The 57,671-nt window shown below is 38.3% G+C and carries 47 protein-coding genes, 1 tRNA gene and 1 pseudogene (1 of these 49 running past the window's edge); 23 read left to right on the forward strand and 26 right to left on the reverse strand.

What is annotated here, in order from left to right; translation table 11 throughout:
• From ACZOVS_RS07420 to ACZOVS_RS07480, 13 genes and pseudogenes are all read right to left on the reverse strand, one after another.
• Nucleotides 1–248, reverse strand: a 248-nt coding sequence (locus tag ACZOVS_RS07420; RefSeq protein ID WP_483996603.1) for a carboxypeptidase-like regulatory domain-containing protein, incomplete at its 3' end; no start/stop codon positions are given.
• A gap of 49 nt (nt 249–297) precedes the next feature.
• Complete coding sequence (locus ACZOVS_RS07425; RefSeq protein ID WP_483996604.1) at nt 298–552, reverse strand: class I lanthipeptide; 255 nt, start codon at nt 550–552, stop codon at nt 298–300.
• A gap of 716 nt (nt 553–1,268) precedes the next feature.
• Nucleotides 1,269–1,610, reverse strand: a pseudogene (locus tag ACZOVS_RS07430) (cysteine peptidase family C39 domain-containing protein); the annotation flags it as partial.
• Between the two features lie 5 nt (nt 1,611–1,615).
• The gene (locus ACZOVS_RS07435) at nt 1,616–2,812 is read right to left on the reverse strand and encodes a hypothetical protein (protein ID WP_483996605.1); all 1,197 of its coding nucleotides are present in this window, start codon (nt 2,810–2,812) and stop codon (nt 1,616–1,618) included.
• Between the two features lie 987 nt (nt 2,813–3,799).
• Nucleotides 3,800–5,065, reverse strand: coding sequence for a carboxypeptidase-like regulatory domain-containing protein (locus ACZOVS_RS07440; RefSeq protein ID WP_483996606.1), 1,266 nt, complete (start codon nt 5,063–5,065; stop codon nt 3,800–3,802).
• 74 nt (nt 5,066–5,139) lie between these two features.
• Nucleotides 5,140–5,280 (reverse strand): class I lanthipeptide, encoded by a 141-nt coding sequence (locus ACZOVS_RS07445; RefSeq protein ID WP_483996607.1) that lies wholly within the window; start codon nt 5,278–5,280, stop codon nt 5,140–5,142.
• Between the two features lie 656 nt (nt 5,281–5,936).
• Entirely contained in the window at nt 5,937–7,496 is a 1,560-nt protein-coding gene (gene rny / locus ACZOVS_RS07450; RefSeq protein ID WP_483996662.1) for a ribonuclease Y, read from the reverse strand.
• A gap of 251 nt (nt 7,497–7,747) precedes the next feature.
• Nucleotides 7,748–8,047, reverse strand: coding sequence for a cell division protein ZapA (locus ACZOVS_RS07455; protein ID WP_483996608.1), 300 nt, complete (start codon nt 8,045–8,047; stop codon nt 7,748–7,750).
• 12 nt (nt 8,048–8,059) lie between these two features.
• A complete protein-coding gene (locus tag ACZOVS_RS07460; RefSeq protein WP_483996609.1) occupies nt 8,060–8,362 on the reverse strand; it encodes a hypothetical protein in 303 nt (100 codons plus the stop codon).
• A gap of 103 nt (nt 8,363–8,465) precedes the next feature.
• Complete coding sequence (locus tag ACZOVS_RS07465) at nt 8,466–9,767, reverse strand: DUF2851 family protein (protein ID WP_483996610.1); 1,302 nt, start codon at nt 9,765–9,767, stop codon at nt 8,466–8,468.
• 109 nt (nt 9,768–9,876) lie between these two features.
• Nucleotides 9,877–11,445: an ArnT family glycosyltransferase gene (locus ACZOVS_RS07470; protein WP_483996611.1), complete on the reverse strand. Its 1,569-nt coding sequence runs from the start codon at nt 11,443–11,445 to the stop codon at nt 9,877–9,879.
• Nucleotides 11,432–12,457: a hypothetical protein gene (locus ACZOVS_RS07475; RefSeq protein WP_483996612.1), complete on the reverse strand. Its 1,026-nt coding sequence runs from the start codon at nt 12,455–12,457 to the stop codon at nt 11,432–11,434. The genes ACZOVS_RS07470 and ACZOVS_RS07475 overlap by 14 nt, the downstream gene beginning before the upstream one ends.
• 604 nt (nt 12,458–13,061) lie before the next feature.
• Nucleotides 13,062–13,403, reverse strand: coding sequence for a hypothetical protein (locus ACZOVS_RS07480; protein WP_483996613.1), 342 nt, complete (start codon nt 13,401–13,403; stop codon nt 13,062–13,064).
• A gap of 425 nt (nt 13,404–13,828) precedes the next feature.
• On the opposite strand from ACZOVS_RS07480, the gene sufB reads away from it, so the two are divergent.
• From sufB to ACZOVS_RS07520, 8 genes are all read left to right on the forward strand, one after another.
• Nucleotides 13,829–15,280 (forward strand): Fe-S cluster assembly protein SufB, encoded by a 1,452-nt coding sequence (gene sufB / locus ACZOVS_RS07485; RefSeq protein WP_483996614.1) that lies wholly within the window; start codon nt 13,829–13,831, stop codon nt 15,278–15,280.
• A 24-nt stretch (nt 15,281–15,304) separates the two neighbouring features.
• A complete protein-coding gene (sufC, locus tag ACZOVS_RS07490) occupies nt 15,305–16,057 on the forward strand; it encodes a Fe-S cluster assembly ATPase SufC (RefSeq protein WP_483996615.1) in 753 nt (250 codons plus the stop codon).
• Between the two features lie 13 nt (nt 16,058–16,070).
• The gene (gene sufD, locus ACZOVS_RS07495) at nt 16,071–17,471 is read left to right on the forward strand and encodes a Fe-S cluster assembly protein SufD (RefSeq protein ID WP_483996616.1); all 1,401 of its coding nucleotides are present in this window, start codon (nt 16,071–16,073) and stop codon (nt 17,469–17,471) included.
• 1 nt (nt 17,472) lies between these two features.
• Nucleotides 17,473–18,699: an aminotransferase class V-fold PLP-dependent enzyme gene (locus ACZOVS_RS07500; RefSeq protein ID WP_483996617.1), complete on the forward strand. Its 1,227-nt coding sequence runs from the start codon at nt 17,473–17,475 to the stop codon at nt 18,697–18,699.
• 10 nt (nt 18,700–18,709) lie between these two features.
• Nucleotides 18,710–19,126: a SufE family protein gene (locus tag ACZOVS_RS07505; RefSeq protein ID WP_483996618.1), complete on the forward strand. Its 417-nt coding sequence runs from the start codon at nt 18,710–18,712 to the stop codon at nt 19,124–19,126.
• A gap of 43 nt (nt 19,127–19,169) precedes the next feature.
• Nucleotides 19,170–19,520 (forward strand): iron-sulfur cluster assembly protein, encoded by a 351-nt coding sequence (locus ACZOVS_RS07510; RefSeq protein WP_483996619.1) that lies wholly within the window; start codon nt 19,170–19,172, stop codon nt 19,518–19,520.
• Nucleotides 19,521–19,542: 22 nt separating this feature from the next.
• Nucleotides 19,543–21,300 (forward strand): 1-deoxy-D-xylulose-5-phosphate synthase, encoded by a 1,758-nt coding sequence (locus ACZOVS_RS07515; RefSeq protein ID WP_483996620.1) that lies wholly within the window; start codon nt 19,543–19,545, stop codon nt 21,298–21,300.
• 88 nt (nt 21,301–21,388) lie between these two features.
• Nucleotides 21,389–21,461: transfer RNA gene (locus ACZOVS_RS07520), tRNA-Ala, on the forward strand.
• A 101-nt stretch (nt 21,462–21,562) separates the two neighbouring features.
• On the opposite strand, the gene tatC is transcribed toward ACZOVS_RS07520, so the two are convergent.
• From tatC to mfd, 3 genes are all read right to left on the reverse strand, one after another.
• Nucleotides 21,563–22,384 carry a twin-arginine translocase subunit TatC gene (gene tatC / locus ACZOVS_RS07525; RefSeq protein WP_483996621.1) on the reverse strand — a complete coding sequence of 274 codons (822 nt, stop codon included), beginning with the start codon at nt 22,382–22,384 and terminating at the stop codon, nt 21,563–21,565.
• Entirely contained in the window at nt 22,384–22,584 is a 201-nt protein-coding gene (locus tag ACZOVS_RS07530; protein WP_483996622.1) for a Sec-independent protein translocase subunit TatA/TatB, read from the reverse strand. The genes tatC and ACZOVS_RS07530 overlap by 1 nt, the downstream gene beginning before the upstream one ends.
• 104 nt (nt 22,585–22,688) lie before the next feature.
• Entirely contained in the window at nt 22,689–26,042 is a 3,354-nt protein-coding gene (gene mfd, locus ACZOVS_RS07535; protein WP_483996623.1) for a transcription-repair coupling factor, read from the reverse strand.
• A gap of 122 nt (nt 26,043–26,164) precedes the next feature.
• On the opposite strand from mfd, the gene gad reads away from it, so the two are divergent.
• Both gad and glsA read left to right on the forward strand, forming a co-directional pair.
• The gene (gad, locus tag ACZOVS_RS07540; protein WP_483996624.1) at nt 26,165–27,637 is read left to right on the forward strand and encodes a glutamate decarboxylase; all 1,473 of its coding nucleotides are present in this window, start codon (nt 26,165–26,167) and stop codon (nt 27,635–27,637) included.
• Between the two features lie 108 nt (nt 27,638–27,745).
• On the forward strand, nt 27,746–28,729 hold the full coding sequence (gene glsA / locus ACZOVS_RS07545) for a glutaminase A (RefSeq protein ID WP_483996625.1): 984 nt from the start codon (nt 27,746–27,748) through the stop codon (nt 28,727–28,729).
• Between the two features lies 1 nt (nt 28,730).
• On the opposite strand, the gene ACZOVS_RS07550 is transcribed toward glsA, so the two are convergent.
• Nucleotides 28,731–29,642 carry a helix-turn-helix domain-containing protein gene (locus ACZOVS_RS07550; RefSeq protein WP_483996626.1) on the reverse strand — a complete coding sequence of 304 codons (912 nt, stop codon included), beginning with the start codon at nt 29,640–29,642 and terminating at the stop codon, nt 28,731–28,733.
• 169 nt (nt 29,643–29,811) lie between these two features.
• On the opposite strand from ACZOVS_RS07550, the gene ACZOVS_RS07555 reads away from it, so the two are divergent.
• From ACZOVS_RS07555 to ACZOVS_RS07605, 11 genes are all read left to right on the forward strand, one after another.
• Nucleotides 29,812–31,311: a TolC family protein gene (locus tag ACZOVS_RS07555; protein WP_483996627.1), complete on the forward strand. Its 1,500-nt coding sequence runs from the start codon at nt 29,812–29,814 to the stop codon at nt 31,309–31,311.
• Between the two features lie 8 nt (nt 31,312–31,319).
• A complete protein-coding gene (locus ACZOVS_RS07560; protein ID WP_483996628.1) occupies nt 31,320–32,321 on the forward strand; it encodes an HlyD family secretion protein in 1,002 nt (333 codons plus the stop codon).
• Nucleotides 32,318–33,493 (forward strand): ABC transporter permease, encoded by a 1,176-nt coding sequence (locus ACZOVS_RS07565; RefSeq protein WP_483996629.1) that lies wholly within the window; start codon nt 32,318–32,320, stop codon nt 33,491–33,493. The genes ACZOVS_RS07560 and ACZOVS_RS07565 overlap by 4 nt, the downstream gene beginning before the upstream one ends.
• An 8-nt stretch (nt 33,494–33,501) precedes the next feature.
• Nucleotides 33,502–34,689, forward strand: a complete 1,188-nt coding sequence (locus tag ACZOVS_RS07570; RefSeq protein WP_483996630.1) for an ABC transporter permease — start codon at nt 33,502–33,504, stop codon at nt 34,687–34,689.
• 38 nt (nt 34,690–34,727) lie between these two features.
• Nucleotides 34,728–35,378 (forward strand): HAD family hydrolase, encoded by a 651-nt coding sequence (locus ACZOVS_RS07575; RefSeq protein ID WP_483996631.1) that lies wholly within the window; start codon nt 34,728–34,730, stop codon nt 35,376–35,378.
• 350 nt (nt 35,379–35,728) lie between these two features.
• On the forward strand, nt 35,729–36,553 hold the full coding sequence (locus ACZOVS_RS07580) for an EFR1 family ferrodoxin (protein WP_483996632.1): 825 nt from the start codon (nt 35,729–35,731) through the stop codon (nt 36,551–36,553).
• 362 nt (nt 36,554–36,915) lie between these two features.
• On the forward strand, nt 36,916–39,150 hold the full coding sequence (locus tag ACZOVS_RS07585) for an inorganic phosphate transporter (protein ID WP_483996633.1): 2,235 nt from the start codon (nt 36,916–36,918) through the stop codon (nt 39,148–39,150).
• A 20-nt stretch (nt 39,151–39,170) separates the two neighbouring features.
• Complete coding sequence (gene glmS / locus ACZOVS_RS07590; RefSeq protein WP_483996634.1) at nt 39,171–41,015, forward strand: glutamine--fructose-6-phosphate transaminase (isomerizing); 1,845 nt, start codon at nt 39,171–39,173, stop codon at nt 41,013–41,015.
• 153 nt (nt 41,016–41,168) lie between these two features.
• On the forward strand, nt 41,169–42,215 hold the full coding sequence (locus ACZOVS_RS07595; protein WP_483996635.1) for a porin: 1,047 nt from the start codon (nt 41,169–41,171) through the stop codon (nt 42,213–42,215).
• Between the two features lie 6 nt (nt 42,216–42,221).
• Nucleotides 42,222–43,370 carry a CD0519/CD1768 family membrane protein gene (locus tag ACZOVS_RS07600; RefSeq protein ID WP_483996636.1) on the forward strand — a complete coding sequence of 383 codons (1,149 nt, stop codon included), beginning with the start codon at nt 42,222–42,224 and terminating at the stop codon, nt 43,368–43,370.
• Between the two features lie 9 nt (nt 43,371–43,379).
• Complete coding sequence (locus ACZOVS_RS07605) at nt 43,380–44,384, forward strand: aldo/keto reductase (protein ID WP_483996637.1); 1,005 nt, start codon at nt 43,380–43,382, stop codon at nt 44,382–44,384.
• Between the two features lie 238 nt (nt 44,385–44,622).
• On the opposite strand, the gene ACZOVS_RS07610 is transcribed toward ACZOVS_RS07605, so the two are convergent.
• Nucleotides 44,623–45,447 (reverse strand): carboxymuconolactone decarboxylase family protein, encoded by an 825-nt coding sequence (locus ACZOVS_RS07610; RefSeq protein WP_483996638.1) that lies wholly within the window; start codon nt 45,445–45,447, stop codon nt 44,623–44,625.
• 256 nt (nt 45,448–45,703) lie between these two features.
• Between ACZOVS_RS07610 and gadC the strand changes: the two genes are divergently transcribed.
• On the forward strand, nt 45,704–47,239 hold the full coding sequence (gene gadC / locus ACZOVS_RS07615; RefSeq protein ID WP_483996639.1) for a glutamine/gamma-aminobutyrate antiporter GadC: 1,536 nt from the start codon (nt 45,704–45,706) through the stop codon (nt 47,237–47,239).
• A 143-nt stretch (nt 47,240–47,382) separates the two neighbouring features.
• Here gadC and ACZOVS_RS07620 read toward each other — a convergent pair whose 3' ends face one another.
• The 7 genes from ACZOVS_RS07620 to ACZOVS_RS07650 form a co-directional block, all read right to left on the reverse strand.
• Nucleotides 47,383–47,832, reverse strand: a complete 450-nt coding sequence (locus ACZOVS_RS07620) for a nucleoside deaminase (protein WP_483996640.1) — start codon at nt 47,830–47,832, stop codon at nt 47,383–47,385.
• Nucleotides 47,829–48,269 carry a toxin-antitoxin system YwqK family antitoxin gene (locus tag ACZOVS_RS07625; RefSeq protein WP_483996641.1) on the reverse strand — a complete coding sequence of 147 codons (441 nt, stop codon included), beginning with the start codon at nt 48,267–48,269 and terminating at the stop codon, nt 47,829–47,831. Before ACZOVS_RS07625 ends, ACZOVS_RS07620 begins: the two co-directional genes overlap by 4 nt.
• 4 nt (nt 48,270–48,273) lie before the next feature.
• Nucleotides 48,274–49,623, reverse strand: a complete 1,350-nt coding sequence (locus ACZOVS_RS07630; protein WP_483996642.1) for a dihydroorotase — start codon at nt 49,621–49,623, stop codon at nt 48,274–48,276.
• A 24-nt stretch (nt 49,624–49,647) separates the two neighbouring features.
• Nucleotides 49,648–50,385: a polyprenol monophosphomannose synthase gene (locus ACZOVS_RS07635; protein ID WP_483996643.1), complete on the reverse strand. Its 738-nt coding sequence runs from the start codon at nt 50,383–50,385 to the stop codon at nt 49,648–49,650.
• 87 nt (nt 50,386–50,472) lie between these two features.
• On the reverse strand, nt 50,473–51,240 hold the full coding sequence (locus ACZOVS_RS07640; RefSeq protein ID WP_483996644.1) for a DUF5689 domain-containing protein: 768 nt from the start codon (nt 51,238–51,240) through the stop codon (nt 50,473–50,475).
• Nucleotides 51,241–51,256: 16 nt separating this feature from the next.
• Entirely contained in the window at nt 51,257–53,389 is a 2,133-nt protein-coding gene (locus ACZOVS_RS07645) for a choice-of-anchor J domain-containing protein (RefSeq protein ID WP_483996645.1), read from the reverse strand.
• A gap of 12 nt (nt 53,390–53,401) precedes the next feature.
• Nucleotides 53,402–55,954, reverse strand: coding sequence for a hypothetical protein (locus ACZOVS_RS07650; RefSeq protein ID WP_483996646.1), 2,553 nt, complete (start codon nt 55,952–55,954; stop codon nt 53,402–53,404).
• Nucleotides 55,955–56,207: 253 nt separating this feature from the next.
• On the opposite strand from ACZOVS_RS07650, the gene ACZOVS_RS07655 reads away from it, so the two are divergent.
• Nucleotides 56,208–57,263, forward strand: coding sequence for an endonuclease/exonuclease/phosphatase family protein (locus ACZOVS_RS07655; protein ID WP_483996647.1), 1,056 nt, complete (start codon nt 56,208–56,210; stop codon nt 57,261–57,263).
• Nucleotides 57,264–57,373: 110 nt separating this feature from the next.
• Here ACZOVS_RS07655 and ACZOVS_RS07660 read toward each other — a convergent pair whose 3' ends face one another.
• Nucleotides 57,374–57,671, reverse strand: partial view of a bifunctional UDP-N-acetylmuramoyl-tripeptide:D-alanyl-D-alanine ligase/alanine racemase gene (locus ACZOVS_RS07660; RefSeq protein ID WP_483996648.1) — the 3' end only. Its footprint extends 2,177 nt past the window's final position; 298 of the gene's 2,475 nt are visible here — the last part of the coding sequence; the start codon falls outside the window, past its right edge; the stop codon is at nt 57,374–57,376.

Raw genomic sequence — 57,671 nt, forward strand, 5'->3', positions numbered from 1 at the left:
TTATGACGAACCATGATTGTCGTATCCTGATAGCCGATGCATGAATACAGAAGTTCTATATCTTTATCCGATTTTATTGAAAACGAATAATTACCTTTGACGTCGCTGCTCGTGCCGTATTGTGTGTTCAACATCCGAATGTTGGCATTCTCCACTCCTACATTTCCGTAAATCGTAGTGCGGTTCTGGGCAAATATTGAAATTGTTGAAAACAAAATCATTAAGATTAATAATACTATTCTTTTCATAGGATGATTTTTTTAAAATAATGGTGTATATACATACACCATTATAAAATTATTTGATTGTAGGATTACATTCAGCGCCTCCTGTCATTTGAGTTTTACATGTTTCTACTTCATCATACATTGATGGACAACTGGGTCTCCCTCCTTGACATCCAGACCAAACACATCTTGGATATTCCGTTTCTTCTAAACATCCATCCAACCATGTTGTAGGAGCTGCACCTCCAAAAACACTGTTTTGTTCATTGTTTTGTAAACGAGACACTATAGTCTTGTTTAAACTTAACTTTATTTTCTTATTCATTTTTCTATTTATTAAATGTTATTTAATAATTCATTCAACAAAATAAACTTATCTCTGTCGCTGTCCCGTTTTTTATTATCTTCACAAAGGCAAAGATAAAAAACGGATTTTGGTTTTCATTGTGTTGCCATTTTGCTTAACCTTATTTGTCAGAGTCTCCACAAACGGCAGCACACTTTCTATTGTGGAGACTTTGCCTGATGAATTTCAAAATGTTTTTCATGATTCGTTTTATATTTTATTTTATTTACATATAAGAAACAAAAGATGAAAATAATAAATGTTTCTTCATATAATTTTATTCATAGGTTAATGTCTCAAAAATATATAAAAAAACTTAAAAAAACAACTTTACAGTTTATATACAGATTTTTTTCAAAATATAAAACACTATGTTATTGATATTGAATTATTTACATAAAATCATGTACAGACTTTTTTTAACGTCAGGCAGCATTTCAATGGGTATTTCCTGAATGTTTTATCTCATATTTCAGAATCTTGTTCCAAAAATATCTACCATATGAGATTTAACAATTCAATCTTACGTTCATGTTTTTTTATTGATATACAACCGATATCCGATAATAAAATGAAAAATATAAAATTCAAGACTGTTTTTATTTGCAAGGTCAACTCATTTTTGTTTGCTTGCGATTACAAAAACAAAAAAATCCAACTATGGACAATTTTTAAAATTATATCCAACTGTAATGATATTTAACAAGACCGTGGGCAGGGTCTGCAACATAAAACACACCTTTACGTATTTTATAAAGCACAACAAAATGACGTTGTTTCCAATGCACTATGCAAGGCAACGGTACATCGTTTTTAAGCTGTTCGGCAGTGATATGAACACCGAGTGTCTTGAATCATATATTTTCTGCAGCCTCGCTTATACCGAGCATACTCACCCCCTCACGACTGTTATGACATTTTTGTCTCAGTGTATCCAGGCGATAATGCCTGCCATATTGTTTTGCTATCATTCGCAAACAAGCAGGACCGCAGTTCATGGTATCATATCGGGTGTAGTATGGAAATGAGGCAATCATACATATTATTCAATTTTTCTTATCATATATTTATGTTTATCAAATTCGAATATTTGATATCCATCCTTTAACTCTATTTCACATTCTTTTTCTTTATATGGTATGATGAAATTTCCCCAATTATATGTTATCATTACACCATTATGTGCATCTATAATACCAAAATCACCAGACAATCGCATTGTTTTATAAATAAATCCAAGCGAATCTATTTCAATAATTTTTTCATTGGGATCGTATGTGAAACTAATATTATTGTTTTGAATAATTAGTAAATCGCTTTCAAGAAATTCTTCTTTTATCTTCCTCTCTTCTTCCTTTAGATTATTCAACACTATCTTTTCCTGATTTATAAAGTCTTTTATATTATAATAATCTATAATTCTCTCTATTTCATCATCCATATCCAAATTATCCAAATCTTCTACAAAACCGGAGACTACATCTATTATACTTTTTCCATTTAATATATCTTTTGTCCAGCTTGATGATAATTTATCCAAAAGCATTCCGTACGCAGGACCTGTAAGATAGGCAAAATAATTACTGTAACCTTCCTTATTTAAATTGCTCTCCAATTTATCAGTTATACGAATTACAATATCTTTCTCAGGTTTATTGTTGTAATATAACTTCAATGCTGTATATTCCGCCAATCCTTCATGACATTCATATATATTTTCATTGTTATCCGGAAACAACATTTGTCTTTTTTGTCTCACTATCAAAGCATTTCTAACATCTTTAATTATGTCATCCGTTTCTTCTTTTTGAATAGCCTGTAATAATGCCATTAGTTCTATTTTAAACAATATGGCTCCTTCCGGTTCATCTAAATGGTAATTATTTGAAAAACATGGAGGCAATCCTATTTGACTTTGAATCCTATGCCAACATTCATGAATAAGTAAGATATTCCTTTCTTTTTCACTGAGAAGATTATTATTCCATTTTACGAATGTCCACAATTCATCCTTATAATCTCTTGCAGTATTTGCAATATTTATCTCCTTAGGCAAAACCCCATAATATACATTCCCTTTTTTAGTGAAAGAACTATCTTTGGGTTGCTTGTTTGCTATTACCTCTCGTGTTTCCGGATCAACAAACATTATTGGACCATATAAATTGATACCCCAAAGATTTCCATTATCTATATCCAATATTTCTTTTAATTCCGAAAAATATTTTTCAGCTAACATTAATCGTATTTTGTCTTGTCCTGTGTTATTCTTACAATTTACACATATATTGACGACAACAAATAATAAAACAATATATATTTTTTTCATATTATTAAAATTTAATTGATATTTTATCTACTTTGTCAAAAGTTTTCATAATAGTTTCTAAGTCGAACTTGTATTAATTATAAAATTCATTGATTGATTCACACCTTATGACAATTTTATAGTTATTTATCAACAAATGATATTATACAACCATTCAAATGTTTCATAATGATTTACTTTCTTTGTCAATGAGTGTCGATGATAAAAAACGGTTTTGGTTTTCATTGTGTTGCCTTTTCTGCTTCATTTCTTGTTTGTCATCGTCTCCACAAACGGCAACTTATTATGGAGACTTTGCAGAATGTATTTCCGTTTAGTTTTCATGTGCGATTCGGTATTTATTCTTCTTTGCAATTTTAATACAATTTTTACATCATGTCAAGAAAACAAGATGTTTTTTCATTAAGACTTATAAAACTTATAAGTTCCATTTTCATACTTTAAAAATCAGATTTACATTCCAATAAACCAAACTGTAAGATGTTTTATGTTTCTATATTGATATTCAATGATTTATTATAATACATCCGACAGTAATGCAATGATAATCCAATGGCTTGAGTTTATTTATGATATTTCGCACCTTGATTCTTATTTCTCATACTTTTATCGGATAATACCAATTTAAAAAATCCATTAAATTTTATTCATTTTTCAGCCAACACTAAACTTGTTTAATTTATATGACAGGATACATTCAGGATACATTTTCATGTTTTTTTCAACATTTCATGCATCTTGTCTTTATAATCAGACTGTGCCGGAATTATCGCCAAGAAAATTTTTTGTTTTGGTGTTTATGAAATTTTCATTGCAAAAGGTATTTGCTATCTGTACCAGTTTTTTATCTGTTTCCGTTTTGTTCATGATTTTTATGACTTGGATTATATCACAAATCTAAAGTTGTATCCTGTCTATATACGAAATCCATTTATTACTTGAGTCCATGCTCCTTTTCAAAACATAAACTGCTCCTTTATATACTATCACCCTTTGACTCATCCATTGATTTACTGATGTTTTGGGATATGTCTTTCCGGTCTTTACATCAATTTCGTTGAGTGTCTCTCCGAAAACAGTGTAGAATTTATTGAAAACTCTGTCCTGATATATCGTATATCTCCAGAAATCCTCATCTTTCGGATATGTTATATCGCAACTGTTCAACAGATTCAAATCCTCGTCATACATTTCTATCACAGACTTTACATGATTGAAATATATTAAAGTATCCTCGTAAAATCCCAAATATGACGACTTGGGATGAAGCCATGCAGTCTTCAGAAAAACACCCCAGTCTTCAGGGGACGGACCACTATAGGCTGCGCCGACAAATTCTATAAATTCTTTATGAAAATTATATTCGTATGCATAGTTCTTATGTGATTTGGTATCAATATTACGGAAGACGGTTTCGGCTTTTCGGTCGTTTAAATTCACTCTATAATAAATTTCATTGTATCCTGTTTTATCTATCTTTTTTGTGTAAATCCAATTGTCGGTGACAAACAGACAGTTTCCCATCACGTTGATGAATTTGTTCCTTTCCGTCGGGAATGCCACCGTATATTCGTTACCTTTTTCAACTATCTGATATACACTGTCGGCTGTTATTATGTGACAGTTGTTCATGCAGTCCTTGAACATCATTTCAACCGAGGTATTCAATTTGATGTCTATGGTATCCAATGCGTTGAACATCATGTCCGTAAGCAAGATGCGATAATCTTTTAAAGAGCCGTTTCTGCGTTGAAGAATGTAGAATCTGTCGTTTGTTATTTCAAAATCCGTCATTACATACTTTTCTTCTCTGTATCGGATTACCTTTTCTCCTGATATTCCGACTTCAGAAAGCATGTAATAAACCGGACGCATCTCAAAACTGATGTTGACAGAATCCTTTTTGAGTTCTTTATGACGAACCATGATTGTCGTATCCTGATAGCCGATGCATGAATACAGAAGTTCTATATCTTTATCCGATTTTATTGAAAACGAATAATTACCTTTGACGTCGCTGCTCGTGCCGTATTGTGTGTTCAACACCCGAATGTTGGCATTCTCCACTCCTACATTTCCGTAAATTGTCGTAAGGTTCTGGGCAAATATTGAAATTGTTGAAAACAAAATCATTAAAGAGATTAATAATACTATTCTTTTCATAGGATGATTTTTTTAATAACGGCAGGATACATTATACGCATCCTGACATTTGAGTTTTACATGTTTCTATCTCATCACAGATTGATGGACAACCGGGGCTTCCGTAGAATCCACCATGTCGCCGGAGCAGTTCCTCCCCAAATACTGTTTTGTTCATTATTTTGTAAACGAGATACCATAGTCTTGTTCAAACTTAATTTTACTTTCTTGTCCATTTCTATAGCTATTATATTTGTTATTATTATCATTTTACAAAATAAACTTACATCTCTTGGTGTTCCGTTTTTTATTATCTTCACAACGGCAAAAATAAAATAAAGTTTTGGTTTTCATTGTGTTGCCAGTTTTGTTTCACTTCTTATTATTTGTCGTCGTCTCCACAAACGGCGACACAATTTTTATTGCGGAGACTTTACAGAATGTATTTCCGTTTAGTTTTCATGTGCGATTCGGGATTTGTTTGTCTTTGCAATTTTAGAAAAATTTTTACATCATGTCAAGAAAATAAGATGTTTTTTCATTATGACTCTATAAAACTTATAAGTTCCTCTTCAATGCTTTAAAAATCAGACTTTCATGCCAATAAACCAAACTGTAAGATGTTTTATGCTTTCATATTACTATTCAATCAATTTATAATATTTTGTCGGATTCCGATGATATCCAATACGTTTTTACACGTAAAGACTCATAATTTAGCGTCTCTATAATACGTTGAAAAATAATATTTGTGTCATAAATAATAAATCATATATAAAACATCCAAATAACTAATTTACCGGACAGCGATGATAATTTTTAAGAACGACAAACTACAAAAAAAAGACCGTCTTGAGACGGTCTCGAAAAAATAATGAAAAAATTTTTATATTTATTTAGCAAAACTTACAGCCCGAGTTTCACGTATTACAGTAATTTTAATTTGTCCCGGATATGTCATTTCCGTTTGAATTTGCTTTGACAAGTCGTATGCTATCTTATCGGCATCGGCATCGCTCACCTTGTCGGCACCTACAATGACGCGAAGTTCACGACCGGCTTGAATAGCATAAGTCTTGACGACGCCAGGATAAGAGAGAGCCATCTCTTCCAATTTGTTAAGACGTTGAATATAAGCCTCCACCACTTCTCGTCTCGCACCCGGGCGTGCACCTGATATGGCGTCACACACCTGTACTATAGGAGCTATCAGCGATTCCATTTCTATCTCATCATGGTGAGCGCCTATGGCATTGCACACATCCGGCTTTTCTTTAAACTTCTCCGCTGTTTTCATACCGAGAATGGCATGAGGCAGCTCTTCCTCATTATCGGCGACCTTGCCAATATCGTGAAGCAAGCCGGCACGTTTGGCTGTTTTGGGGTTAAGACCTAATTCTGCCGCCATGGTAGCACTTAATTTTGCCACTTCTATCGAGTGTTGCAACAGATTCTGACCATAAGAAGAACGATATTTCATTCTGCCTATCATTTTAATCAACTCGGCATTGATATTATGTATGCCGAGGTCTATCACCGTACATTTACCCGTCTCTATAATCTCCTGTTCAATTTGTTTCTCCACTTTCTTGACAACCTCTTCAATACGGGCGGGATGGATACGACCGTCAGTGACAAGTTTTTGAAGCGACAGACGAGCTATCTCCCGGCGTATTGGGTCGAAACCTGACAATAAAATCGCGTCCGGACTGTCATCAATGATGATTTCCACGCCGGTGAGAGACTCCAACGCTCTGATATTACGACCTTCACGACCGATGATACGACCTTTTATCTCGTCATTCTCGATATTGAATACCGAAACAGTATTCTCAATGGCATGTTCAGCAGCAGTTCTCTGTATTGTCTCCAACACTACTTTTTTGGCTATCTGGTTGGCAGACAACTTTGCTTCTTCAGTTATCTCTTTCACAATGACCATAGCTTCAGCTTTCGCCTCATCTTTCATCAACTCCTTTAATTGTTCCTTAGCCTCTAAAGCAGAAAGACCGGACAAAGACTCCAACAGTTTCTTCTGTTCTTCCTGAATCTTGTCTAATTCCGACTGACGTTTGGAAATGTTCTCCAACTGGTTGGCAACATTTTGCTGTTGATTTTTCAAATCGTTGACTTTACGTTGAAAGTCTTCATTCTTTTGGTTCAGTTGTTGTTGTTGTTGTTGAATACGATTTTCAACTTTTTGCAGATCACGTTTCTTTTCATTTGTTTCTTTTTCGTAATCTGCCTTCATTTGCAAGAATTTTTCCTTAGCTTGAAGAATTTTTTCTTTTTTTATCACCTCACCTTTTTCCTTGGCTTCTTCAAGCATTTGATTACTTTTTTTCAAAAGAGCATTGCGCATCACTGTTGTAGAGAGCAAAATACCTATTCCTCCTCCGAACAGCACACCCACCACACAAAGGGCAACACTCATCACACTACTGAGTAAAATCATTTCACCTTACGATTTTGACTCGTTCACGATAAGAAAAAAATCTGTCTGTCCAAAGGGATCGTAAACCCTGATAGTCACGTTTATGGCTGCCACGATGCGCAAACTTCCACTAGCATAAAGCTCCTTAACGAATTAAGGATTAGGCTTGTTTTTACATCCATGAGTCAACCGAAATTATGGTTAATAATTGTTAAGTTTACATCATGCGACGGACAGACAGATAAATCTTTCAAAGAACTTCTTTTTATCTAAGAATCAAGGTTTTCATCCAACAAAGCACTGAGTTCCTCCAACTTTTGTTCAAGACACTGGTCTCTATAAGTATGATCCGCCTCATATTTCACGTTTTCAGTAGCAAACTGAAGGCATGACATAGACAATAAATCTTGAAAATCTCTATATACGTTATTCTCCTTGTTACGTTTTACATTTTGATTCACCAAGTCAACCGCCTTCCTTACTTTTTCCTCATCAGAACTATTCACCGTAATACGATAGCTACGCTCCGCCACAACTACATTTATCTTGATCTTCTGAGTCGCATCCATACCACCATATATTTAGGTTTCCTCTTGTTCTGCATTCAATATCTTGATACATTGATCTATCTCTTTAACCAATGCTTTAATTACTTGCCTGCTTTCTTCTATTTCTTTCTCGTTCCCGAGTGCGTTAACAATAACTATTTTATTTAATTTATCCCTTAATTCCACATTCGCAGAACGAAGAGCCTCAAGCTCCACGGTCAACTCTTCATTCTTTTGAATAAGCTCTCTATTTTCATTGACAAGCAGATTTTTAGCCACTATTAGTTTCCTAATTTTTACCTCTATCTCTGAAAGTGTGACACTTAAATCTGCCATCATTCAATAGTTTGCTGTAGAATTTTGCCACAAAGATAAACATATTTGACGCATCACGCAAGTATTTTTTTATCAACATTCAATTTTTTTGCAAAATATTCTCTCATATTGTCTTACAATCTGAAGATATCACATGAAATACCACACATTCGAGACATCTTCGCCTTTTGCAATACTTGTCGTATAAATGCAACAACGCCTGCGACTGTCTCGCACTCTCAATAATCAATCCGTTTTTCTCGAACTGTCTTGTCACCTTGTTGTTTTCTCTTTCCATCTCTTCCAAAAAATCCAATGCCCTGCATTTGACATCTTCCATATCATGATATTTGCCATAGCAAAAAATAACAGGAATCACCGCATTTATTATCAACATGTCAACGGTAGTATCTCCTATTTTGCGACAGCCTCGTGCCGACACTTTCTCGAAATAATAATGATTTTCCCAATAACTGTTTGTTCTTATGTCGAACATTGTCTTTACATCCTTGATATCATGTTTCTCGATAATGTTGGAAAACATGCCGTCGTTCTTGTGTATCACCATAGCCATCTGTGCCAATCTTACAGTCGGAAAACTGCTCGGTCTCATACGAAACTTTTTCCAATAACTGACAGGCATAGTCAACAATCCGAATTTGGATTTCATCACCTTAAATTCCCGTTTCAGCAATGCCGGATAACTGTCCGTAAACTCCGTCTCCAAAAAACCGGCACATCCGAACATCATGGCTTCCAGCTGAACCTTATTGTCGGCATGTTTTCTCAACACCCTCAAAGGCAACACCATGGCGAGTCTGTCGAAAGCCTCATTATTGACTTTAGACCCCATATAGTGCATAATCCTTTGATACAAAGTCTCTTCCCAATCGTAATGATTGACGTTCAAATGTTTCTCTATGTCCGCCACCAACAGTTCCATCCTTTCAACAATCAAACGTTCACACCATGACAACATTGTAAATGCCTGCACATCACGTAACATCTTCTCACATGCAATCCATCGCTTCGACTTTATAAAAGACTGATACATACAATAAATTCCATCATCGAAACAACCCTTTATCTCAATTGCAGGAATATTACCCACTTTACAATCGGCATTATAAACCACATGCAAAATCACATTGTCATAAGCACTGTCTTCATGATGCTTATGCCGGTACCAATCAGATGCCGACACATGAATCTCGACATTACCGCACCATAAAGTGCCATCAATACGTATCTTCGCATCCATATAGTCCGGTCCGGAATCATAATTTCTGTTACCTTGAGATATTATCTTGACAGCAGCACCGTCAATGGTAAACAATTCAGAACGAAGAAGTCTGTTTTCCCATAGATAATATATGAACTCTTCTCTCATTACGGTTTCAAAACTTTGGTACACAAAAGTAGTCATCGTTTTCTGTTACCGCATCACTTTTTATCTATTATCTCGATTTTTTTAGACTTTTTTAACTAAAAAACTTTAAAATTTCAGAAAAAGTTAATGAATGTTAACTATTGTCTTATTTTATCATAGTATTTACATCAGGTACTTTCTTCAAATCTTTAAGCATATAGACAAAAACATATTTTGCCGGTTTGCCGCAACGTTCCACAGTAATGGTGTCACAAGGTATCATCTCAGAAAAACAGTCTTTAAAATATCTGTTAACATCATAATAATCACAACTTTCCGTCAAGAACCAGTAATCATCGCCTTTTTTAAATCCTCCTCTGTATTCATTTATCCACAAATATTTATGTATCATGACAGGTTCACCGTATGCCAGCATTTTCATGCCGAGAGGATATGCAACATAATAATCCAAATTAGCACAAGGATACCAATTCAAATTTATCATGGCATCGGATTCTTTCATCATGCCTTGCTCAATCTTTTGATTTCTAATACTTTCAAACTGAGTTCTTATCTTTTTCCAACCATACATCGACAAAGTAAAATCACTTTCACCATAACGTTGTACAGTCTCGGAACGTTCTGTAAATCTCAATGAGACAAATCCTGTTTTTATCTCAGCACCACCAACAGCGACAATAATCAAAAGCAGCGACAATGAAAGTTTTATTCCAACAGGTACCGGTCTTTTTTGTTTGTTTTTATGTTTCTCTGCAAAAACAGCAGCCGGAAAAAGCAACATGATACTCAAAGCCGGTGCTGTCCAGTGTGGCAAGATTGGACGTGTCAACGAGAAAAACCAAAATACGGCAATAAAAGGAATACATGTCGTCAACAAAAGTCTGACATCTCTGCCATTCAAGACTCTCTTACCCCTCGCCATCAACACCAATGCAATGATTATCATGACGAAATTGACAGGATTATTGTATAAAAACTCACCCACAAGCTCCGTCAGAAAATATTTGGGTCTCAACTTATCGAAAAAACTTACACGATCTCCATGAAATGTAAAACTGATAAAATCATTTTGTATATTCCATATCAATACAGGAAGGAGACATACGACAGAAATCAACGCCGACAAATACAAGTATTTATTTTTCAGTTGTTTACGGTCAAACAACAAAATATAAAGACCCACACCGCTCCAAATAAAGACAGCTGAATATTTTGAAAGAAGCGACAAACCGGCAAACAGACCTCCAAGAAGCATGTATTTGTTTTTCGATGTCTTGAAATATCGAATAAAAGACAGAAGAGACAACAACATGAACAACATCAAAGGAGTGTCGGGCAAGATAAACACACCTGTTATTACAAAGCCGTACAATGAAGCTGTAAAAAGCAAAGCCGCATAAAAACCTGTCAATGAATCTTTTATCTCTTTACCTATACGATAGAACAGCCATGTGTCAATAGTCATGAACACCACCGATGCCAAACGCAAGAAAAACTCGTCGGAAAACAGCAGATTAAGACTGAAAAGCTGCATCACCCAACCTACCATGGGAGGATGATCAAAATGGCTCCAATCCGGATAAAGAGCGTAAGTCCAATAATACACCTCATCATTGCCAAACTCGAAAAAAGCAGCAAGAAAAGCCCTTATCACTGTACTGATGACAAGAAGCCACAACAAATATTTTTTTATTTTATTATCATTCAGCACCATCGACCTCATTTTTACGACGCATCAGCAAATACCTGCCTAATGCAATCAATGCAACAATATAAACCACCCGCATCAGCATTGTCCTTCCTTTCATGACAACAGCCATGTTGGGATCGAAATAATATTGATACGGATGTCTCAACAAAGCATTGAGATACATAACAGTACCATCATCAAAGACCAATTCGGCACGAATATATGTATCATCCGGAGCAAAACAATATGACGCTGTCTCACTATTAACGACACTGTCTCTCACCACTCCGTTTTGTCCAACAAAACGTATCACAGCGGCTTTCTCCGAAACCTGAAGCGTCACTGTATCTCCATCAAGATGAACAAAGTCCAACGCCGGCAAGTCTTTTATATCTCTTTGATAAGCAAATGCATAACTATCACCTGACTCTAAAGCCGCATATACGCTGTCAACTTCTTCAGCATTAACCACGGTAACATATTTAACATCTTCAGCATTATTGCCGCAAGAAGCTAATATATTGACTCTAACACCATGAGACAACGCCTCATCCCAATAGTTAACAGCTTGACAGTCAGCATTTAACACCTCTAAAAGCCTGTAATGGGAAAGATATCGCATTTCCCTTAATTTAAAACCCTTATCAATATATGCCGGCACTGCAAAACGACATTTTTTTTGCAATTCATCGATGTTAAATTGTTTATAATGAATATTTTGAAAGAAAGGATAATCTATCTTACGTTTATCTTTAGTTCCAATACACAGATAACGTGTCTTAGATAATCCATAACCATATTCACAGACATCAAAGCCCTGTTCATCAATGGTATCAGATCTGAAGTCATAATAATGCCAATTATCCTTATCAGATTTATAAGGATTATAAATAAAACCTCCGTGAAATGCCACAGGGTCTTCAAATCTGTAGGAAGGAACCGAGAGATATAATATCAAAAAAGACAGTATCACAAGAATTGCAATTCCCAACAAAACCCTGACAAGGTAAAACGCTATGCCTTTTTTATTCTTCATCTAAAAAAATTATTTCACAAAATTAACAATTTATCCTTAATAACTTAAAAATAGGTTTAAAATTGCAAGACATGAAAAAATCGATGAATTTCGGGAAAAAGCATAAAACAATTAATGGATTTCGGCAGATTGTTATACTTATTGATAATTAATTTTTAATAATAAAACACTTTTTTATAAAAATTCACACACTAATCTCCGTTTCTTTCAGTGTAGAAAATATAAGCAAAATTTTTCTTGTTTGCAGAACACAAGAAAGTTTTTGATTTAAAATCTCCGAAATTTTAAAAAGCCTCATGTATGCAACCACCATGACAAATTATAAAAAAAATTCACACTTGGAACATGTACTATTCTCAATATTATAATATCGTTTATAACTATCACTTTTATTTACCATAGACAAAATCCAAACAAGCTTTCGTCTGGAGATTGTTGTATGAATATTGATTAAAACTATTATCACAAAAACGACCGTTAGACATAACGTCTCCGATAGGCGTTATGGCAAGAAAATTATAATGACAATTTGTCCTGACATATAACCCGCGGTATGTTTGGTTACAAGATTACTTGCAATCCATACAAATTTAGATTTTGTAATTCAATGTTCTTTATCGTAAAACCACAATCGAACAATTCTATTGCCATAGTTACATATTCCAGATGTTACGCTGTATTTGTCCGCATTATTGACGGCTTTTCCCGCTAAAAAGATGGGATTGAATTTGAAGTTCAGATTGCTTTCCGATAAGAAATTATACAATTCCAGAATATGTACTATATGTTTCTTACCACCCACTACAATGCAGCCAATACTTAAACCGTGTTCTCTGCACAAACTCAATTTTTCCATTATCATATCAGAGTTCCGTTCCCATTGGTAAAATACACGATGGAAATCATTGACTATATTATTACCATCCAATGAAAACCCAACGAACACATAATATTGCTTGAACAAATCTATTTACCTCTGATTGACTAATGTGAAGTTAGTTTGCATGGAATGTTTTACCTCAAATTCCGATAACTCAACGGCTCTCTGCCTTGCCAGATAATATTTAATTTTTTCTGAGAGAGAAACACGTGTTTGAGATTTAGAATAATTTACTTGGCAAATTCTATATCCATATTGTATCATTTGACAAATAGGTAGTGTTTCAAAAAGTGTGTAAAATTTTATACACTTTTTGGGACAGTATCATAAAACCAATTTGTTTTTATACATATATACACGAATTACAGTACGTGCTGCATATTATGAAAACACAATCTTATAAAAGGTTTTTACATTCATTTTATTCAAAAAAAGGCATAGCGTATTAATAAAAGGTGTATCTTTGCATTTAATCAAAAAAAACAAAAAGCATGGATTCAAATCCAAAAGGGAATATAATAGAAGAAGTTACCAACAAGGATTATGAATTTGGTTTTGTTACTGACATTGAAACCGAATTCATTCCTAAGGGACTGAATGAAGATATTGTAAGACTCATTTCGAAGAAAAAAGGAGAGCCGGAATGGTTATTGGAATTTCGTTTGAAGGCATACAGACACTGGTTAACTCTTAAACAGCCTGATTGGGCACATCTTGACATTCCTCATATTGATTATCAAGACATCATCTATTATGCTGCTCCCAAAAAACGCAAAGAACTGCAAAGTTTGGACGAAGTAGATCCGGAGTTACTTGACACTTTCAACAAGTTAGGCATCTCGTTGGACGAACAGAAAAGACTTTCCGGCGTTGCAGTAGATGCAGTTATGGACAGCACTTCGGTAAAGACGACATTTCAAGACACTCTTACCAAATACGGCATTATCTTCATGTCGTTCAACGAGGCAGTAAAACAACACCCGGAATTGGTAAAGAAATATTTAGGTACTGTTGTGCCTCATACCGACAACTTCTTTGCTGCATTGAACTCCGCCGTTTTCAGCGACGGCTCATTCTGTTACATCCCTAAAGGCGTGAGATGCCCAATAGAGTTATCGACATATTTCCGTATCAATGCTGCCAACACGGGGCAATTTGAGAGGACACTCATCGTTGCCGACGAAGGTGCATACGTCAGTTACATGGAAGGCTGCACCGCACCACAACGCGATGAAAATCAGCTACATGCAGCCATAGTCGAGATTATTGCAGAGACTGATGCAGAAGTCAAATATTCTACTGTGCAAAACTGGTATCCCGGCGACAAAGACGGAAAAGGCGGTATTTTCAACTTTGTAACGAAAAGAGGCATCTGCCGAGGCGACAGGTCTAAAATATCATGGACACAGGTAGAAACCGGGTCTGCCATAACATGGAAATATCCGAGCTGCATACTGAAAGGGGACAACAGCATAGGTGAATTTTATTCCGTCGCCGTGACCAACAATCATCAACAGGCAGACACAGGTACCAAAATGATTCACATAGGCAAGAACTCACGCAGCACCATCATCTCAAAAGGAATATCAGCAGGATACAGTCAAAACAGTTACAGAGGACTTGTACGCATAGCACCGGACGCCACCAACTGCCGCAACTTCTCACAATGCGATTCCTTGTTGCTCGGCGACAAATGTGGCGCTCACACTTTCCCATACGTGCAATGCGGCAACGACAGCAGCATCCTCGAGCATGAAGCCACTACATCCAAGATATCTGAAGACCAGCTGTTCTACTGTAACCAAAGAGGAATAGGCAGAGAAAAAGCCATAGGTCTGATTGTCAATGGATATGCAAAAGACGTTTTAAACAAACTGCCTATGGAATTTGCTGTTGAAGCACAAAAACTGTTATCTATTACATTAGAAGGCAGTGTAGGATAATAAAATATTAAAAATAAAGGCATTATGTTATTTAGCATCAAGAATTTACACGTCTCGATAGGAGGCAAAGAAATATTAAAGGGATTTAATTTGGATGTCAATGCGGGCGAGATACATGCCATAATGGGTCCCAACGGCACCGGGAAAAGCACCCTGGCAGCAGCCATCACCGGCAGAGAAGGCTATGAGATAACTGAAGGAGAGATATGGTATAAGGGCAAGAATATTATTGACATGTCTGCTGAAGAAAGAGCCAACGAAGGTATATTCCTCAGTTTCCAATATCCTGTAGAAATACCCGGTGTCAGCATACAGAACTTCATGCGTACCGCTATCAACGCCAAACGCGAATATCAGGGACTTCCTCCCGTCTCCATGGTTGATTTTCTCAAGACAATGAAAGAGAAACAAGCAATGGTGGAAATAACGGACAAGTTACAAAACAGATTCGTCAATGTCGGATTCTCCGGAGGAGAGAAGAAAAAGAACGAAATATTCCAGATGGCGATGCTCGAGCCACAACTTGCCATATTGGATGAGACAGACTCCGGTCTTGACATCGACGCCCTGCGTATTGTCGCCAATGGCGTAAATCAGCTACATACTAACGACAATGCTTTCATTGTCATCACTCACTACCAACGTCTTCTCGACTATATAGTTCCGGATTTCGTTCATGTGATGTACGACGGCCGTATAGTAAAATCGGGCGACAAAAACCTCGCTTTAGAACTCGAGGCAAAAGGCTACGAATGGGTTAAGGGTCTAATGGGATAATAAAATGATAATAATGGATAACACAGATAACATACCGGAGACCTTAAAACGCAGAATCCTCGATTATGGCGACGAACTGTTGAAAAGAAAAGCCGGCGAAGATACAGCCAAAGTGACGACACTGAGAAATGAGGCTTTGGAACATTTCTCACAAAACGGCTTCCCTACACGCAAAATGGAACGCTGGCGCAACTCTAAAATCATAGAAAACCTGTCAGAATCATATCAACTGTATGAAGAACAGCCATCACATGACAGGAAAGACTTCTGTTGCGTTATTCAAGACTTCGACACTGAGGTGATTACAATGTATAACGGACGTTTGGCTGACGACAACATCTTGAGAACTCTCGACAACGGCATCATTATTGGAAGCAGCAGAGCCGCCATGATACAACATCCGGACCTGTTCGACAAATATTTCGGCTCCTGCCGTACTGATGAGGACAATGGATTCTATGACATCAACACCGCCTTGTGGCAGGACGGATTCTTCATCTTCGTACCTGCCAATGTCACGGCAGAGAAACCGGTACAAATCATAAAATTGATAGACAATGTCAACAACCCACTCATCCAGACACGCAACCTAATAATATTGGAAGAAAACAGCAACCTGTGCATAGTGGATTGCGATGACACCATGAGCAACAATGCGAGCCTCGTCAACTCATTCACCGAGACTGTCATAGGAGAAAATGCCCATCTTGAGACTTATAAACTTCAAAATCTCAACAATGAGACTGTTTTCATCAACAGCAACACCACCAAACAGCTTAAAGACAGCAGTCTGATGTCGTGTATTATCAGTTTCAACGGAGGCATGATACGCAACAACGTACACGTTGACCTCGACGGACAAGGCGCCGACACTCAGGTTTACGGTCTTTATCTCATGGACAAGAAACAACATATCGACAATCAGATAAGAGTCAATCATAACGTTCCCGACTGCAACAGCAACGAACGTTTCAAGGGCATACTCGACGACGAGGCGACAGCTGTTTTCAACGGTCATGTTTATGTAGCTCCCGACGCTCAACATACTAACGCCTATCAGAACAACAGCAACATTATACTGACCTCTTCAGCAAAAGTAAACACCATGCCTTTCTTGGAGATTTATGCCGACGATGTCAAATGTTCTCATGGCTCTACCATAGGACAACTCGATGAAGAGGCAATGTTTTACATGAGACAAAGAGGCATCAGCAAGGCAAACGCCCGCATGCTTCTAATGTATGCCTTTGCGGCAGAGATTAGCAACAACATAAAAATAGACAAACTGCAGGAACGCATCGACGATATGATAAAGCGTCGATTGAAAGGTGAACTGTCAAGTTGCGACACCTGCGTGTTCCAGTGCAATATGCCTAAGGAATATAATTTTGAAATAGATTTGAGTAAAATCTGATATGAGCATACAGTTCGACATCAACGACATTCGAAGACAATTTCCAGTTTTGAATCAAAAGGTTTATGGCAGGCCTTTGGTTTACCTGGATAATGCTGCAACAACACAAAAACCTATTTGCGTCATAGAACGCGAAAGGAATTACTACCTAAACGAGAATTGCAACATACACCGAGGTGTGCATTACCTCAGCCAGATGGCAACGGAAGCATACGAGAATGCAAGAAAAAGCATATCGAGTTTCATAAATGCCAAAGATTATCGCGAGATAATATTCACAAGAGGAACAACAGAGTCATTGAACCTGTTGGCTACATCTCTCGGAAGGCTTTTGATTAATAAAGGTGACAAAGTGGTAGTCACAGCAATGGAACATCATTCCAACATGGTACCGTGGCAACAGATGTTGAGTCAAAAAGAAGGAATACTTGGAGTGGTGAAGATGGATAAAAAGGGAGTACTCGACCTTGACCATTACGAAAGGCTGCTTCAGGAAAGACCTAAATTAGTCAGCATAACTCATATATCAAACACCTTAGGCACCGTCAATCCTGTAAAAGAAATGATAGCCATGGCTCATTATCATGGTATTCCTGTGATAATAGACGGTGCACAATCCATAGCACATCAGACCATCGACGTTCAAGAACTTGACTGTGACTTTTTCGTCTTTTCCGGGCATAAGATGTATGCACCCATGGGGATAGGATGTTTATACGGCAAGATGGAATGGCTCGACAAAATGCCTCCTTATCAATACGGAGGAGAAATGGTTGACAAAGTAAGTTTCGAAAATACCACTTTCAATTCAGTACCTTTCAAATTTGAAGCCGGGACTCCCAATGTAGGAGCTGCGTTAGGTCTTGAAACAGCAGTAAAGTTCCTTCAAAGTCTTGACAGAGAAGCTGTTGACGCTCATGAGACTGCCTTGTTGAATCATGCTGTCAGTCTTTTGTCTGAGATTGAAGGTTTAAGATTTATAGGAGAAGCACCTCAACGCAACGGTCTCGTGTCGTTCATTATTGATGGAATACATCCATACGATTTAGGTACTCTTATCGATAAAATGGGTATTGCTGTCAGGACAGGACATCATTGTGCTGAACCCGTGATGACTTTCTTCGACATCCCGGGCACAGTGAGAGCTTCTTTCGCCATGTACAACACCATTGAAGAGGTTGATTCTTTCGTTCAAGCAGTAAAAAAAGCATCTTCAATGTTAAGATAAAAATAATATTATGACAATAAAAGAGATACAAGATTCTATCGTTGACGATTTTTCCATGCTCGATGACTGGATGGACCGTTATTCCATGATAATAGAGATGGGCAAAGAATGTCCTGTAATAGACCCTCAATACCGTAATGACAACTACCTCATCAACGGCTGTCAGTCGAGGGTTTGGCTTCATGCCGAAAAAAAAGACGGCAAGATTTATTTCACTGCCGACAGCGATGCAGTAATAACAAAAGGCATCATCAACCTTTTGATAAAAGTTTTTTCCGGACAGACTCCGGACGACATCCTCGCTGCCGACCTTTCCTTTCTCGACAAAATAGGTCTCAAGGAACACTTGTCGCCAACACGTTCCAACGGACTCCTGTCCATGGTAAAACAAATGATGTTGTATGCCAAAGTGATGAAAGAACAGTGACATCAAAGTTTTACATAATAACAAACAACAAAACAGCATAACAATGACACAGGAAGATAAAGAAAATTTAAAAGAACGCATCATTGCAGTATTGAGCGGCATCTACGACCCGGAGATCCCGGTGGACATTTATCATCTCGGTTTGATTTACAACATCGACATTGACGATGATGCCAATGTAAAGATTCTCATGACTGTAACCACTCCCAACTGTCCTGTTGCTGAGACCTTGCCTGCCTTTGTAAAAGAGAAAGTCTCAGTCATTATGGGAGTAAAATCTGCAGAGATAGAACTTACTTTCGAGCCTGCATGGAGTCCTGCCAACCTGTCTGAAGAGGTAAGAGCAGAACTCGGTCTTGATGACGGCTACAATTTCATGGATATGATGTATTGACAAAGAAAACCACAAACACCTGATGTTAGAGAATATCAACAGTCCCAAAGACCTACGTGCGTTGGACATCAATTCATTGCCAATATTGGCAGAGGAGTTGCGTAATTTTATTTTGGATGAATTGTCTGTCAATCCCGGGCATGTAGGCTCGTCATTAGGTGCCGTAGAATTGACAATAGCATTGCATTATATCTTCAACACTCCTGACGACAAACTCATCTGGGACGTTGGACATCAGGCATACGCACACAAGATACTCACCGGACGACGCGACAGGTTCAATACATTACGCAAGTTAAACGGCATCAGCGGCTTTCCCGTCATGAAAGAAAGTGAATATGACGCTTTCGGGACCGGGCACTCCTCCACTGCCTTGTCTGCTGCCCTCGGTATGGCGACAGCAGATAAATTACTTGGACATAAAGACAGACATCATATTGCAGTCGTCGGCGACGGGGCAATAACGGGAGGCATGTTTTTCGAAGCATTGAATCATGCCGGCACTGCCGACGTGGACCTCCTCATCATACTCAACGACAACGGCATCGCCATAGACAAGAGTGCCGGCGCCTTGAAAGATTATCTTCTGCGACAAGCCGACAAACACAACAGTACAGATTTCTCCAACCCATTATTTGAGGCTTTCAACATACAATGTTTCGGTCCTGTCAACGGCAACGACCTCAACGAACTGCTGCCTATGATAGAAGCTGTTAAAAAAGTTAATGGCGTACGTCTGTTGCATGTATTGACAACAAAAGGCAAAGGTTTTTGGAAAGCTGAACATGAACAGGTATTATATCATGCTCCCGGTAGATTCGACCGTGTCACAGGAGAAGTGCCTCACCATCAAATACCACTTTATCAAGACGTCTTCGGCGAGACGATGTTGGAACTTGCTGAAAGAAACGACAAGATAACAGTTATCACGCCCGCCATGTTGACAGGAAGCAACCTCATTCCTGTGATGGAGAAATTTCCGGAACGAACTTTCGATGTCAGCATTGCAGAACAACATGCAGTGACATTCGCCGCCGGCATGGCTGCTGAAGGAATGATACCTTATTGTACTGTCTATTCTACATTTCTACAAAGAGCCTACGACCAAGTCATCCACGACGTGGCACTGCAGGACTTACATGTGGTATTCTGCATTGACCGAGCAGGCATTGTGGGAAGAGACGGTGCCACACACCACGGCATCTTCGACCTGTCATATCTTAACTGCGTGCCTAACATGATAGTCGCTGCCCCCATGAACGAGAACGAGTTACGCGACATGTTATATACCGCCCAATATGTCAACTGTCCGATATCAATACGATACCCAAGAGGTAAAGCCACGGAAAGACATTGGAAAGAAAACTTCGACAATATTGAAATAGGAAAAGCACGCATATTGAAACAAGGCGATGATATCGCCATACTTAGTCTTGGACATACAGGCAACTTTGCTGCAAAAGCTGCAAAGACTCTCGAAAAAGAAGGAATAAATGTCACACATATCGACATGCGGTTTCTCAAACCATTGGACGACAAAATATTACATCAAGTATTATCAGAATTCAAAGAGGTAATGACAATAGAAGACGGTGTGTTGAACGGAGGTTTCGGATGCAGTATCATGCGTTTTGTTCAGGAACACAAATACAATACTCATATCACTATGATCGGCATTCCCGACTGTTTCGTCACACATGCCTCACCTGAAGAGTTGTATTCTTTATATGGCATGGATGATGAAGGCATAGTCAAAAAAGTTAAACAGATATTAAGTTGATTCTCTGATATTTAAAAAAGAATACATCAAATTTTTACATTAATGATATGAAGCAACGACAATTTTGTTTACTTTTGCGCCATGAATTGGGGGTTTAGCTCATCTGGTAGAGCGTCAGGTTCGCAATCTGAAGGTGGCCGGTTCGAGTCCGGTATCCTCCACAACTTTTTAGGCATTAATATCAAACCTCATTTTTTATCTTCTTACATTATATAAAAAGGTATGAATATTTATATTGCTTGATTTTATAAATTCATGTAAATCAGATATTTTCTTTCTCAACACGTTTTGCTATTGTGATACTGTATTCATACAGCAGGTAAAACGGCAGGAAAATCAGACACTGACTCATAACATCGGGTGGTGTTATCAATGCTGAAATGACAAGAAGCACTACTATGGCAATTTTTCGATTACGACGCATCCATTCAGAAGTTATCAATCCGACAGAGGCAAGAAAACGGACAAGAAGCGGCAGTTGAAAAATAAGACCACCTGCAAACGACACCCCCAATACCGTTCCTATATACGAATCTATCTCTATGATATTATTAATCGCTTCATTGGCTTCATAATTTACAAGAAAGTTGATTGCCAATGGAGCTACAATAAAATAGCAAAACATGGTACCAATAAAGAACCATAGCACTATTTCCCATACTATACGGCGGCTTTTCCGTCTGATATTCTTGCTAAGAGCCGGTTTCACAAAGCCCCATAACTGTGAGATGATATAAGGGAAACACAATATCAGTGCACCTACGGCAGACACTTTTATATGCAACATGAACTGTCCTGCCATCTTAACATTGTAAATCTCAACACCTGAGACATTGATGTTAAGTCCTTCAATGCCGGTAATTTGTGCCAAGGCTGACAACAAACGATTGGTAATAAAACCGGGCTGTGACGGATAAAATACCAAGTCGAGAATGACACCCTTGAAAAAAGAAAACAAAACAAGAAAAACAATGCAGAAAGCTACTCCAATATGAATAAGCACCTTGCGAAGTTCTTCAAGGTGATCTCCGAAACTCATTTCACATTCAGAGTCCTTATCGACTTTGCGGTTCATCGAAGACATCAGTCTTTTTTGGCAGAATTATCATCTTTATCCTTGTCGTCATCGAGTGGTTTCTCGACAGCATCTTTAAATTCTTTGACACCGCGCCCGAGACCACGCATCAACTCCGGCAATTTCCTGCCACCAAAAAGCAATAATACCACCAATACTATCAGGAGAATCTCTCCGGTGCCAAGTCCGCCAATAAATAACAAATTCATAATTTACAGTTTGTTTATTTCAGATAGCAAAATTAATACATTTAATCATATAAAGCAAGATTATTAAAAATATTGCCTTTGAACACGGACATATATTGTTAATTTCAGTTGCATGCTTTCAACATGGCGGCAAGCACAGACATCGCCTTTGACACAGAATCCACATTTTTGACATAAAGCAGCACCTTGTCATTAACTTCCTTTATCTTGAAAAATCTTGCATTCTCAGTGACATAACGAATAATATTCATCGACATGTCAGTACTATAATATCCCGATTCCTGATTAGCCACGAAATAACATGTCATCACGCCGTTTTTAAGGACTATTTTCTCGAAACCGAGGTCACGTGCCATCCATCGAAGTCTGACAGTATCGACAAGATCTATCGTCTGTCGAGGCGGTGTACCGAAACGGTCAGTAATCTGACTGACAAAACGTTGCAGACCTTCTTCATTCTGTATATGGTCTAGTTCCGTATAAAGACTTACTCTTTCCGTTGAAGATTCCACATACTCCGGAGGCAACAATATCTCCATATCCGATTCAATGACACAGTCTGAGACAAATTTCTTGTCTTGCTGAGGTTCGAACAAATCTTTAAATTCAGTTTCTTTAAGTTCGAGAATAGCCTCATCGAGAATATGATGATATGTCTCGAAGCCGATATCGTTGATGAAGCCGCTCTGTTCTGCACCAAGGAGGTTACCGGCTCCGCGTATGTCGAGGTCACGCAATGCGATATTAAATCCACTGCCGAGGTCGGAAAATTCTTCTATCGCACGCAATCGTTTCTGTGCCTCATCATTAAGCATCGGCATTGGAGGCGTCAAAAGATAACAGAACGCCTTTTTGTTGGAACGCCCCACCCTGCCTCTCAACTGATGCAGGTCACTGAGTCCGAAACGCTGAGCCTCATTTATAATAATGGTATTGGCATTCGGAATGTCAAGTCCTGCCTCTATGATAGTAGTACACAACAACACATCATATTTGCCATCTATAAAGTCCAACATTATCTTTTCCAATTTGTCCCCTTCCATCTGACCATGACCTACGGCTATTTTCACACCCGGTACATAAGACACTATCATATCGTAAACATCCTGAATGTTCTGTACCCTGTTATGCACGAAAAAGACCTGACCATCACGTGCCAATTCATACTGAATAGCATCGCGTATCACCTCAGGATTAAAGACATGACATTGTGTCTCAACAGGATAACGATTAGGCGGTGATGTGGTGATAATACTCATGTCGCGAGCACCCATCATTGAAAACTGCAATGTACGAGGTATGGGCGTTGCCGTCATAGTAAGAGTATCGACATTGGTTTTCAACTGTTTGAGTTTCTCTTTGGCAGAGACTCCGAACTTCTGCTCCTCATCGATGACAAGAAGACCCAAATCCTTGAATTTAACATCCTTACCCAAAATACGGTGTGTACCAATCAAAATATCCACTTTACCGGAAGCAAGGTCTTCAAGAGTTTTCTTTTGTTCTTTGACAGTTTTAAAACGATTGAGATAATCAACATTTACGGGAAAGCCTTTCAATCTGTTTGAGAAAGTATGATAATGTTGCAATGCTAGCACTGTTGTAGGAACGAGGACAGCCACCTGTTTGGAGTCGCACACTGCCTTGAAGGCAGCACGAATAGCCACCTCAGTCTTGCCAAAGCCCACATCGCCGCATACCAAACGGTCCATTGGAGCTTCCGACTCCATGTCATGTTTCACGTCCAAAGTCGCTTTCAACTGGTCTGGAGTATCTTCGTACATGAAAGTCGCCTCCAATTCAGTTTGAAGATACGAATCCGGCATAAATTGATAACCTTTGGAATTCTTACGTTCGGCATATAGTTTTATCAATTCACGTGCAATATCTTTAACATGACTTTTCGTCTTGTTTTTCAATCTGTTCCACGCGTTGGAGCCAAGTTTGCTCAATGCAGGCTCCGCCCCGTCCTTACCTGAGTATTTTGCTATGCGATGCAAAGAATGAATACTGACATACAAAATATCGCCATTCTGATAGATAAGACGCAAAGCCTCCTGTTGTTTACCGTTGTTGGTAATGGTTTCCAAACCGTCAAAACGACCAATACCATGGTCAATATGCGTAACGAAATCTCCTGGCTTCAGGTTATACAATTCCTTGATTGTTATAGCCTGACTGTTTGCGTAGCCGTCTCTTATATGGAAACGATGATAACGCTCAAAAATCTGATGATCAGTGTAACAACAAATCTTCAAGTCAATATCGACAAAACCTGCCTGTATGGAATACAATACCGGAACAAAGTCGTTATGTGAGTCATCAATATGACGTATATCATTGAGTATGCTTTGAATACGGTTCAACTGTTTCTTACTCTCAGAGAAACAGAACACCTTATAATCATCTGCTTTCAACTTCTCCAAATCCGCCAACAGCAAGTCGAAATTCTTATTAAAGACCGGCTGTGGAATTATATTGAAAGTCACCACTTCTTTGTCTTTCTTATCCAGATATGAACCAAAACTTACCGTTTTAAAAGAACTCATTTTCTCTATAATGGAATAGCCCTTACAAAACATCCTGTCGAAAGTATTGTCCTTTTCTTCAAAACTTTCATATATTTTAAGAGCCTTGTCATATTCAGCATTAACTCTCTCAGCAAGATATTCTCCTTCTTCCACCCATATAACGGAATTTCTGTCGAGATAATCCATGATAGAAACCCTATGATAAGAAGATTTCATTTCCTGCAAATTAGGCATGATAACTATCTTGTCCAATTTTTCTATCGACAATTGGTTTGCAGGGTTGAAACTTCTTATAGAATCTATCTCATCACCCATAAACTCAATACGATAAGGAAAATCATTAGCGAAAGAAAACACATCTACTATGCCGCCACGTATGGCAAATTGTCCCGGCTCGACAACAAAGTCTGCATGTTCAAAGTCACAATCCAAAAGTGCATCGGTAAGATTGTCCATATTGATGATATCCCCTACACTAAGTACTTTGGCGTTATTTTCAAGAGTGTCACGCTGCACCACCATTTCGGCAAGAGCCTCCGGATAAGACACTATCACCGTTCTGATATCATTGACAGATACCCGTTGCAACACCTCGGTACGCGACAAGATATACGTATTATCGGCTTTCTCCGGCTCATAAGGACGTTTATAAGAAGTAGGATAAAACAATATCCTCTTCTTACTGTAATCCATATCGCGTTCATTGAGAATGTTTTCAAGGTCATTATAAAAATACGCAGCTTTCTCCTTGTCACCGCAAATCACAAAATGCTTGCCCCCCATCTTGGAAAAGACAGCATTCAACACGAAAGCCTTGGATGAACCGTAAAGTCCGGGACATGCTATATTACCATTATCATTCAGACAATCAATAAGATGTCGAACACGATCATCATTATTATAATATGATTTATAAAAATCTTCCACAACTGCAAAATTAGTTATTTTAACGACACAAAGACATCATAAATACAAGTTAATAAAACAAAAATGACGAACAAAAGACAATAAGTCTTGTTTTTGATTAGTAAATTAAAAACAATATAAAGATGAAAGACAATAATTTTAGAGAAGGTGATGCAAGAAGCAATGTTTTTGCTACAGATGTCATGCTCAATCCTGCACCTACAGACAGAATACCGGATGGTCCCACGACACCGCAGGTGGCCTATCAAATGGTTAAAGACGAAACATTCCCGCAAACACAGCCAAGACTCAACCTTGCAACATTCGTAACGACTTATATGGATGAATATGCAACACGACTGATGAATGAAGCAATCAACGTGAATTACATCGACGAGACAGAATATCCTAGAGTCGCCCTGATGGCACAAAAATGTGTCAATATCATTGCAAATTTATGGAACACACCGGAAGCTTCAAAATGGAAAACAGGTGCTGTTGGCATAGGTTCTTCTGAAGCATGTATGCTTGGTGGAGTGTCGGCATGGTTGCGTTGGAGAGACAGACGTAAAGCACAAAACAAAGCTTACGACAAACCCAACTTCGTAATATCTAGTGCATTTCAAGTGGTATGGGAAAAATTTTCACAGTTATGGCAAATAGAAATGCGTACAGTGCCACTGACTAAAGAACATCCTACTCTCGACCCGGCAGAAGCCATGAAATTGTGCGACGAGAACACCATTTGTATAGTTCCTATAACCGGTGTCACATGGACCGGCATGAACGATGATGTAGAAACACTAGACAAAATGGTGACTGACTACAACAAAAGGACTGGCAATGAATTATGCATACATGTAGATGCAGCCTCAGGCGGATTCATAATGCCTTTCCTATATCCTGAAGTAAAATGGGACTTCCGCCTCAACAATGTGTTGTCAATCAGTACATCTGGACACAAATTCGGTCTTGTTTATCCAGGTCTGGGATGGACAATATGGCGTGACAAAAAATATCTGCCTTCAGACATGTCATTCAGTGTCAATTATCTTGGAGCAGATATCACACAGGTTGGGCTAAATTTCTCACGTCCAGGAGCTCAGATACTTGGTCAATATTATCAATTTATAAGATTAGGATTCCAAGGATACAAAACCATACAGCAAAACTGTATGGATATTACAAAATATTTGCATGAGGAGATAGGAAAAATGCCTCAATTCCAGAATTACAGCAAAGAGGTAGTAAATCCATTGTTTATATGGATGTTAAAGCCCGAGTACGACAAAGTGTCCAATTGGACATTGTATGACTTGCAATACAAGTTACAACAGAACGGATGGATGGTACCGGCCTACACTTTGCCGATGAATATGGAGAACACCGTGGTAATGAGAATAGTTTGCCGTCAAGGATTCAGCAGAGACATGGCTGACATGTTGTTAAACGACATCAGGATGGCTGTACAGGAACTCGATAAATTAGAATATCCTACACAGTTACGTATAGGTGTCAACAAGAACGAGCATCCTAAACAAAAATTCAACCACGGAGGGACTCAACGTTGTGCTAAAGACAAAAATCAAAATCGCTGTAATAATCAGAATAAATAAATGATTATCAACAGATAACGCAAATAAAAACAATATAAAGATTCTTTGGGGTTGTGTCTAGCCGATTTAGCACAACCCCATTTTACACATCACAACACAATCAACATTATGATAAGCAAAATAACAAAACAACAAATTACGGAAGCCATAGACGAGGCTTATTATAAATTCAAGGACGAGAAAAGCGGTGCCAATGCCGACTATATTCCATATCTTGCCAATGTACCGAGTAATTTGTTCGGCATAACGGTCTGTCTCAACGACGGGAGCATTATAGAACGTGGCGACACAAACTATATATTCGGCATTGAATCTATCTCCAAAGTACCAACTGCCATTTTAGCAATGCGACAATATGGAACACAGGAGATTCTTGACAAGATAGGTTGCGATGCGACCGGTCTTCCTTTCAATTCAATTTTCGCCATTTTACTCGAGAATGACCATCCTTCCACGCCTCTTGTCAACGCCGGAGCCATAGCAGCATGCAGTATCGTAAAACCTACAGGCAAAAGTGACGAGAAGTGGGAAGCTATAGTCAATAATATCAAAGAGTTGTGTGGCAGTACCCCAAGATTAATAGACGAATTGTATAAATCGGAGACGGAAACGAACTTCAACAACAGAGCTATAACATGGCTTCTCAAAGAATACAACAGAATATATGACCACCCCATGATTTCATTGGATTTATATACACGTCAATGTTCATTAGGTGTGACCACCTCACAACTCGCCATCATGGCTGCAACAATAGCTTTCGGAGGAAAGAATCCTTTGACAAACAAACAAATATTCAACACCGAATTTACCTCACACATAGTGTCATTGATAGCTTCGGTAGGATTCTACGAACATACAGGCGATTGGATGTACACTTCCGGCATACCGGCAAAATCAGGAGTGGGAGGCGGCATTATGGGTGTAATGCCCGGTGTCATGGGAATAGCATCTTTCGCACCTCCATTGGATTCGTCAGGCAACTCAATCAAAGCACAAAAAGCAATAAAACATATCACCAATAAACTGAATATGAATATATTCAGCCCGTCAAGAACACAAGTAACAATGGAAAAAGAACTTGTAGGTTAGATTATTGCCGCCTGTATTGATTAGGAGTCATGCCAACCTGCGACTTGAAATATTTATAAAAAGAAGAAGGATCCTCGAAGTTCAGCCTGTCAGCTATCTCTTTGATGCCCAGATCACTGTGACGCAACAGATGCTGAGCTTCGAGTATAACAAACTTATCTATATATTCTACTGCCGATTTTCCACTTACATCCTTTACCACCTTGGAAAGATATCGCGGCGTTATACACAACTTGTCGGCATAAAACGACAGTCTCCTCTCTCTGAGATGATGCTCAGAAACAAGAGCAATAAAAATTTCAAACATTTTGCGATGACGCGACGAACCTTTAATGTCTTCACTTTTTTCATTCTTAAGCCTGTCTCTGATAAAACTCGAGAACAGATAAAATATTGACGAGATAAGTAACCTGACACATTCTTTCTTATATATGAAATCACCACTTATAATATCATAAATAAGTTTTACATATTTGCTTGCCAAAACAATCTCTTCTTCAGTAAGAACAAAACATGGATTCTTCAATACTTTCATTACATCGCCAAACACCTTGTTCAAATCAAAACTCAAATCAGACATATAATCCCTGGAGATGGCAAAAACAACCATATCAACCTGATTATCAACACTATCATTCAATGGATTATACTGTATGATGTTACCCGGCATATTAATAACCAAAGTATTGTCGTGAATCTCATAGTCTTTAAGATTAATAGAAAATCTTATATCTCCCTTTATGCAAAACACTGCCCAAAAAGCATCGATACGACAAGGATATTTCAACATCTGCTGATTCATATTGTCGGATTGTCTTGCCATTATAAAATCATCATCAATACTAATCAATTCTTCTGATACGAAAAATTCCTTTACTTCAGATATCGAAAAAATGTTAACATCAGAATACATATTTCTATTTTTTCGACAAATATACATCAATTTTTATAAATATAATGACTTTTTTTGTAAATTTTATACATTTTTACATTTTTTACAAACTATTTTACATTATCCGACATGCTATTTTTGTAGTACCTTTGCAACCATAATAATGACAACTTGTTATATAATCAAAAAAATGAAAATTCATAAGACTATCTTTATCGTATTGTTATTTTTAATCATAACAGGAAGCAGCAATTTGAATGCACAACGAATTATGACTTTACAAGAATGTCGTGAACTTGCTTTGGAAAATAACAATGATTTGAAAATTGCGGGAGAAAAGATAACAATGGCTGATTACGAAAAAAAAGCAGCATTCACCAATTATCTTCCAAAACTCTCAGCTACAGGTATTTATATGTATAACAGCAAAAACATTGCCTTGATAAGCGACAGTCAATATGATGCTTTATCAAGTATTGGAAGCGACATAAGCGGGAATCTGCAAAATTACATTCTGCAAATCATTCAAGACCCATACCTATTAAATATAATAAGCAACAGTTCTGCATTACAGAACATCATTGGCATGATACAAGGTGCCAACATAGGAGCGACATTAGATGCCATCGGCACTGAGATAGCCAACAGCCTGACTCCAGATACACGAAACATATACGGTGGTATGCTGTCGCTACAAGAACCCATATATGTAGGAGGAAAGATACGCGCTTATAACAAAATAGCTCTTTATTCAAAACAACTTGCTCAATCTCAATATGATACCGAAGAAAACGAAATCATTGTAACAACAGATCAGGCTTATTGGCAGATAGTATCCCTGACAAACAAATGCGAACTGGCGGAGAAATATGTAAACTTATTAAAAGATATTGTATCAGACGTTGAAAAAATGGTTGAAGAAGGTGTTGCCACCACTGCAGATAAACTCAATGTAAAAGTCAAACTCAACGATGCTGAAATGACCTTATTAAAAGCACGTAATGGTCTTGTATTATCAAAGATGTTGTTATGCCAACACTGCGGACTGCCGCTTGACACCGACATCAGCCTTGAAGACCAGACAATAAATGAGATAATCGTCAGCAACGACAGTTTGGAATATACAGAAGAAGAAATATTCGAAAAACGCCCGGAACTGACGAGCCTTTTATTAGCAAGCAAGATTTATGACAAAAAAGTCAATATCATACGTTCAGATTTTCTTCCCACCATAGCCATGTCAGGCAGTTACATTGTCAGCAACCCATCATGTTTCAACGGTTTTGAAAACGAATTCAAAGGATTCTGGAATATTGGAATCATTGCCAAGATACCTTTGTTCCATTGGGGAGAAGGATTATACAAGATACGTCAGGCAGAGGCAGAAGCCAGAATTGCCGAAATACAACTTGAAGATACCAAAGAAATGATAATGTTGCAAGTAAAACAATATGAAAAACAGATAGAAGAGGCAAAGTCATTAATGAACACCTGCAACGACAAATTGGCTGATGCAGAAGAAAACATGCGCATTGCAGAAATAGGTTTCAAAGAAGGCGTAGTGACCGCATCTGCAGTGACCGAAGCACAAACATCATGGCTTAACGTGAAATCGGAATACATAGACGCCAAGATAGACTATATCATGGCTACAACATATTTAAGAAAAGCAATAGGAAAATTAAAATAACAAACAATATGACAACAGATAAACAACAGAAAATAACTACCTACACTGCATTATTCGTCTTGGCAGTGATAATAGCAACAGTATGTATAATCGGCATTTATGCCTTTGGAAAAAATGACGAGATAATACAAGGACAAGCGGAAATATCGGAATACAGGGTGTCAAGTAAAGTACCCGGAAGAATTCTGAAATTCAATGTAAGGGAAGGTCAGACAGTACATAAAGGAGATACACTTGCCATCATAGAGGCTCCTGAAGTTACTGCCAAAATGGAACAGGCAGAGGCTGTACGATTGGCAGCCATGGCACAAAATAAAAAAGCCGAAAAAGGCGCAAGGCAGGAACAGATACAAGCTGCATACGAATTATGGCAAAAAGCAATAGTAGGACGCGAGATTTTGGAAAAATCTTTTTCCAGAATTAGCAACTTATATAAAGAAGGTGTAGTTAGCGAACAACGTTATGATGAAACCAAGGCTCAATATGAAGCCGCCAAGGCAACGGAAAAAGCTGCCAAGGCACAATATGACCTCGCCATCAACGGAGCACAGGAAGAAGACAAAAAAATGGCAGCTGCTCAAGTATTGCAAGCAGAAGGTGTTGTAGCAGAAGTATCATCATATATAGATGAGACTATTGTGACAGCATACGCCGATGGCGAAGTCACCGAGATCTTCCCTCATTTAGGCGAGTTGGTAGGTACCGGCGCTCCCATAATGAATATTGCCATGCCGGAAGACCAATGGGTGTCTTTCAATGTTAGAGAAGATTATCTCAAAAACCTTAAAGTCGGTAGCGAGATAAACACTTATATCCCGGCTCTCGACATTGATGCTGTCATGAAGATAAGTTACATCAAAGATATAGGCGACTATGCCGCATGGAAAGCAACAAAACAGACAGGACAATACGACTTGCGTACTTTCGAATTAAGAGCCATACCGTTGTCCCCTATCAACGACCTTAAAGCAGGCATGACCGTTCTATATAAAATCAATGAAAAACAATGACATCCATGTCTAAGAACACTATTCTTGCCATAGCAGTGAGAGAATGCAGAAGAATGACATCTCGTCCTCTTTATCTTTTCTGCATGATGATAGCTCCTGCTTTGGTATTCATATTCTTCACCACTATGATGTCAGAGGGGCTGCCTACCAGCATACCTGCCGCTGTAGTAGATGAGGATAACACCTCTGTCACAAGACAGATTATACGTAACCTTGACGCCTTTCAACAAACAAAGATAATTGCATATTACAACAGTTTTGCTGAAGCAAGGAAAGCCATGCAACGCGGAGAGATTTACGCCTTCTACTATATCCCCAAAGGCAGCACGGAACAAGCCCTCGCAAGCCGCCAACCGGTAGTGTCGTTCTATACAGCGGCTTCTTATATCATACCTGCCTCGTTGGAATACCGCGACATGAAAATGATGTCGGAATATGCTTCCGGTGCCGTGACAAGAGCCACATTATATGCCCAAGGGTTGACAGAACAACAGGCAATGGCAGTATTGCAGCCCATTACAATAGAAATGCACCCCCTGAATAACCCTCGACTCAACTATTCAGTCTATCTCTGCAATACTATGCTACCCGGAATACTTATGCTTCTCATACTTCAAGTCACCATATTTTCAATCTACGGCGAAATAAAAGAAGAGACTGCCGGAGAATGGCTTTCATTGTCAAACAACAACATTATCAAAGCCTTGACCGGCAAACTGTTGCCACAATTCTTTATATGGCTCATCATGACACTATTATATATGATGATAATGTATGGATATTATAAATTTCCGTTAAACTGCAGTTTTACGGCAATGTTATTGCCAGCCACTTTATTGATATTAGCATCACAAGGGTTGGCAATCTTCATCTGTGCCATGGTGCCTTCATTACGCTGGGCTTTGAGTCTCGCAACTCTGTGGGGAGTATTGTCATTCCCTATCTCAGGATTCTCATTTCCGTATATGGCTTTTCCCTCTACAATGAAAGCTCTGTCGTACCTTTTTCCATTACGTCATTATTTCATGATTTATGCCAGTCAGGCATTAAACGGTCTTTCATGGCACTATACATGGCTCAACTATGCATTGCTGCTTTTCTTTATTATCTTGCCATTATTTGTTATTAACAGATTGAAGACATTTTTATCAGAATATCATTATACCATATAATTAAAACAATGAGATGGTTTATTGACATATTAACGGTATGGCGTTATGAATTCAAACGTATAATTCATGATGAAGGAGTATTATTATTCTTCTTCGCCGTACCTCTCTTATATCCTTTGTTGTATTCTTACTTATATAACAACGAAATAGTCACAGAAGTACCTGCCGTTGTCGTAAATGACTCACATTCCTCTTTGAGTCGTGAGTTCATCAGAAAAGTTGATGCAACAGCCGACATCAGAATAGTGGCACAATGCGCTGACATGGAAGAAGCTAAAGAAATGCTGCATCGCAACGAGGCATACGCCATAATTTATATCCCTTCATCTTTCGACAACAAATTGTCCGAAGGACAACAAGCTACCATAAATGTCTATTCCGACATGAGCGGATTCCTATATTACAAAGCCATATATAGCGCATGTGTAGAAGTATCATTAGACATGAACAGTGACATCAAGGCTGAACACCTCAACGGTGCTACAGATAAACAAATCAAGACATTTTCCTACCCTATCGAATACCGCTATGTACCTATGTTCAACACTCAAAGCGGATTTGCATCTTTCTTGATACCGGCAGTATTGATACTCATAATACAACAAACTATGGTATTAGGTGTCGGAATGCTTGCCGGAGACGAACGCGAACGAATAAAAAAAGGCAAAAACATTTTTTCATCAAACGACAGCAAACCGCTACAAATCGTTTTGGGACGCGCCGGCGCATATTGGGGAATATATGCTATCATTAGTGCTTACCTCGTTTGCTTAATACCGCTAATTTTCAATCTTGTTCATATTTGGCAATGGAAAACATTGTTACCGTTCATGTCAATATATATAACCGCATGTGTCTTTTTCAGCATGACATTATCCATATTGTCCCGTGACAGAGAATCACTCATACTTGTATTCGTTTTCATGTCAATACCTTTGCTTTTCATGTCAGGTTTGTCCTGGCCTGTACAAAGTATGCCATTAATATGGAAAACACTGTCGCATCTTTTCCCTTCAACATTCGGAATAACCGGATATATCCATATCTCCGAAATGGGCGCAGTGACAACAGACATTCATTATGAACTGATTGCTTTATGTGTGCAAAGTGTTGTGTATTTCATAACAACCTGCATCCTTTACAGAAGAAGATACCGCAAAACTCGTTTTGCCCTGAATAAAGAATTATTGTCATAATTAAAAAAACAGTAATTTTGCAGCAAAATAACATTACCATGAAAGATTTGGTTATTTTCGATTTGGACGGAACATTATTATATACATTGGAAGATTTAAAAGACAGTGTCAACTGTTGCATGTCGCATTACGGCTACCCCCAAAGAACATTGGACGAAATTTGCAGTTTTGTTGGCAATGGAGTAAAACAGCTTGTAAAACTATCTCTTCCTGAAGACATTACAGAAGACAAGTTCGATACCTGCTATGAATTCTTCAAGACACATTATGCAGCACACTGTTGCGACAAGACAAAACCTTACGACGGCATTATCGAAGTATTGAAATGCCTAAAAACAGAAGGAAAGAAAATCGCAATAGTATCCAATAAATTCCATGACGCTGCAGTAGAAGTTTGCGAGCATTATTTTAAAGGTCTCTATGACATGGTTGTCGGCGAAAGCGAAACTGTAAGACGCAAGCCTCATCCCGATGGCATATTCAAAATTCTTGAGACTTTTGGTATAGAAAAAAAACATGCTATTATGTTCGGTGATTCAGAAGTCGATTTCAAGACAAGTGCCAATGCCGGAATAGATTTCGTTGCTGTATTATGGGGATTCAGAGATGAAAAGTTCCTCAGAGCTAACGGCATCACTTCAATGATACACAACACTAATGATATTATATCTATTGTCAATAATAATTGAATCATAATTGTTACCTGAAAATAAATTTATTTATGCATAATTATATTGGAAACCGTCATATCATGTCAAAAATAAAATAATAATGCTATTGGAAAAACAAAGGTTGAAACCAAACAATTGAGAAAAAACATAATTTCTATAACAACATCAAAGAAATAAACAATATAGCACTTTTTATTATTATATCATAAAAAATCAGTATCGGTACAATTTAGAAAATCTTAACTTTTAACCCATATCAACAAGTTTTTGAAAATTGCACTAAAAAACTCTCTCGTTCTTTCCACAAAAAACATTTTGCAAATATTACGAGTTGTAATTATTTTTGCATTTAGAATCATCAAACAACCATGACACCATTCTCAATTTATAAGATTTATTTCAGTCCGACAGGAACTACAAAAAAAATTGTCGATACAATCGGTGATGAATTATCAAGACTATTTGCTGTAATCACTAAAACATATGATTTCACTCTACCAATACGCCGTCAATCCTTTCCGGAAATTTCTTCGGAAGATATTGTGGTTTTTGGACTTCCGACTTACGCCGGCAGACTTCCAAATCTGCTTCTTGACTATTTAGATACCATAAATGGCAACTCTGCCTTTGCAATACCTGTCGTCACCTTTGGCAACAGAGCTTATGACAATGCCCTTGTAGAATTGAAGAATCTTCTTGAACAACATGATTTTATGACCATAGGTGCCGGGGCTTTCTCCTGTGAACATTCCTTTTCATATACTTTGGCAGCCGGACGACCGGATGAACGTGATATTGCTTTTGCAAAAGATTTCGCATCAAAAATGTATGACAAGATTCTAAAAATAAATATAAACGAATATGAACACACTGCCATTCATGTTGACGGTGATGCCTTGTCAGGGTATTATCAGCCCCAGACAAACAGTGGTGTAAAAATTGACATAAGAAAAGTAAAACCAAAGACAAGCAGCACATGCATAAAATGCGGTCTGTGTGCTGAAAGTTGTCCTATGGGCTCTATCTCTTTTGTTGATTTTTCAGAAGTTACGGGAATTTGTATAAAATGCGGTGCTTGTGTCAAAAAATGTCCGACCCATGCGAAATATTTCGACGACGAAGGTTATCTGTACCATAAAACTGATCTTGAAAAGAAATATATGCGCAGGGCAGAGAATAAGATTTTTATTTAATATATTATACAACAGTAAATACCGGTTGTCTTGAATTAAGATTGAAATAAATTCAGTGTTTACTCACAACAACTCAAAATATCTCATTAATATGCTCATCAAACAATAGATAAACAACAGCTCCACCAATATATTGAATTCGGACTTCTACGTAAAAGTCTTATCATAGATATTTAAATATAACTTGCAGAAATTAAAAGAAATTGAAAAACTTGCTTTATTTATAAAATAGAATTTTTCAAACCATCTTCATAATTTAACCTGACAGATGGCTCTTCAGTTTCATATTTTACAAAAAAAATTATCTTTTATAAGAAATTTTGTCTATTTTTGCCAATTATTTTTTGTAATTTCGGTTGAAAATGGAGTTTTTATTACCACTAATTTTAGTTTTCGTTATTGTATTAGCCATTTTAGGATTATGTGCCGGTGTCAGCAACGATGCTTGCAATTTCATGTCGTCTGCTGTCGGAACAAAATCCGCATCATACAGAACTGTTACAATTATTGCCGCCATTGGTGTAATCATTGGAGCGACGACAAGTAATGGCATGATGGAGATAGCAAGAAACGGAGTCATGGCACCCGAGTTCTTTTATGCCAATGAGGTAATATTCATCTTTCTATCTGTTGTAATATCAAATCTTATCCTACTCGACATCTTCAACAAGTTGGGATTACCCACCTCGACATCGGTATCATTAGTGTTCGAGTTGTTGGGAGCCACATTTGCCATGGCTATCATCAAGACACACACAGGTAACGTGGAAGGCAGTATCAGTCAGATGATAAACACCGACAAAGCGCTAACCATGATACTTGGCATATTCCTGTCTGTGGCAATCGCCTTTGTTTTCAGCATCATAATACAATATATCACACGTCTTATCTTTACTTTCAACTACAAAAAGAACTTAAAATGGAAAATAGGCATCTTTGGAGGTATAGCAACGACGGCATTAGTGTATTTTATGCTTATCAAAGGCCTCAAAGGTGCATCATTTATGACAAAAGAAGTACAATCTTGGATCGATGAAAACACCTTGATGTTATTGGGATGTATTTTTATTTTTCTCACTATATTGATGCAGCTATTGTACTTCCTAAAAGTTAATGTTTTAAAAGTCATAGTATTGATAGGTACATTTGCCTTAGCAATGGCATTTGCAGGCAATGACCTTGTAAATTTCATCGGTGTGCCATTGGCATGTCTCGATACATATATAAGTGTCAAAGCAAGCGGATTACCGTTGGACCAACATCTCATGTTCTCTCTTAATGGTTCCGCAACAGCAAGTTTCATATATATTTTAATAGCAGGTATAATAATGGCTGTTACATTACTGACATCGAAAAAAGCCAAGATTGTGTTACAGACATCTTTGGATCTGTCAAAACAAAATGCCGGTGATGAACAGTTCGGGTCTTCACATGTCGCAAGAAGCATTGTGAGAATAACAAACAACATCATCAGCGCAGTAAACAATGCCATGCCTAACAAAGTCAAGGTATGGATCGACAGTCGTTTTAATCAAAAAGAAGCAATAATAGAAGATGATGCATCTTTCGACCTTATCAGAGGTTTGGTAAGTATTGTGTTAGCATCAATGATAATAGCATTAGGCACATCGTTAAAACTACCATTATCAACTACATACGTAGCTTTTATGGTAACAATGGGTGCATCTCTCGCCGACAGGGCATGGTCTCGTGAAAGTGCGGTCTTCAGAGTCACAGGCATGTTCTCGGTGATTGGAGGCTGGTTCATCACCGCCATCGCAGCATTACTGCTCAGCTTCATCATAGTTCTGATATTCCACTATACAGGTGTAATAGGCATCTTGGTAATGATAGGTATAGCAATGTTTATCGTTCTTAAAGACATTAACGGCAACGACAAGAACATTTCCGAAGACCCTGTTTTCGACAATGCTGTCAACTCAAATGACAAAAATATTATTCTCAATGCTCTTATGGAACATAACAAGAAGAGCATGACTGATATGTTGGACTTCTTTAAAAATGTATATATCAACATAATAGACGCTTTTGCCAAAGAAGACATTAAAACTTTGCGCAAGTTACTGATACAATGTAAGGAACAGAAAAACGTGATGAAAGTGATGAAACGCAAGGAGATACAACTGATGCGTAAGATTGACGAAAATCTTGTCATTAAGAAAAATACCTGGTTTCATCTTAACTACAACTGTGTAGAACAAATATTGTATTCATTACGAAGAATTTGCGACCCTGTCAAAGAATATGTGGATAATTCTTTCACTCCTCTTAACGATAAATATTTAGAAGAGCTGAACGAAGTAAAAAATAAAGTGTTATGGGCTATAGATGCCACCAACATTACCATATATTCTGCTGATTATAAAGATGTTGATGCTGCCATAGAACGTATAAAAAACAGAGAAGACAGTATTATGGCTATCAGTATGAAACAGATGAACAGAATACAGGACAAACAAGAAAATATTGATTTATCTTTACTATATCTCAATATTATACAAGAGTCGTTTGAGATAGTTGTTGAATTACGACATATATTACGTGACTCTGCCATGTTTAACGAAAAAACATTATAAACCTTATAAACAAACAAACTATGTGTGGAATTGTAGCATACTTGGGAAATCAGGAAGCATATCCCATTCTGATAAACGGCTTGAAACGTTTGGAATATCGTGGATATGACAGTGCAGGTGTAGCACTACTCACTAACAATGATGAACTTAATGTGTACAAAACGAGCGGTAAAGTATCAAATTTAGAGCATTATGCAGAAACGTTGGACAAATCAGGAAACATAGGAATAGCCCATACCAGATGGGCAACACATGGAGAACCCAACAACATAAATGCTCATCCACATTGCTCTCAGTCAAATAGAATAGCATTGATACACAATGGCATCATTGAAAACTATCTTATTCTCAAAAAATCTCTTGAAAAAAGAGGTTACGTTTTCAAATCAAGTACCGACACGGAAGTACTTACAAATCTCATCGAAGAGGTACAACTGACAGAGAAAGTTGACCTTTTTGAAGCAGTACGTATAGCTCTAACTCAAGTGGTAGGTGCATACGCAATAGTTGTAATGGAGAAAGGACATCCTCATGAACTTATAGCAGCAAGAAAAGGCAGTCCTATGGTAATAGGTATCGGAGAAAATGAATATTTCATAGCATCTGATGCCACTCCTATAGTAGGAAAAACCACTCATGTGGTTTATATGGAAGATGAACAAGTGGCAAAGATAAAACTCGGTGAAGAGTTACATGTAAAAACCATAAGCGACGTTGACATCACTCCCAACATTCAAGAATTACAACTTGACTTAGAATCAATAGAGAAAGGTGGTTATGAACATTTCATGCTTAAGGAGATTTACGAACAACCCTCCACTGTGCGTGATACCATGCGCGGACGTCTGCATCCTGAACTTGGCACTGTGACATTAGGAGGAATAATGGATTATGAGAAAAAGATACTTAATGCCCGCAGTATCATATTCGTAGCATGCGGCACTTCATGGCATGCGAGTTTAGTCGGCAGTTATCTCATCGAATTCTTTGCCGGCATTCGTGTCCAGGTAGAATACGCCTCTGAATTCAGATATCGTCATCCTGTCATATATCCCGATGATGTGGTAGTGGCAATATCACAGTCGGGAGAGACAGCAGATACCTTGGCCGCCATACAACTTGCCAAAGAAAAAGGCGCTACTGTTTTAGGTATTTGCAATGTCATTGGTTCTTCTATCTCCAGAGCCACCGATGCAGGAGTCTATACACATGCCGGTCCTGAAATTGGAGTAGCTTCTACAAAAGCTTTTACATCGCAAGTTACAGTACTGACAATGTTGGCATTACGTCTCGCTGAACTGAATGGATACACTCCTAAAAACAAACTTATTGAGGTAATACACGAACTTGACACCATACCGGATAAGATACAAATTACACTCGACAGATGCGATTTAGTCAAAGAAGTCGCCAAGATTATGAAAGACAGCAACAACGCTTTGTATCTCGGTCGTCTTCAGAATTATCCGGTAGCCCTTGAAGGTGCATTGAAACTCAAAGAGATATCCTATATTCATGCCGAAGGATATCCGGCAGCTGAAATGAAACACGGTCCTATTGCCTTGATTGACCCTAAACTACCCGTCATTTTTATAGCTACCAACAAACGTACCTATGAGAAAATAGTAAGTAACGTACAAGAGGTGAAAGCGCGTCAAGGCATAGTTATTGCAATAGTAACAGAGGGTGATGTTTTGATAAAAGAAATGGCAGACTATGTAATAGAAATACCTGATACTATCTCGGTTTATTCTCCATTACTCGCCACAATACCATTACAACTGCTGGCATATTATATTGCTGTTATGCGAGGTTGTAATGTTGACCAACCACGTAACCTTGCAAAATCTGTAACAGTCGAATAATACATTTTGTTATATTATTTACTGAAAATATAGACGTGCATCAAGTGCGTCTATATTTGTATTGTCACCTTAACATCATCAATTGAAATAATTTTCCTCTAAAATATTGGACTTTAACATATTTTACTACCTTTGCAAAAAATTATTAAAATAATGAACAAAAAATTTTTCTTGATTGCAAGCATTATTGTACTGACTGTTTCAATATTCCACAAGACATCAAATGCACAGGACAATAAGTTTAAAATCAATAATTTAAGTATTGAAGCAAGAGCAGATTTCGTTTTTTCTGCACACGACAGTATCACTAACAGCGGATTCAACGGCAAATTGCTCAACTTCGTGTTGAAAGGTCAGATTACAGACAAATTCTCATACAGTTTCAGACAAAGACTCAACAAAATATTACCTGCATCAGATGATTTCAACTCATTCTACAATCTTTTCGGCAATACTGACTTTATAAATTTAACATATCACACTACTGAAAATCTGTCGTTCACTGCCGGTAAAATGACACTTGCCGTCGGCGGTTGGGATTATGACTTGGCTCCAATAGACATTTATTTCGGCTCTGCTTCATGGAACGATTACAGTTGTTATCAATTTGGTATAGCCTCATCATACGAGACATCTGACAAAAAGAATGTTTTTACATTTCAATTCACAAACTCGCCATACATATTAAATCCTAATGAAGGATTATATGCTTATAACCTGATGTGGAGCGGAAACTTCAAACATATCAAGACAACTTATTCATTCAATATGTTCGAATTTAGAAAAGGTAAATACGTGAATTTCATCGCTACAGGTACAAAATTCATTTTCGGCGGTTTTACAGGATATATCGATTTTACCAACAGGGCATTGTTTGAACAGGAACAATTCTTCTTCAAGGATATGAGTTTAATAGCAAAGGCTGATTATACTTTTAACGAAAGATTGTCCTTGTTTGTAAAAGGCGGTTATGAAGTAAATGACTTCCCCGTCATAGAAGATCCTTTATATGAAATCTTCGATCCGAGTATTCTACCCGGTTATGAATGTGCATTTTATGGTTTAGGAGCCGAATTTTATCCGCTAAGAGGCAAAAATGATATTCGTCTTCATTGTTTCTTTGCTGTAAATCAGACACCTGACATGTTGACCTATCAAGCCAATGCCGGTATTACATGGAGAATTAAATTTAAAAAATAACAATAAATGAAAAAGTTTCTCAACAGATTGCACTTTCTGACAAGAAGAAGAATAGAAGCTGTTACATTTCTAATCATATTCTTCTTGGTATTTGGTTTCATTGGATATAAAATGGGATTTACCAATATGTTAAACACAATCATGCAGACATCATACAGTCTTCTCATAGAAACAGTATTATATATTATGGCAATAACGGTAGTGTCGGGTGCATTAGGAAGTCTTCTTGTAGAATTCGGTGTAGTCCGCTTGATAGAATATTTCCTTAAACCGTTGATGAAGCCGCTGTATAATCTTCCGGGAGTTGCAGCTCTTGGTGGAATTATGACATTCTTATCCGACAATCCTGCTATCATCAGTCTTTCAAAAGATAAAAACTTTACACAGTTTTTCAAAAAATATCAACTTATCTCACTTACCAACTTCGGCACCGCATTTGGCATGGGTCTTGTCGTTGTCATATTTATGATGGGAAAAGGTTACGTTGCAGGAGCGTTAATAGGCCTTTTGGGCGCCATACTAGGCAGCATAGTATCTACAAGGCTGATGCAAAAATTCATTTTGAAATCTCATCCCGAACTTAATGCAGAAGAAGAAAGCAAAGGCGATGAGTCTAAAATATCATTCAAATCGGAAGGCGGTGTCTTTTTACGTTTTCTCAATGCCATTCTCGATGGCGGCAAATCAGGTGTCGATGTGGGTCTTGCCATTATTCCCGGTGTGCTCATCATCTCTACTTTCGTAATGATGATAACTTTTGGAGAACCAGAAGGAGGTTACACCGGCGGTCCTTATGAGGGGATAGGACTGTTGCCTTATCTTGCCAACAAAGTCAACTTCATCTTTGAATGGCTTTTCGGCTTCAAGAATCCTGAACTGTTAGCATTTCCAATAACATCACTTGGCGCTGTAGGTGCAGCCTTAGGTCTCATTCCTCGTTTCATGGCAGAAGGTCTTCTAAATGGCAACGCCATTGCTGTATTCACTGCCATGGGTATGTGCTGGAGCGGATTTTTAAGTACACATACTGCCATGCTCGACTCATTGGGATATCGTAACCTTACTTCTAAAGCCATAATTGCTCATACCATTGGAGGTTTTGTTGCCGGCATTGCAGCACACTTGTTCTATCTTCTATTTTCATTGATAGCCTAAAAGATTATTATGCAACGTATAACATTAGGAAAAACCGGTATCACCGTAAACAAAAACGGGTTCGGAGCTTTGCCTATACAACGTATAAGCATGGAAGATTCCGCTAAACTGCTTCGCAAGGCTTATGACAACGGTATCGATTATTATGATACGGCACGTTTTTATACCGACAGTGAAGAGAAAATAGGTGTCGCCTTGCATGACGTCAGGAAAAATATAATAATAGCCACCAAAACCGGTGCGCTTACTGCTGGAGATTTTTGGAAAGATTTAGAGACAAGTTTAAGGCTGCTTCAGACCGACTATATAGACATATATCAGTTTCATAACCCTCCATTTTGTCCCAAACCAGGAGACGGCAGCGGTCTTTATGAAGCCATGCTCGAAGCTCAACGTCAAGGCAAGATAATCCATATTGGTATCACAAACCATAGATTGTCAGTAGCCCATGATGCCATAGATTCAGACCTCTACGAGATGTTGCAGTTTCCTTTCTCTTATTTGGCATCCGACAAAGACATTGAAGTAGTAAAGGCTTGTCTTAACAAAAAAATGGGATTTGTATGTATGAAAGCATTGTCTGGCGGTCTCATCACTGACTCAGCCACTGCATACGCATATCTTGCCGATTATGACGTGCTTCCTATATGGGGTGTTCAACATGAAAACGAACTCGACGAGTTCATATCTTACCAGGATAATGCTCCTGCCATGAATGAAGAACGTTGGGAAAAAGTTAGAGAGGACAGAGAAATGCTAAAAGGCGACTTCTGCCGAGGTTGTGGCTACTGCATGCCTTGTCCGGCAGGTATCGATATTTGTAACTGTGCAAGAATGAGTCTATTTTTACGCCGCGCTCCTCTCAGCGTATATCTTGCCGATGAATGGAAAGTAAAAATGAAACAGATAGAAAATTGTCTCCATTGTAATCAATGCAAGAAAAAATGTCCATACGGTCTCGATACTCCGGAACTGTTGAGAAGAAACTATGAGGACTTCAAGACATTCATCTAATAATATATAATGACCATAAATACTATATTATTTTCAGAAATTTGCAAAAAACATATTTTACGTAAGATAAATTTATAAAAAAACAGATAAGATTCAGGTGTTTCCTAATCCTATCCGGTAAAGATTCTGTCGTGCAAATTTTCAATCGACAATTGTCATAGAAAGGTCAACCAAAGTCATTACGGTAAAACCATCCGAAAACATATTTTACCATACAAAAGTTTCTAATTTTCAAACATCATTTAAGTTTGTAATAATCCTCATCTTTTACTGACTCGAGCCATTCGTTTCGTGATTTTTCTCCAGGAACTTCTATGGCGAGATGAGCGAACCAGCTGTCAGCGGCAGCACCATGCCAATGTTTGACGCCCACCGGAATATTGACGACATCACCCGGCAACAATTTACGTGCCGGTTTACCCCATTCCTGATACCAACCTTCGCCTGCCACACAGATAAGAATCTGTCCTCCACCCTTGTTTGCATGATGTATATGCCAATTATTGCGACATCCCGGCTCAAAGGTAACATTACAGACAGGTATCTGAGTATCGGACAAAGTTGCGATATAACTTTGTCCCGTAAAATATTCGGCAAAAGCGTCATTAGGCTGACCTATTGGGAAAAACATCTCTTGCTCAAAAGCCGAACTGTCATCAGAGGCTGTCGTCTCATCAGCCCATACCTCTTTGGCAAGACGCAATGCTGCCCATGCCTTCGGCCAACCGGCATAAAATGCCACATGTGTCAATATTTCTGCAATTTCATCGCGTGTAATACCATTTTTTTTGGCTTCCTGCAAATGATATATTAACGAACTGTCGGTAATACCCATGCTTACAAGGGTTGTAACAGTAATAAGGCTGCGATCGCGTAAACCGAGTTTGTCGGTACGACTCCACACTTCTCCAAAAAGAACATCATCATTCAATTCAGCAAACTTGGGAGCAAAAGCACCCAACTGATCTCTTCCTGCTGTCTGTTTTACTTTGTTTTGTGCCATAACTTTTGTAATTGTTGTAAATGTAAGCAATAACATTGCCAAAATCATTATTTTTTTCATAATTAAATAAAATAAGATATTCATATACAAAAATAATTCAAAAAAGATACCGGGTAAATAATCATTATACGGTAATTATTACCATTATTCCTGATTCGAACATTTTTTTACAGTCATTAAAATACAGAATGTAGCCGTAATTCATATTTCATACAAATACCCAACAGGCACTGTCATTCTATTTACATGTGTTATTTTGCAAAATTTTATCAAACAATACATAAATCATCTTGTTTGAAAAGCAAAAAACACGCTTATGGACAATACAAAAACAAAAACAGCAGCCAAGTTAGGAGTATTCACCATAGCCATCATGAATGTAACGGCAGTTGTATCGTTACGAGGGCTTCCATCGGAGGCGGAATACGGACTAAGTTCGGCATTCTATTATCTTTTTGCAGCGATAGTGTTTCTCATTCCCACAGCTCTTGTCGCTGCTGAGTTGGCAGCCATGTTTTCCAACAAAGAAGGCGGAGTATTCAGATGGGTAGGAGAAGCTTTCGGAAAACGTCTCGGATTCCTTGCAATATGGCTTCAATGGATTGAAAGCACAATATGGTATCCTACAGTATTGACATTCGGTGCCGTATCTTTAGCATTCATTGGCATCAATCCACAAGGCGACATGTTACTTGCTTCCAACAGGATATACACCCTCGTTGTAGTATTGGTCATTTATTGGCTTGCCACTTTCATATCATTGAAAGGATTAGGCTGGGTCGGCAAGATATCCAAAATAGGAGGACTCGTAGGTACCATCATACCTGCCGCACTGCTCATAGTACTCGGTATCATTTATGTCAGCACCGGTGGCAAACCACAAATGGACCTCAGCGGCAGTTTCTGGCCGGATTTGACAAAATTAGACAACTTGGTTCTCGCCTCCGGCATATTTCTTTTTTATGCAGGTATGGAAATGTCCGGCATTCATGTCAAAGACATGGATAACCCAAAACGCAACTATCCTCGTGCTGTTTTCATCGGCTCACTTATCACAGTACTGATTTTTGTACTCGGCACCTATTCTTTGGGATTTATCATACCTCAAAAAGATATAAATCTGACACAAAGCTTGTTGACCGGATTCGACAATTATTTCAAATATGTCAGGATGTCATGGATGTCACCAGTAATAGCTGTTGTCCTTGCATTTGGTGTCCTTGCCGGAGTATTGACATGGGTTGCCGGTCCTTCAAAAGGTATATTTACCGTTGGCAAAGCCGGCTACCTGCCTAAATTCATGCAGAAAACCAACAAAATAGGAGTACAGCGTAACATCTTGATAATACAAGGTTGCATTGTGACAATATTGAGTTTATTGTTTGTAGTCATGCCTTCCGTTCAAAGTTTTTATCAGATATTGTCTCAACTTACAGTGCTGTTATACCTTATAATGTATCTATTGATGTTTGCTTCTGTCATATATCTGAGATACAGCATGAAAGATGCAGAACGTCCTTTCCGTATTGGTAAAAACGGCAACTTCTTGATATGGATTATCGGAGGGATGGGATTCTTAGGTTCATTGTTGGCTTTTGTCTTGAGTTTCATACCTCCGTCACAAATCTCTACCGGCAGCAATACTGTCTGGTTTACTGTCCTTATATTGGGTTGCGCAATATTTGTAGCATTACCTTTTATTATTTATGCCATGCGTAAACCGGAATGGCAGGACAAAAGCCAAGACAATCAATTCCAGCCTTTCCATTGGGAAACACCTGCTACAACACAAACGACACAAAACACCAATACTCCAAAAACAACAACAAAAACTACAGTAAAAACACACTGAATTAATTGAGAAGGTATGTCTATAATCTTATAAGTGTTTCAATTTACAGCTATAAGACACAGACATACCTTTACCTCTCTGATTAATATTAAATAACAATATTAACGCAACTTTCACATCTTCTGTAAAATGACTATATTTATTCATTTGCGTTTATTTCGAAAAAACTCTGTCAACAACGATAAACACTCTTCTTTCAACACACCTGTGCTAACGGACGTCTTAGGATGCAGCAAATTACCAAAACGTTGAAAGCCATTTTTGACATCATCACAAGCCCAAACAACTCTTTTGATATGACAATGTTCCAAAGCTCCGGCACACATCACACAAGGCTCTAATGTCACATAAAGCGTACACTCTTCTAAATATTTGGCACCCAAAGCATTACATGCAGCAGTAACAGCAAGTATCTCGGCATGCGCAGTAACATCGTTAAGCAACTCCACCTGATTATGCGCCTTGGCTATTATCTTATTACCACATACTATAACAGCACCAACAGGGACTTCGTCTTCCTCAGCAGCGACAGCAGCCTCATTAAGAGCCTGTTGCATATAATACTCATCAGAAAAAACCGACAGACCCATCATTTGCCCATATCTATCACATTGATGACCTTGCCTTCTTCATCATAAAACTTCCACATCCCGACCTGTTTGCCATGTTCATAAATGCCATCGATGCTAATCTTCCCATTGTTATGATAGACAATGCCACGACCCTCTCTGAGACCATTCTTAAAAGAACCTACACTCATCAACTTGCCATCAGGATAATAACCTAAAAAACGTCCCTCCCTTTTACCATTTACAATCTTGCCTTCTAAATTCAAAATGCCATTATCATGATACCATTTCTCACCGACTAAAGTCTTCTTTTTTCCTTCTACCTCATAATAATACACAATCTTAGGTGTATTGTTGCTCTCATGACGTTCCTTCACTTCTTCCACCATGATTTTTTCTTTATTTCCGGAACAAGATACAAGTGTCAACATGGCAAAAAATACATAAAATAAAAACTTCATATCATTATCTATTAAATATCAATCTTTTAGCATTAATAATATCTTCAATAATCCCATCATGATACACAAGACTTCCATTAACGAAAGTACTGTCAACACTATTACTTAATACTATTCCATTATATGGAGTCCATCCACATTTATATAAAACGTTTTCATTGTTTACGTATTGTTTCTTATCCGGATTTATTATCACCAAGTCAGCATAATACCCTTCTCTTATGAAACCTCTTCTGTCTATTCCGAACAGAATTGCAGGATTATGCGACAGTTTCTCCACCACTTTTTCCAATGTCATTACACCTCTGTTTACAAATTCCATAAGACCGGTAAGAAGATGTTGTACGGAAGGACCTCCCGACGGAGCAGAAAAATATGGTTTGCTTTTCTCTTCCAAGGTATGAGGAGCATGGTCAGTAGCCACAACATCAATACGGTTGTCAATGACGGCAGCGAGCAATGCACTCCGATCCTGTTCCGTCTTTACAGCAGGATTCCATTTGATGAAGTTGCCTTTGCTTTCATAATCTTTATCATTAAACCAAAGATGATGAAGACACACCTCTGAAGTTATCATTTTGTCTTTTAAAGGTATATCATTTCTAAACAACGACATCTCCTTTTCTGTGGAGACATGAAGGACATGAAGACGGGTATTATATTTCTCAGCTATCTCAACAGCTTTTGAAGAAGAACGGTAACAAGCCTCAGCACTACGTATAAGAGGATGAATCATGGCAGGAGCGTCATCGCCATAACGTTCTTTGAACATCGCTATGTTGGCTCTTATGATAATTTCGTCTTCACAATGTGTTGCCACGAGGCATGGAGCCTCTCTGAAAATGCGTTCAAGAATCTCTTCTTTATCAACCAGCATATTACCGGTACTCGAGCCCATAAACACCTTGATACCGCAGACCTCACGCGGATTGGTTTTCAACACTTCTTCTATATTGTCGTTAGAAGCGCCCATATAGAAAGAATAGTTACAATACGACTTCTCGGCAGCAATATCATATTTCTGTTGTAAAAGCTGTTGTGTCAATGTATTAGGCACGGTATTAGGCATATCCATGAATGAAGTCACTCCACCTGCCACAGCGGCTCGGCTTTCAGTTCGAATATCTGCCTTATAAGTCAGCCCCGGTTCTCTAAAATGGACCTGATCATCTATGACACCGGGCAACAGATATTTGCCACGTGCATCTATTACGGTATAACCTTTCCACCTGGTCGAGTCCATGGCATCCGTACCTCTCGCTATCTTTTCTATAAACTCTCCTGAAACAGCAACACTTGCCAAAAAAGATTCCCCTTCATTGACAAGTGTTGCATTTTTAATAATATAACCCATTGATTATCATATTTTTACATTATACTAACTTTTCTTGGGTTTTATTTTGCCTGTCATGCCTCTCCATCTAAGATTGATGACACCGAAAACAGCTTCCCTAAAGATACCTTTTGACATTTTGGAAGTACCTTCAGCTCTGTCGGTAAAGATGATAGGGACTTCTTGTATCTTAAAACCGAGTTTCCATGCAGTATATTTCATCTCTATCTGGAAAGCATATCCCACAAACTTGATTCTGTCTAAATCAATAGTCTCCAACACCTTCCTTTTATAACACACGAAACCTGCAGTAGTATCCCTAACCATTATCCTTGTCACAAAACGCACATAAGCAGAAGCATAATAAGACATGAGTACACGACCCATTGGCCAATTGACGACATTGACACCGGTAATATAACGAGAACCTATTGAGAGATCAGCACCTTCTGCACAAGCATCATGAAGTCTGATCAGGTCGTCAGGATTGTGTGAGAAATCAGCATCCATCTCAAAAACATACTCATATTCACGTGCCAAAGCCCATTTAAAACCATGAATATATGCTGTCCCAAGACCCAATTTACCCTTACGCTCTTCCATAAACAGCCTGTCTGGAAATTCCTTCATCAATTCTCTTACAATATCAGCTGTTCCATCCGGACTGTTGTCTTCAACAATAAGAATATCGAATGGCATACTGAGATTGAAAACATATCTTATTATTTTTTCAATGTTTTCTTTCTCGTTATATGTAGGTATAATAACAACGTTTTCTGACATAAAAACAATTATTTCAAAATCAACGTCAATTTAATGTTAATATTATATTGATGAATGAAAAACTTCATTTACAAGAAGAAACCATCATCAATAGGTACAGCGTTCTCCTGTCAAATCGACATCTTTAAGTGAACGCAATACGAGCTGCATCTCTGTATTGTAAACAGTGACTATACCTTTTATCGAGCCTTTGCCGCTCGGTACAGGCTGCAACGCAAAACTCGAATAACTGCTTGTACGTACAATAACAGATTCATCATCATTACAATCTGCATACAAAGTACGATTACCGTAATCATCGGGCTCGGCATAAGTCAACAAAGTGTCGGAAGCCTTGAATTCGGCATTGTCTATTTGAACGAATCTACAAAGATACATGGAAATCTCCGACAACGTTATTACAACAGGAGTTACCTCACAATTGTTTTTCAAAATGATGATATTGTTAGGATCCAAATCCTGAATCTGAGGCAAACCCTTATAAGACGACAAGGTAGCACCTTTAAGACATACCCTTACGGAATCACCTATACGCAAGGCACTTGTGGCATTGAGATAAAGCTCTATGGCAGCGCCATTACTTTCGATAAAAGCCTGTTTGTAGAGATTTCCTGACGTCTCATCAGCAGTAACAATGCCATAGACAGATGCGTCCTCAGTGAAAGTAAAGGAATAATCGCTAAGTCCACCCCACATTTCAAGCAATTCTGCTATGGTATATACCGTACCCTCAGGAATAGGTTCTATGTTAGGCGCGGGAAAGTTATTATCACGCGCATCTTTTTTTACGCAAGAGGCACATATCACGACCAACACCATGAATACTACAGCCAAATTTCTCAATAATTTAAACATTTCTTAGAAAATTTAATTATTCCACAACAACATTTTTAACTTCCCAAGTGGCACTTTCAGTACTGCTACTCATATATTTAAATGCTATTCTCACATTGCTGTTACCTGTAAATGATGAGAGATTCATAGCATTTGAATTTACAAAACTCCAATCCTCACCTGTAGGATAATTAGGTATCTGTACCTGTGTCCATGTTGCCGATGACGGCATGCCTGACACATAATCCGTCGAAACCCATACTGTCAAATCATTCTCCGGTGATGATGTAAATTTATAAGCATGGTCAAAAGACAATGAGGCATCTCTTATGCCACTCAAATCTATAGAAGGAGAAATGAGCCAACTCTCAGCCTCGCGATTGCTGCCGCCCACAAATGCACTCGCCTTCATGCACTGATAATCGGGAGCATGCATCCACACATAAGAAAGAGCCTGGTCCATATAAACATCGACCAATGAGAAGTCACCTTGTCCTGAAGCGAATGTCTCGCTAAAGATGACATCACCCTGTCCGGGGTTGTTAGGCTCGCCTTCTTCAATAGCTATGGATTTTATCTCTATGGTACCGGCTTTCTCATCTGTAGAAAGATATCTCACCGCAAAATATATCGTACTTCCGGAATATGCGGAAAGATCTATCTCCAAGGTACTGAAAGTGACCCAGTCGGAACCCGCCACCAATGTCGTTGACAACTCATTCCACGTAGCAGTAGAAGGCATATCACCAATATTGTAATCCGTTGACACAAGGAATGTCACATCAGAGTTAAGATTATTGAAATAACGTGCTATATAAGACACCGTAGCCTTAACTTTCTGAGCGGAAAGATTTACAGGTGATGATATCAGCCAGTCTTCATTGGCATAATTGACAAAATCGACAAAGCCTGTCATCTTGGCTGTCTGGAAATCTATCATCCACGACTGTGCACCGGAGACATCCTGTGTGGTATAAGTGCCAAACTCATTAGTGAACGACTGTACATAAGGAAGAGACTGTATCTCACCTACATTGCCACCGCCACCTGTCGCCTGACCTTCCTCTATACTGATGCTACGAATCTCAATGGTACCGGCTTTCTCATCGGTAGAAAGATATTTCACAGCCAGAGTAACTTCTTGACCTACAAAAGCATTAAGGTCTAACTCCGTAGTGATAAATGTCTCCCAGTCAGCACCTGATACCAAAGAAGAGTTAATCTTGGTCCATGTTGCATTTGATGGAGCATCATTAAAAGTATAGTTGGTAGAAGCATAGAATGTTATATCATTATTAAGATCATTGAAATAACGAGCAATATAAGTAACTACCATTTTGGCTTCTGTCACAGTTTTAAGATCAACAGGTGATGATATAAGCCAGTCTTCATTGGCATAATTGGTATAATTCACGAAGCCTGTCATCTTGGCTGTCTGGAAATCTATCATCCACGACTGTGAACCGGAGACATCATAAGTTGTATAAGTTCCGAAAGAAGTAGTAAACAACTGAGTATAAGGCAACGACTGCAACTCACCGGCATCATCGCCAACATTGGCTTTGCCTTCCTCAATACTTATTGACTTAACTTCTATAGTGCCGGCCTTTTCTGCTGTTGACAAATATTTCACAGCCACGCATACCTGTTGACCTACAAAGTTACTAAGGTCTATTTCCGTAGTTATAAAATTCTCCCAGTCATAGCCACCCACAAGATTGGCATGCACTTCTGTCCATGTCGCAGTATTAGGATTTTCTTTAAACACATAATCGCTCGACACCTGTATCGTAATGTCAGAACTGAGATTATTGAAATAGCGTGCTATATATGTCATCACCATCTTGGCATTCTGTATGCCGGTAATATTTACAGGTGATGAAATAAGCCAGTCTTCATTCGCCAAATTATTCTCGCCATCATATCCTGACATCTTGGCAGTCTCAAAATCTATAGTCCAAACCTCATCGCCTGCAACATTATATGTAATATATGTACCAAAAGATTTATCGAAATTCTGAGTGTACGGCAAAGTCTGAACATCGCCCTGCAAATTAATAGGCGGGTCATCAGGCTTTCTTTTACATGATGATACCGTTGCGACAATACATATTGCCATTAAAAGCATAACAATGCTTTTTTTAGATAATCCTGTTAATAATGTTTTCATATTCTTTTCAAATTAATGTCTTATTGTCAAACTGATAAAATAATTCAAGCCATAAAGATAAGCATATTTATCCGGGAATCTCTCAGGATCTTCATAATCGCTACGCAGCTGCTCATATCCATAAAGGATAATGTCTTTGTTGTTGAGTAAGTTATTGATACTTACATTAAGCAAGATGGTATAACCTTTCACCACCCATGACTTGCCTCCATAAAAATCGAGAGTAAAGGCAGACGGCAATTCCACCTGGTCGAGTATAAGAGCTCTGCGTTCATCATTATCAATACAATACTCAAAAGCATCCATAGTATGGTTACTTGGATTCACAGCAAGATAATAATTATCGAAATAATTTCCGTTCAGACTGACCCACCAAAAACGAGGAGCATTATATTTCAATCCAATAGAACCTACTGTCTGAGGCATCTCTCCGACATAATAATTTTTAAGATATGCTGTCTCACCTTCATAAATAGGTACAGCGTTGTTATCTTCAAATACATTGACTTTAGGATTATTGGAATAATACTGTTCTCCAACATTAGCTGCCAGCTGCACACTGATGGTATTGGTAACATTAATCTCTGCGCCTAATTCTACACCTTGAGACACCTCATTTATATCATTCATGATATAATTGACGAATTTTCCGGTACCTTCATAATAGAAACTACGATTCCATGTAAGATCATAAAACTGTGTTCTATAAGCAGTAAGACGAGCTTTCATGAAAGGCGAACGATATTCATAACCCAAGTCGAACGACAATATCTTCTCGCTATCCAATCCCTGCACCACTGTATTTCTCACACGAGGAGCCACGAAAGCACTTCTGAAATCAGGAGCCTGTGTTTTAAACATCACATTGGCGACAATGTAATTACGTCCGTTGATACTGAATTTAGCACCTGCCTTGGCACTGCCGTTAATAAAATTCAACTTTTCAGAATCACCGTATGATTCCTCCGGGAAACGACCATTCTTGAAATTGCCTGTACGATACAACTGTGTAAAAGTTCCTTCTGCACCGAAGAAGGCATCCCATCTGCCAACAAGATAATTAAGTTGTCCCCAGATATTAGCATTGTTGCGATTTGCTATATAATCGTATCCGAAAACGTCCCCCACAGTAACGACATGATTGGTACATAACAAGTTGTTTTGTTGAGCCACAGTATAGTCGAAAGCCTCTCCATCAGCATATTTGTCAATATCGAGATAATAGTCTCCACCTAACAAATCAGCTATCTTTTTATAATAATGTGTCTTGGATACTCCTATTTTAATACCTCCGTCAAGATGGAGATAAGGATTGATTTCATAGCTAAAATTGCTTACCAAACCACCCATATTCTTATCCTGACGACGTTCTTCGACAATATATTTGGAAAAATTACCGGCTATGGTATTTCCCTCAACCCCATTGGCATTAAATACTGTTTGAAGATGTCTCATGTTAGCAGCGTAAAACTCGTCCCAATTGATCTGGTGCATCGACGGATCATTGATCCAATTATTCATATATTCAATATATCCCTCTTCAGTATAACCGTCTTTTCCCTGATTAAGCTGATAAAGGTAATAACTCGGGAGGTTACGGTAATAATCCGGACGCGGGTCGGCTGCCTCAGCCCATTCGAGTGAAGTATAACCGCCTCTTCCGAACCAATAATATGCAGTAGTGTTGATTTTCAATTTCTCAGAAGGAGTCCAATAATGTTGTAACTGGAACATCGGCTGATGATACGTACTCACTCTGGCGCTACGTTTAAATCTGGTGCCATCAGAAGCAGTCTGCCAACCCCAATTGGGATTGTAATAATTGTCGTCGAGCAAGTCGAATACCTCTTGCACAGTTGGAGATGCAGAAGCTCTTGAGGATGGTGCTGCGAAGACCAAAAAGCCTAAAGCATGTTTGTTATTGAGACGTTTCTCGGCAGAGAACAAATAACTGTAGGCATCATACCATGTACCCTCCTGATATCCGTTCAGCGACCAGCGACGTGATGCCGATACGGCAAAAGCCCAGCCGTTGTCCATAAGCCCTGTAGCTGCCGTCAACATAATACGGTTGTTGTATGAACGATTTGAATTGGCATAACTTACAGAAGCCTGACGACGATAATCGCTCGCTCTCGTCGAGATAGCTGTCAACCCTCCTGAGCCACCGAAACCAACATCGGCAAGTCCGGTGTTAAGAGTCAATGTTGTGTTGCGCATGGCATCGTTAAGACCTCCCCAATTGGAATAATAAGGACGTCCACCCTCCGGGTCGTTCATTGGAACACCATTAATCATGACATCGGTGTACTTGGAATCGTATGCTCTTACCCTGAAACGCCTCGAACCAAAATTATATGCGGCAATATTACTGAAGACATCACGCGATGATTGTAAGAAAGTCGATACATCATTGGTATTATCACCTTCTTCATCACCTATGTCCATGATAATCACTGTCGGTAAATCAGTGTGCTGCGAACCTATACTGTCAGGTTCGACTGTTTGAGTTTTTGCAACAATTACTAATGCTGCAAATAAAACACATAATAAAAACCTTTTCATTACTCTTTTATTAATTCCTTTCAACTCGCAAAGGTACAATAAAATTAACTATTCCAACAATTAAGAAGGAAAAAATTAAATCTTTGGAAACAATTAACAACAAAATAATATTTTTATAATGATTTCTTAATTTTCTTAAGAATTTTTGAATAAAATGTTTTTATCATAACCATTTCTTAATTGTTTTTTTCTTGTTCAATCACTAAAATAGCTATCTTTGCCTGACTTATTAGACAATAAAACCATTATAACCATGACAAAGAGATTAATATTTTTAGCATTAGCATTGATTTCTATGAGTTTTGGGGTCAACAAGGCACAAAACCAATACAAAATGGGACTTGTAGGTTTCTATAATTTGGAGAATCTTTTCGACACCATCAACGACCCAAACATCGATGACGAAGAATTCCTTCCTGAAGGAAAAAATCGTTGGAATACAGAGAAATACAATACAAAACTTCATAATTTGGCATACGCCATTTCCACCATCGGTACCGACAAATCAGAAGGACAGTTTTACACTCCCGACGGCATAGCTGTTTTGGGAGTCTCGGAAATGGAAAACCGTCGTGTGTTGGAAGACCTTGTGGCTCAACCGGAAATAAAAGACCGCAATTATCAGATAATTCATTATGAATCACCGGACAGACGAGGTGTTGACGTAGCATTGCTGTACAATCCGAAATATTTCACTGTCAAGAACAGCAAGTCTTATCATCTTCATGTGCCGGACCGTCCGGATTTCGTGACACGTGACCAACTTGTGGTGACAGGTACTTTTGATGATGAAGAGATGTCGTTCATCGTGATGCACTGGCCGTCACGTTATGGTGGTGAAAAACGTTCCTTGCCGGGACGTCTTGCCGCTGCTGCTCTCTGTCGTCACATTGCCGATTCCATCATTAACGAGAATCCCAACGCCAAAATCGTCATGATGGGCGACTTCAACGACTATCCTACCAACAAAAGCATCATTGAAGGCCTTAGAGCAAAAGGTTCTGTCAAAAACCTGAAAGAAGGCGATTTCTTCAACCCAATGTACGATCTGCACAAAAAAGGCATAGGTACCAATTATTATAGAGATGTGAAAGGAGTATTAGACCAGACGATAATCACTCAGTCTTTGTTGAAAACAGATTTCAGCACTTACCAGATGTTGAAACCTGTAGTACACGCCAAATCATTTCTGATGCAACACGAAGGCAGATACAACGGTTATCCTTGGCGTACTTTCGGCAGCGGGGTATGGCTCGGCGGTTATAGCGACCACTTCCCAGTTTATATTATTTTGCTAAAGAAAATATAATGATTTTCTATAATATAATTTAATGGCGTGTCATAATTGATATTTTGGCACGCCTTTATGATTTTTCAAATCATAATACTCAAAAAAACTCTTTATCGGTATAATATCATCTAATCTTTGACATAAACACGTTTCACTCTTTGAGATATTCCTGTCAATATCTCGTAAGGTATAGTATTACAAGCCTTTGCCAGATCTTCTACTCTGTTGACTTCATCAAAAAGCACAACAGCATCGCCTTCATTCACATCCTCAATATCAGTAAGATCTACCATACACATATCCATGCAGATATCACCTACCACAGGAGCCTGACAACCATGAATTCTGAATGAAGCATTACCATTGCCAAGAAGACGCGGCAACCCGTCGGCATAACCTATAGGTATAATTCCAATACGCGAACGA

The organism is Candidatus Limimorpha avicola (assembly GCF_056978975.1).

Excerpts from the sequence above, each read along its gene's own strand:
- glmS (WP_483996634.1), top strand. The coding sequence starts at position 39,171 with ATGTGTGGAATTGTAGCATACTTGGGAAATCAGGAAGCATATCCCATT.
- ACZOVS_RS07635 (WP_483996643.1), bottom strand. The coding sequence starts at position 50,385 with ATGTCAGAAAACGTTGTTATTATACCTACATATAACGAGAAAGAAAAC.
- ACZOVS_RS07585 (WP_483996633.1), top strand. The coding sequence starts at position 36,916 with ATGGAGTTTTTATTACCACTAATTTTAGTTTTCGTTATTGTATTAGCC.
- ACZOVS_RS07445 (WP_483996607.1), bottom strand. The coding sequence starts at position 5,280 with ATGGACAAGAAAGTAAAATTAAGTTTGAACAAGACTATGGTATCTCGT.
- ACZOVS_RS07505 (WP_483996618.1), top strand. The coding sequence starts at position 18,710 with ATGACAATAAAAGAGATACAAGATTCTATCGTTGACGATTTTTCCATG.
- ACZOVS_RS07465 (WP_483996610.1), bottom strand. The coding sequence starts at position 9,767 with ATGACTACTTTTGTGTACCAAAGTTTTGAAACCGTAATGAGAGAAGAG.
- ACZOVS_RS07455 (WP_483996608.1), bottom strand. The coding sequence starts at position 8,047 with ATGGATGCGACTCAGAAGATCAAGATAAATGTAGTTGTGGCGGAGCGT.
- ACZOVS_RS07600 (WP_483996636.1), top strand. The coding sequence starts at position 42,222 with ATGAAAAAGTTTCTCAACAGATTGCACTTTCTGACAAGAAGAAGAATA.
- ACZOVS_RS07645 (WP_483996645.1), bottom strand. The coding sequence starts at position 53,389 with ATGAAAACATTATTAACAGGATTATCTAAAAAAAGCATTGTTATGCTT.
- sufB (WP_483996614.1), top strand. The coding sequence starts at position 13,829 with ATGGATTCAAATCCAAAAGGGAATATAATAGAAGAAGTTACCAACAAG.
- tatC (WP_483996621.1), bottom strand. The coding sequence starts at position 22,384 with ATGTCTTCGATGAACCGCAAAGTCGATAAGGACTCTGAATGTGAAATG.
- ACZOVS_RS07610 (WP_483996638.1), bottom strand. The coding sequence starts at position 45,447 with ATGAAAAAAATAATGATTTTGGCAATGTTATTGCTTACATTTACAACA.
- ACZOVS_RS07555 (WP_483996627.1), top strand. The coding sequence starts at position 29,812 with ATGAAAATTCATAAGACTATCTTTATCGTATTGTTATTTTTAATCATA.
- ACZOVS_RS07475 (WP_483996612.1), bottom strand. The coding sequence starts at position 12,457 with ATGAAGAATAAAAAAGGCATAGCGTTTTACCTTGTCAGGGTTTTGTTG.
- sufC (WP_483996615.1), top strand. The coding sequence starts at position 15,305 with ATGTTATTTAGCATCAAGAATTTACACGTCTCGATAGGAGGCAAAGAA.
- ACZOVS_RS07640 (WP_483996644.1), bottom strand. The coding sequence starts at position 51,240 with ATGTTTAAATTATTGAGAAATTTGGCTGTAGTATTCATGGTGTTGGTC.
- ACZOVS_RS07570 (WP_483996630.1), top strand. The coding sequence starts at position 33,502 with ATGAGATGGTTTATTGACATATTAACGGTATGGCGTTATGAATTCAAA.
- ACZOVS_RS07595 (WP_483996635.1), top strand. The coding sequence starts at position 41,169 with ATGAACAAAAAATTTTTCTTGATTGCAAGCATTATTGTACTGACTGTT.
- ACZOVS_RS07530 (WP_483996622.1), bottom strand. The coding sequence starts at position 22,584 with ATGAATTTGTTATTTATTGGCGGACTTGGCACCGGAGAGATTCTCCTG.
- ACZOVS_RS07655 (WP_483996647.1), top strand. The coding sequence starts at position 56,208 with ATGACAAAGAGATTAATATTTTTAGCATTAGCATTGATTTCTATGAGT.
- ACZOVS_RS07575 (WP_483996631.1), top strand. The coding sequence starts at position 34,728 with ATGAAAGATTTGGTTATTTTCGATTTGGACGGAACATTATTATATACA.
- ACZOVS_RS07620 (WP_483996640.1), bottom strand. The coding sequence starts at position 47,832 with ATGATGGGTCTGTCGGTTTTTTCTGATGAGTATTATATGCAACAGGCT.
- ACZOVS_RS07440 (WP_483996606.1), bottom strand. The coding sequence starts at position 5,065 with ATGAAAAGAATAGTATTATTAATCTCTTTAATGATTTTGTTTTCAACA.
- ACZOVS_RS07560 (WP_483996628.1), top strand. The coding sequence starts at position 31,320 with ATGACAACAGATAAACAACAGAAAATAACTACCTACACTGCATTATTC.
- ACZOVS_RS07515 (WP_483996620.1), top strand. The coding sequence starts at position 19,543 with ATGTTAGAGAATATCAACAGTCCCAAAGACCTACGTGCGTTGGACATC.
- ACZOVS_RS07605 (WP_483996637.1), top strand. The coding sequence starts at position 43,380 with ATGCAACGTATAACATTAGGAAAAACCGGTATCACCGTAAACAAAAAC.
- gad (WP_483996624.1), top strand. The coding sequence starts at position 26,165 with ATGAAAGACAATAATTTTAGAGAAGGTGATGCAAGAAGCAATGTTTTT.
- ACZOVS_RS07470 (WP_483996611.1), bottom strand. The coding sequence starts at position 11,445 with ATGGTGCTGAATGATAATAAAATAAAAAAATATTTGTTGTGGCTTCTT.
- ACZOVS_RS07460 (WP_483996609.1), bottom strand. The coding sequence starts at position 8,362 with ATGGCAGATTTAAGTGTCACACTTTCAGAGATAGAGGTAAAAATTAGG.
- ACZOVS_RS07625 (WP_483996641.1), bottom strand. The coding sequence starts at position 48,269 with ATGAAGTTTTTATTTTATGTATTTTTTGCCATGTTGACACTTGTATCT.
- sufD (WP_483996616.1), top strand. The coding sequence starts at position 16,071 with ATGGATAACACAGATAACATACCGGAGACCTTAAAACGCAGAATCCTC.
- ACZOVS_RS07630 (WP_483996642.1), bottom strand. The coding sequence starts at position 49,623 with ATGGGTTATATTATTAAAAATGCAACACTTGTCAATGAAGGGGAATCT.
- ACZOVS_RS07550 (WP_483996626.1), bottom strand. The coding sequence starts at position 29,642 with ATGTATTCTGATGTTAACATTTTTTCGATATCTGAAGTAAAGGAATTT.
- ACZOVS_RS07565 (WP_483996629.1), top strand. The coding sequence starts at position 32,318 with ATGACATCCATGTCTAAGAACACTATTCTTGCCATAGCAGTGAGAGAA.
- ACZOVS_RS07510 (WP_483996619.1), top strand. The coding sequence starts at position 19,170 with ATGACACAGGAAGATAAAGAAAATTTAAAAGAACGCATCATTGCAGTA.
- ACZOVS_RS07435 (WP_483996605.1), bottom strand. The coding sequence starts at position 2,812 with ATGTTAGCTGAAAAATATTTTTCGGAATTAAAAGAAATATTGGATATA.
- ACZOVS_RS07500 (WP_483996617.1), top strand. The coding sequence starts at position 17,473 with ATGAGCATACAGTTCGACATCAACGACATTCGAAGACAATTTCCAGTT.
- glsA (WP_483996625.1), top strand. The coding sequence starts at position 27,746 with ATGATAAGCAAAATAACAAAACAACAAATTACGGAAGCCATAGACGAG.
- ACZOVS_RS07580 (WP_483996632.1), top strand. The coding sequence starts at position 35,729 with ATGACACCATTCTCAATTTATAAGATTTATTTCAGTCCGACAGGAACT.
- ACZOVS_RS07425 (WP_483996604.1), bottom strand. The coding sequence starts at position 552 with ATGAATAAGAAAATAAAGTTAAGTTTAAACAAGACTATAGTGTCTCGT.
- ACZOVS_RS07650 (WP_483996646.1), bottom strand. The coding sequence starts at position 55,954 with ATGAAAAGGTTTTTATTATGTGTTTTATTTGCAGCATTAGTAATTGTT.
- gadC (WP_483996639.1), top strand. The coding sequence starts at position 45,704 with ATGGACAATACAAAAACAAAAACAGCAGCCAAGTTAGGAGTATTCACC.